Annotated in this window: 61 protein-coding genes and 1 riboswitch (2 of these 62 only partly in view); of the genes, 27 read left to right on the forward strand and 34 right to left on the reverse strand. The window is 61.7% G+C overall.

Features of this window, described 5'->3' with window-relative positions; all coding sequences use genetic code 11:
- The 3 genes from BMX62_RS03140 to BMX62_RS03150 form a co-directional block, all read right to left on the reverse strand.
- Positions 1–259, reverse strand: partial view of an FAD:protein FMN transferase gene (locus BMX62_RS03140; RefSeq protein ID WP_090204025.1) — the 5' end (the start) only. It extends 788 nt beyond the left edge of the window; only the first 259 of its 1,047 coding nucleotides appear in the window; its start codon is at positions 257–259; its stop codon lies off the left edge, out of view.
- Positions 256–1,221, reverse strand: coding sequence for a glutathione synthase (gshB, locus tag BMX62_RS03145; RefSeq protein WP_090204026.1), 966 nt, complete (start codon positions 1,219–1,221; stop codon positions 256–258). The genes BMX62_RS03140 and gshB overlap by 4 nt, the downstream gene beginning before the upstream one ends.
- Positions 1,222–1,318: 97 nt before the next feature.
- Entirely contained in the window at positions 1,319–1,654 is a 336-nt protein-coding gene (locus BMX62_RS03150) for a hypothetical protein (protein ID WP_090204030.1), read from the reverse strand.
- A 251-nt stretch (positions 1,655–1,905) separates the two neighbouring features.
- Between BMX62_RS03150 and tnpA the strand changes: the two genes are divergently transcribed.
- The 4 genes from tnpA to BMX62_RS03170 all read left to right on the forward strand — a co-directional run bounded on the left by tnpA (position 1,906) and on the right by BMX62_RS03170 (position 4,424).
- Positions 1,906–2,334, forward strand: coding sequence for an IS200/IS605 family transposase (tnpA, locus tag BMX62_RS03155; RefSeq protein ID WP_143339646.1), 429 nt, complete (start codon positions 1,906–1,908; stop codon positions 2,332–2,334).
- Positions 2,335–2,454: 120 nt separating this feature from the next.
- Positions 2,455–2,703, forward strand: coding sequence for a BolA family protein (locus tag BMX62_RS03160; RefSeq protein WP_090204035.1), 249 nt, complete (start codon positions 2,455–2,457; stop codon positions 2,701–2,703).
- 60 nt (positions 2,704–2,763) lie between these two features.
- Positions 2,764–3,549: a tRNA 2-thiocytidine biosynthesis TtcA family protein gene (locus BMX62_RS03165; RefSeq protein ID WP_143339647.1), complete on the forward strand. Its 786-nt coding sequence runs from the start codon at positions 2,764–2,766 to the stop codon at positions 3,547–3,549.
- Positions 3,549–4,424, forward strand: a complete 876-nt coding sequence (locus BMX62_RS03170; protein WP_420795800.1) for a lysophospholipid acyltransferase family protein — start codon at positions 3,549–3,551, stop codon at positions 4,422–4,424. The genes BMX62_RS03165 and BMX62_RS03170 overlap by 1 nt, the downstream gene beginning before the upstream one ends.
- Here BMX62_RS03170 and BMX62_RS03175 read toward each other — a convergent pair.
- Positions 4,321–4,692 carry a PilZ domain-containing protein gene (locus BMX62_RS03175; protein ID WP_090204041.1) on the reverse strand — a complete coding sequence of 124 codons (372 nt, stop codon included), beginning with the start codon at positions 4,690–4,692 and terminating at the stop codon, positions 4,321–4,323. The two genes, BMX62_RS03170 and BMX62_RS03175, sit on opposite strands and share 104 nt — an antisense overlap.
- Positions 4,693–4,934: 242 nt before the next feature.
- On the opposite strand from BMX62_RS03175, the gene BMX62_RS03180 reads away from it, so the two are divergent.
- On the forward strand, positions 4,935–5,255 hold the full coding sequence (locus tag BMX62_RS03180) for a c-type cytochrome (protein WP_090204238.1): 321 nt from the start codon (positions 4,935–4,937) through the stop codon (positions 5,253–5,255).
- 21 nt (positions 5,256–5,276) lie between these two features.
- On the forward strand, positions 5,277–6,572 hold the full coding sequence (locus tag BMX62_RS03185) for an NAD(P)/FAD-dependent oxidoreductase (protein WP_090204044.1): 1,296 nt from the start codon (positions 5,277–5,279) through the stop codon (positions 6,570–6,572).
- A gap of 51 nt (positions 6,573–6,623) precedes the next feature.
- Here the strand turns inward: BMX62_RS03185 and BMX62_RS03190 are convergent, their stop codons facing one another.
- Entirely contained in the window at positions 6,624–6,824 is a 201-nt protein-coding gene (locus BMX62_RS03190; RefSeq protein WP_202906194.1) for a YdcH family protein, read from the reverse strand.
- A gap of 154 nt (positions 6,825–6,978) precedes the next feature.
- On the reverse strand, positions 6,979–7,962 hold the full coding sequence (locus tag BMX62_RS03195; protein WP_090204047.1) for a cache domain-containing protein: 984 nt from the start codon (positions 7,960–7,962) through the stop codon (positions 6,979–6,981).
- Between the two features lie 112 nt (positions 7,963–8,074).
- On the opposite strand from BMX62_RS03195, the gene BMX62_RS03200 reads away from it, so the two are divergent.
- Complete coding sequence (locus BMX62_RS03200; protein ID WP_238375830.1) at positions 8,075–8,575, forward strand: Fur family transcriptional regulator; 501 nt, start codon at positions 8,075–8,077, stop codon at positions 8,573–8,575.
- Between the two features lie 18 nt (positions 8,576–8,593).
- On the opposite strand, the gene BMX62_RS03205 is transcribed toward BMX62_RS03200, so the two are convergent.
- Positions 8,594–9,334, reverse strand: a complete 741-nt coding sequence (locus tag BMX62_RS03205; protein ID WP_090204051.1) for a ferredoxin--NADP reductase — start codon at positions 9,332–9,334, stop codon at positions 8,594–8,596.
- 156 nt (positions 9,335–9,490) lie between these two features.
- Here BMX62_RS03205 and BMX62_RS03210 point away from each other — a divergent pair, with 156 nt between their 5' ends.
- Positions 9,491–10,309: a TatD family hydrolase gene (locus BMX62_RS03210; protein ID WP_090204055.1), complete on the forward strand. Its 819-nt coding sequence runs from the start codon at positions 9,491–9,493 to the stop codon at positions 10,307–10,309.
- A complete protein-coding gene (locus BMX62_RS03215; protein WP_090204059.1) occupies positions 10,306–11,043 on the forward strand; it encodes a tRNA threonylcarbamoyladenosine dehydratase in 738 nt (245 codons plus the stop codon). Before BMX62_RS03210 ends, BMX62_RS03215 begins: the two co-directional genes overlap by 4 nt.
- 2 nt (positions 11,044–11,045) lie before the next feature.
- On the opposite strand, the gene BMX62_RS03220 is transcribed toward BMX62_RS03215, so the two are convergent.
- From BMX62_RS03220 to glyQ, 5 genes are read right to left on the reverse strand one after another with little or no spacing between them, the layout of a single operon-like run.
- Entirely contained in the window at positions 11,046–11,729 is a 684-nt protein-coding gene (locus tag BMX62_RS03220; protein ID WP_238375831.1) for a protein tyrosine phosphatase family protein, read from the reverse strand.
- On the reverse strand, positions 11,722–12,489 hold the full coding sequence (locus BMX62_RS03225; RefSeq protein ID WP_090204066.1) for a lysophospholipid acyltransferase family protein: 768 nt from the start codon (positions 12,487–12,489) through the stop codon (positions 11,722–11,724). The genes BMX62_RS03220 and BMX62_RS03225 overlap by 8 nt, the downstream gene beginning before the upstream one ends.
- Entirely contained in the window at positions 12,482–13,036 is a 555-nt protein-coding gene (gene gmhB, locus BMX62_RS03230; RefSeq protein ID WP_090204071.1) for a D-glycero-beta-D-manno-heptose 1,7-bisphosphate 7-phosphatase, read from the reverse strand. The genes BMX62_RS03225 and gmhB overlap by 8 nt, the downstream gene beginning before the upstream one ends.
- On the reverse strand, positions 13,033–15,105 hold the full coding sequence (gene glyS, locus BMX62_RS03235) for a glycine--tRNA ligase subunit beta (RefSeq protein ID WP_090204075.1): 2,073 nt from the start codon (positions 15,103–15,105) through the stop codon (positions 13,033–13,035). The genes gmhB and glyS overlap by 4 nt, the downstream gene beginning before the upstream one ends.
- A gap of 20 nt (positions 15,106–15,125) precedes the next feature.
- Entirely contained in the window at positions 15,126–16,046 is a 921-nt protein-coding gene (gene glyQ, locus BMX62_RS03240; RefSeq protein ID WP_090204079.1) for a glycine--tRNA ligase subunit alpha, read from the reverse strand.
- A gap of 216 nt (positions 16,047–16,262) precedes the next feature.
- On the opposite strand from glyQ, the gene BMX62_RS03245 reads away from it, so the two are divergent.
- The 4 genes from BMX62_RS03245 (at position 16,263) to ntrC (ending at position 21,709) form a co-directional block, all read left to right on the forward strand.
- On the forward strand, positions 16,263–17,414 hold the full coding sequence (locus tag BMX62_RS03245) for a cation diffusion facilitator family transporter (protein ID WP_090204246.1): 1,152 nt from the start codon (positions 16,263–16,265) through the stop codon (positions 17,412–17,414).
- 228 nt (positions 17,415–17,642) lie between these two features.
- A complete protein-coding gene (gene glnA / locus BMX62_RS03250; RefSeq protein WP_090204084.1) occupies positions 17,643–19,052 on the forward strand; it encodes a glutamate--ammonia ligase in 1,410 nt (469 codons plus the stop codon).
- Positions 19,053–19,233: 181 nt separating this feature from the next.
- Complete coding sequence (gene glnL / locus BMX62_RS03255; RefSeq protein ID WP_090204249.1) at positions 19,234–20,301, forward strand: nitrogen regulation protein NR(II); 1,068 nt, start codon at positions 19,234–19,236, stop codon at positions 20,299–20,301.
- Positions 20,294–21,709: a nitrogen regulation protein NR(I) gene (ntrC, locus tag BMX62_RS03260; RefSeq protein ID WP_090204088.1), complete on the forward strand. Its 1,416-nt coding sequence runs from the start codon at positions 20,294–20,296 to the stop codon at positions 21,707–21,709. Before glnL ends, ntrC begins: the two co-directional genes overlap by 8 nt.
- A gap of 6 nt (positions 21,710–21,715) precedes the next feature.
- On the opposite strand, the gene BMX62_RS03265 is transcribed toward ntrC, so the two are convergent.
- Positions 21,716–22,663, reverse strand: coding sequence for a dihydroorotate dehydrogenase (locus BMX62_RS03265; protein WP_090204095.1), 948 nt, complete (start codon positions 22,661–22,663; stop codon positions 21,716–21,718).
- Here BMX62_RS03265 and BMX62_RS03270 point away from each other — a divergent pair.
- Entirely contained in the window at positions 22,662–23,132 is a 471-nt protein-coding gene (locus BMX62_RS03270; RefSeq protein ID WP_090204099.1) for a tRNA (cytidine(34)-2'-O)-methyltransferase, read from the forward strand. The genes BMX62_RS03265 and BMX62_RS03270 overlap by 2 nt on opposite strands.
- Positions 23,133–23,137: 5 nt before the next feature.
- Here BMX62_RS03270 and BMX62_RS03275 read toward each other — a convergent pair whose 3' ends face one another.
- The 4 genes from BMX62_RS03275 to BMX62_RS03290 form a co-directional block, all read right to left on the reverse strand.
- Entirely contained in the window at positions 23,138–24,139 is a 1,002-nt protein-coding gene (locus tag BMX62_RS03275; RefSeq protein ID WP_090204101.1) for an NAD(P)H-dependent glycerol-3-phosphate dehydrogenase, read from the reverse strand.
- A gap of 12 nt (positions 24,140–24,151) precedes the next feature.
- Positions 24,152–24,676: a protein-export chaperone SecB gene (gene secB, locus BMX62_RS03280; protein ID WP_090204104.1), complete on the reverse strand. Its 525-nt coding sequence runs from the start codon at positions 24,674–24,676 to the stop codon at positions 24,152–24,154.
- 107 nt (positions 24,677–24,783) lie between these two features.
- Complete coding sequence (locus tag BMX62_RS03285) at positions 24,784–25,212, reverse strand: rhodanese-like domain-containing protein (RefSeq protein ID WP_090204106.1); 429 nt, start codon at positions 25,210–25,212, stop codon at positions 24,784–24,786.
- Between the two features lie 106 nt (positions 25,213–25,318).
- The gene (locus tag BMX62_RS03290; RefSeq protein WP_090204109.1) at positions 25,319–25,624 is read right to left on the reverse strand and encodes an ArsR/SmtB family transcription factor; all 306 of its coding nucleotides are present in this window, start codon (positions 25,622–25,624) and stop codon (positions 25,319–25,321) included.
- A 151-nt stretch (positions 25,625–25,775) separates the two neighbouring features.
- On the opposite strand from BMX62_RS03290, the gene BMX62_RS03295 reads away from it, so the two are divergent.
- From BMX62_RS03295 to BMX62_RS03310, 4 genes are read left to right on the forward strand one after another with little or no spacing between them, the layout of a single operon-like run.
- Positions 25,776–26,960, forward strand: coding sequence for a murein hydrolase activator EnvC family protein (locus BMX62_RS03295; protein ID WP_090204112.1), 1,185 nt, complete (start codon positions 25,776–25,778; stop codon positions 26,958–26,960).
- A gap of 30 nt (positions 26,961–26,990) precedes the next feature.
- Positions 26,991–28,298 carry a S41 family peptidase gene (locus BMX62_RS03300; RefSeq protein ID WP_090204115.1) on the forward strand — a complete coding sequence of 436 codons (1,308 nt, stop codon included), beginning with the start codon at positions 26,991–26,993 and terminating at the stop codon, positions 28,296–28,298.
- A 39-nt stretch (positions 28,299–28,337) separates the two neighbouring features.
- Positions 28,338–29,135: a divergent polysaccharide deacetylase family protein gene (locus BMX62_RS03305; RefSeq protein WP_143339649.1), complete on the forward strand. Its 798-nt coding sequence runs from the start codon at positions 28,338–28,340 to the stop codon at positions 29,133–29,135.
- Complete coding sequence (locus tag BMX62_RS03310) at positions 29,075–29,626, forward strand: DJ-1 family glyoxalase III (protein WP_090204121.1); 552 nt, start codon at positions 29,075–29,077, stop codon at positions 29,624–29,626. Before BMX62_RS03305 ends, BMX62_RS03310 begins: the two co-directional genes overlap by 61 nt.
- A 75-nt stretch (positions 29,627–29,701) precedes the next feature.
- Here the strand turns inward: BMX62_RS03310 and BMX62_RS03315 are convergent, their stop codons facing one another.
- Positions 29,702–30,079, reverse strand: coding sequence for a DUF6746 family protein (locus BMX62_RS03315; RefSeq protein ID WP_238375833.1), 378 nt, complete (start codon positions 30,077–30,079; stop codon positions 29,702–29,704).
- A 163-nt stretch (positions 30,080–30,242) separates the two neighbouring features.
- Here BMX62_RS03315 and cobF point away from each other — a divergent pair, with 163 nt between their 5' ends.
- Positions 30,243–31,010, forward strand: coding sequence for a precorrin-6A synthase (deacetylating) (gene cobF, locus BMX62_RS03320; RefSeq protein ID WP_090204124.1), 768 nt, complete (start codon positions 30,243–30,245; stop codon positions 31,008–31,010).
- A gap of 52 nt (positions 31,011–31,062) precedes the next feature.
- On the opposite strand, the gene BMX62_RS03325 is transcribed toward cobF, so the two are convergent.
- From BMX62_RS03325 to BMX62_RS03360, 8 genes are all read right to left on the reverse strand, one after another.
- The gene (locus tag BMX62_RS03325; protein WP_090204127.1) at positions 31,063–32,934 is read right to left on the reverse strand and encodes a diguanylate cyclase; all 1,872 of its coding nucleotides are present in this window, start codon (positions 32,932–32,934) and stop codon (positions 31,063–31,065) included.
- Positions 32,934–33,578 carry a class I SAM-dependent methyltransferase gene (locus tag BMX62_RS03330; protein ID WP_090204130.1) on the reverse strand — a complete coding sequence of 215 codons (645 nt, stop codon included), beginning with the start codon at positions 33,576–33,578 and terminating at the stop codon, positions 32,934–32,936. The genes BMX62_RS03325 and BMX62_RS03330 overlap by 1 nt, the downstream gene beginning before the upstream one ends.
- On the reverse strand, positions 33,568–34,713 hold the full coding sequence (locus tag BMX62_RS03335; protein WP_090204134.1) for a 5-(carboxyamino)imidazole ribonucleotide synthase: 1,146 nt from the start codon (positions 34,711–34,713) through the stop codon (positions 33,568–33,570). The genes BMX62_RS03330 and BMX62_RS03335 overlap by 11 nt, the downstream gene beginning before the upstream one ends.
- Positions 34,710–35,210 carry a 5-(carboxyamino)imidazole ribonucleotide mutase gene (purE, locus tag BMX62_RS03340; RefSeq protein ID WP_090204255.1) on the reverse strand — a complete coding sequence of 167 codons (501 nt, stop codon included), beginning with the start codon at positions 35,208–35,210 and terminating at the stop codon, positions 34,710–34,712. Before purE ends, BMX62_RS03335 begins: the two co-directional genes overlap by 4 nt.
- A gap of 233 nt (positions 35,211–35,443) precedes the next feature.
- Positions 35,444–35,974 carry a TorD/DmsD family molecular chaperone gene (locus BMX62_RS03345; RefSeq protein WP_162273491.1) on the reverse strand — a complete coding sequence of 177 codons (531 nt, stop codon included), beginning with the start codon at positions 35,972–35,974 and terminating at the stop codon, positions 35,444–35,446.
- A gap of 158 nt (positions 35,975–36,132) precedes the next feature.
- Entirely contained in the window at positions 36,133–37,074 is a 942-nt protein-coding gene (locus BMX62_RS03350) for an endonuclease (RefSeq protein WP_090204142.1), read from the reverse strand.
- Positions 37,075–37,207: 133 nt separating this feature from the next.
- On the reverse strand, positions 37,208–37,939 hold the full coding sequence (locus BMX62_RS03355; protein ID WP_090204145.1) for a hypothetical protein: 732 nt from the start codon (positions 37,937–37,939) through the stop codon (positions 37,208–37,210).
- A gap of 169 nt (positions 37,940–38,108) precedes the next feature.
- Positions 38,109–38,543, reverse strand: a complete 435-nt coding sequence (locus BMX62_RS03360) for a hypothetical protein (RefSeq protein ID WP_238375834.1) — start codon at positions 38,541–38,543, stop codon at positions 38,109–38,111.
- 457 nt (positions 38,544–39,000) lie between these two features.
- On the opposite strand from BMX62_RS03360, the gene BMX62_RS03365 reads away from it, so the two are divergent.
- The 4 genes from BMX62_RS03365 to BMX62_RS03380 all read left to right on the forward strand — a co-directional run bounded on the left by BMX62_RS03365 (position 39,001) and on the right by BMX62_RS03380 (position 43,712).
- Positions 39,001–40,419 carry a dihydrolipoyl dehydrogenase gene (locus BMX62_RS03365; protein ID WP_090204147.1) on the forward strand — a complete coding sequence of 473 codons (1,419 nt, stop codon included), beginning with the start codon at positions 39,001–39,003 and terminating at the stop codon, positions 40,417–40,419.
- A gap of 33 nt (positions 40,420–40,452) precedes the next feature.
- A riboswitch (S-adenosyl-L-homocysteine riboswitch) is annotated at positions 40,453–40,527 on the forward strand.
- A gap of 85 nt (positions 40,528–40,612) precedes the next feature.
- Positions 40,613–42,028, forward strand: a complete 1,416-nt coding sequence (gene ahcY / locus BMX62_RS03370) for an adenosylhomocysteinase (protein ID WP_090204152.1) — start codon at positions 40,613–40,615, stop codon at positions 42,026–42,028.
- Positions 42,029–42,114: 86 nt separating this feature from the next.
- On the forward strand, positions 42,115–42,978 hold the full coding sequence (gene metF, locus BMX62_RS03375) for a methylenetetrahydrofolate reductase [NAD(P)H] (protein ID WP_090204155.1): 864 nt from the start codon (positions 42,115–42,117) through the stop codon (positions 42,976–42,978).
- Entirely contained in the window at positions 42,975–43,712 is a 738-nt protein-coding gene (locus BMX62_RS03380) for a 16S rRNA (uracil(1498)-N(3))-methyltransferase (RefSeq protein WP_090204160.1), read from the forward strand. The genes metF and BMX62_RS03380 overlap by 4 nt, the downstream gene beginning before the upstream one ends.
- A gap of 90 nt (positions 43,713–43,802) precedes the next feature.
- On the opposite strand, the gene BMX62_RS03385 is transcribed toward BMX62_RS03380, so the two are convergent.
- Positions 43,803–44,087 (reverse strand): accessory factor UbiK family protein, encoded by a 285-nt coding sequence (locus tag BMX62_RS03385; RefSeq protein WP_090204163.1) that lies wholly within the window; start codon positions 44,085–44,087, stop codon positions 43,803–43,805.
- A 261-nt stretch (positions 44,088–44,348) separates the two neighbouring features.
- On the opposite strand from BMX62_RS03385, the gene BMX62_RS03390 reads away from it, so the two are divergent.
- From BMX62_RS03390 to BMX62_RS03400, 3 genes are all read left to right on the forward strand, one after another.
- The gene (locus BMX62_RS03390) at positions 44,349–45,041 is read left to right on the forward strand and encodes a TorF family putative porin (RefSeq protein WP_090204165.1); all 693 of its coding nucleotides are present in this window, start codon (positions 44,349–44,351) and stop codon (positions 45,039–45,041) included.
- Positions 45,042–45,112: 71 nt separating this feature from the next.
- Positions 45,113–45,451, forward strand: a complete 339-nt coding sequence (gene glnK / locus BMX62_RS03395; protein ID WP_090204170.1) for a P-II family nitrogen regulator — start codon at positions 45,113–45,115, stop codon at positions 45,449–45,451.
- 36 nt (positions 45,452–45,487) lie between these two features.
- Positions 45,488–46,741: an ammonium transporter gene (locus tag BMX62_RS03400; protein WP_090204174.1), complete on the forward strand. Its 1,254-nt coding sequence runs from the start codon at positions 45,488–45,490 to the stop codon at positions 46,739–46,741.
- Between the two features lie 64 nt (positions 46,742–46,805).
- Here BMX62_RS03400 and BMX62_RS03405 read toward each other — a convergent pair whose 3' ends face one another.
- From BMX62_RS03405 to BMX62_RS03435, 7 genes are all read right to left on the reverse strand, one after another.
- Complete coding sequence (locus BMX62_RS03405; RefSeq protein ID WP_143339651.1) at positions 46,806–47,351, reverse strand: hypothetical protein; 546 nt, start codon at positions 47,349–47,351, stop codon at positions 46,806–46,808.
- An 83-nt stretch (positions 47,352–47,434) separates the two neighbouring features.
- Complete coding sequence (locus tag BMX62_RS03410; protein ID WP_202906192.1) at positions 47,435–48,256, reverse strand: OmpA family protein; 822 nt, start codon at positions 48,254–48,256, stop codon at positions 47,435–47,437.
- A 196-nt stretch (positions 48,257–48,452) separates the two neighbouring features.
- Positions 48,453–49,763 (reverse strand): MFS transporter, encoded by a 1,311-nt coding sequence (locus BMX62_RS03415; RefSeq protein WP_090204183.1) that lies wholly within the window; start codon positions 49,761–49,763, stop codon positions 48,453–48,455.
- A complete protein-coding gene (locus tag BMX62_RS03420) occupies positions 49,760–50,362 on the reverse strand; it encodes a cytochrome b/b6 domain-containing protein (protein WP_090204188.1) in 603 nt (200 codons plus the stop codon). Before BMX62_RS03420 ends, BMX62_RS03415 begins: the two co-directional genes overlap by 4 nt.
- The gene (locus BMX62_RS03425) at positions 50,359–51,972 is read right to left on the reverse strand and encodes a tetrathionate reductase family octaheme c-type cytochrome (RefSeq protein WP_238375835.1); all 1,614 of its coding nucleotides are present in this window, start codon (positions 51,970–51,972) and stop codon (positions 50,359–50,361) included. The genes BMX62_RS03420 and BMX62_RS03425 overlap by 4 nt, the downstream gene beginning before the upstream one ends.
- A gap of 113 nt (positions 51,973–52,085) precedes the next feature.
- A complete protein-coding gene (locus BMX62_RS03430; RefSeq protein ID WP_238375837.1) occupies positions 52,086–53,048 on the reverse strand; it encodes a glycosyltransferase family 2 protein in 963 nt (320 codons plus the stop codon).
- A 113-nt stretch (positions 53,049–53,161) separates the two neighbouring features.
- Positions 53,162–54,079 carry a lysylphosphatidylglycerol synthase transmembrane domain-containing protein gene (locus BMX62_RS03435; protein ID WP_090204195.1) on the reverse strand — a complete coding sequence of 306 codons (918 nt, stop codon included), beginning with the start codon at positions 54,077–54,079 and terminating at the stop codon, positions 53,162–53,164.
- A gap of 110 nt (positions 54,080–54,189) precedes the next feature.
- Between BMX62_RS03435 and BMX62_RS03440 the strand changes: the two genes are divergently transcribed.
- Positions 54,190–54,757, forward strand: the beginning of a protein-coding gene (locus BMX62_RS03440) for an ArnT family glycosyltransferase (RefSeq protein WP_090204199.1). The gene runs 1,013 nt beyond the window's last position; only the first 568 of its 1,581 coding nucleotides appear in the window; it begins with the start codon at positions 54,190–54,192; its stop codon lies beyond the right edge, outside the window.

A 54,757-nucleotide genomic window follows, 5' to 3' on the forward strand; every position in this document is an offset into this window, starting at 1 on the left:
GCAGTTCGTTGGTCCGACTCATGGGGCCAGGTTCCCAGGCGTGCCAGGTTTGATGCATGTATTCCAGGTCTGAGCGCACCGATTCGGTGGCTCTGGCTACCAGCTCCCGATCTGAAGTGTAGATGTTCAGTTCCACCAGGGTGCCAAAGGCAATGAAACGATCCCGATGGATCTCCGGGCGCTCACAGGCACTCAGCAGCAAGGTCAGGCACAGTACCACCATCAGTGGCCCAGTCCGGCGCTCAAACCGGTGGATCATAAGCGGATCTCCAGCCGACGGGCGATGGCATCCATAAGTTGTCCGCCGATATCCAGTCCGAACTGCTGATCCAGTTCCCGGATACAGGTGGGGCTGGTGACGTTGATTTCAGTGAGATATTCCCCGATGACATCCAGGCCCACGAACATCAGCCCCTGATCTTTGAGGGTGGGTCCCACCTGGGCGCAGATCCACCGATCCCGCGCCGTCAGCGGCACCCCCTCGCCCCGGCCACCGGCAGCCAGATTGGCCCGTCCCTCGCCGGTGGCTGGAATACGGGCCAGGGCATAGGGTATGGGTTCGCCGTCCACGAGCAGGATACGTTTGTCACCCTGGCGATATTCCGGCAGGAAGCGCTGGGCCATGACGGTGCGCCTGCCGTGATCGGTGATGGTTTCCAGAATCACCCCGATATTGGTATCACCGGGGATCAGTCGGAATACCGATGCTCCGCCCATGCCGTCTAAGGGTTTGACCACAATTTCACCTTGTTGGGCCATGAAATCACGGATACGGGCCGGGTCGCGGGTCACCAGAGTGGGGGGGCAGCATTGGGGAAACCAGGCGGTGTAAAGTTTTTCGTTGGCATCTCGCAGACTGGCAGGCCGGTTCACCACCAGGCAACCCTCGGCAGCCGCCATTTCCAGCAGATAGGTACTGTAGACATATTCCATGTCGAACGGGGGATCCTTACGCATCAATACCACATCCAAAGTGGCCAGGGGATGGGATTCGGGCGCACCCAGCGCGTACCAGTGATCGGGATCATCCTTGACGTTCAATGGCCGGGAGGTGGCATGGACCCGGCCATCACTCAGCCACAGGTCCTGCTGTTCCATATAGTGCAGGCTCCACCCTCTGGCCTGGGCGGCCAACAGCATGGCCAGGGTGGAGTCTTTCTTGACTTGAATGGTCTGGATCGGGTCCATAACCACGCCCAAGTGGATCTGGGTACCGTGCATGCGTTAAGGCTTCCAGGGGCTGAAGGGAAACTGACACTGTCCCTGAAACCATAGAAAAGCATATCTATGGACGTAAGCCGGACAGTGCTGCTTACGATTAGCGGGTTGGGATTGCGCTGATGGCGATGACATTGAACTGCCGCGTGGTGAGTCCGAAGCGCGCCAAGTACTGCAACTTCAGCACCGCCGGATCGCAGTCGCGTGCGATGTCGGCAAAGAACCCATGCTCGGCTTGGCAGTCGAGATCGGCGTAGGCGCCGAGTGGCGCATCCAGCGTTCCATCGGGATCGTCAAGCCGCGTTTGATACCCATGGGCCGGCAACCGCCCGGCCTTGTACCAGTTCCAAGCCGTGCGGTACGCAATGCCCTTCTGTTTCGCCCGCACGCCTAACTTGATGCTTTTCATGGGGAAAGGATTAGCATAGACGAGCATGTTCGTCTATCTTTTTCTACCCGCACTCGCGCAACAATTCCAGAACGCCTTTCCTGGCAACGCTCATGGCCGTGAACGCGCCCATTGGTTTTCAGGCCATCGTGATGCCGCTCACCACCTCACGGACCTCCAACCTCTGCCGATCCAGCGCAGCAGGATATTTTCCTGTGTGCGATTGGGATAGCAGCGAAAGCGGTGCCCATTCATGTTCATGGTTGCTATAATCCCATTGAAATCATTAAAGCGCAACCATGGAAAACCCCACCAAATCAAGTTCTCACGCGGTTTATGACATCAAGCTGCATGTTGTTTTCGTGACCAGGTATCGCCGTCCATGCTTGCATGAAGAACTGAGGGATTACCTCAAGGGCGCGTTTTCTGAGATTCTGGCGGCATGGCGCTGTGAACTGATCGAGTTTGGTGGCGAGACTGACCATATTCATTTGCTGATAGCGATCCAGCCTGCGCTGAACATTTCCACGCTGATCGGCAATCTCAAGACGGCCAGCGCCCGCCGCGCCCGCAATCGTTTTGCGGAGCATTTGGCAGCGTTTTATTGCAAACCGATGTTCTGGCAACGCGCTTACTATGCTGGCTCTGTCGGTGGAGCATCCCTGGAGACGGTTCGGGCCTATGTGGAATCCCAAGGCACCAAGCCCCTCAAAAGAAACCCCGCCTGACCCCCTCCTGGCTACGCCTGGCAGGGGGAATGCGCGGGGGAGATGTTCAACAACCCCAACCAACACAGGAGGATGCGAGCCATTCCCGACCCGAAGGCCGGGAGTTCTCGCGCAAAAATAATGACCCCAGAACAGGTACACGCACTGATCGCCAACGGTCTGCCCGACGCCCAGGTCACTGTCAGCGGCCAGGAGGGCCATTTTGAGGCCCTGGTGATCTGCAAATCCTTTGCCGGACTCAGTCGCCTCAAGCGGGAACAGAAAGTCAACGCCACCGTCAAGGAAGCAATCACCAGCGGCACCCTGCACGCCCTGTCCATTCGCCCCATGACACCGGAAGAATGGGCACAGAAACACCCGGATACCTGATTTTGCAGCGGTTTTATGGGATAAATCCCGCCCTTCAGGTTCAACATCCGGGTGGTTTTCATGCAAGCTTCAGCTGTTCAGGTGCCCCGCTCCCTGATCCGGGATGCCGGTCGCGCCATTGGCGATTTTCGGATGATCCGGGATGGGGACCGGGTGCTCCTCGGCTTGTCCGGTGGCAAGGACTCCCTGACCCTGCTCCATCTGTTGCTGTATTTTCAGCAACGGGCGCCGGTGCGTTTTCAGGTGGGTGCCGTCACCATTGATCCCCAGACCGGCCTGGGTGACAAACGGGCTTTGATGCCTTATCTACAGGCATTGGGCGTACCCTATGCCTATGTCAGCGAACCGATCCTGGAGCGGGCAGAAAAACATCTGGATAACCGCTCCTACTGCGCCTTCTGCTCCCGTATGCGGCGGGGACTGATTTATCGCACGGCTCGACAACAGGGCTATAACGTCATCGCACTGGGCCAGCATCTGGATGATCTGGCGGAAAGTTTTCTGATGAGCGCCTTCCACGGAGGCCGCCTTAAAACCATGAAAGCCCATTATCTGATTGAAGCAGGTGATTTGCGGGTGATCCGTCCCCTGGTCTATGCCCGGGAGCGGCGCATCCGTGACTTTGCACATCAGGCAGCATTGCCCGTCATGGAGGAAAACTGCCCCACCCGTTTTGGCAAACCCACCCAAAGGCCCCACATGAAGGCACTGCTGGCCCAGGAAGAACAGGCCAATCCGGATCTGTTTAAAAGTCTGATACGCACCCTGACCCCGCTGATGTCGGTGGGACTGAATGAGGCGATCGGGACGGATGCCCTCAAGGACCGGGTTTCCCAGGCAAAATGATGACGTTCCTGATTCGTCTGCTGTTCACCCTGCTGGCCCGGTTGCCCCTGCCGGTGAATCATGCCCTGGGCGCTCTGCTGGGCTGGCTGGCCTGGATACTGCCCACCGAGTTGCGCCGTATTTCCCTGATCAATCTCAGGCTCTGTTTCCCGGAACGGGATGCCCGCTGGCATCGTCAGATTGCCCGCCAAAGCCTGATGGAAACCGGCAAGGCGCTGACAGAAGCCCCCTGGCTCTGGCAAGCCGGAGCCGCCCGCATCCAGAGTCTGGTGATGGACAAGGAAGGTGAAGACCATGTTCACGCAGCATTGCAACAGGGGCGAGGGGTGCTGCTGGCCTCTCCCCATCTGGGAAGCTGGGAGTTTGCCGGACTCCATGCCGCCTGTCTGGGCCACCTGACCACCCTGTATCGTCCCCCTCGACTGGCGGCCCTGGATCGCCCCCTGCGTGAAGCCCGGGCGGCTACCGGCTCTCGTCTGGTGCCCATCACCCTCAGTGGTATCCGGGAGGTCCATCAGGCCCTGGCCCGAGGTGAGCTGGTGGGGCTGTTACCAGACCAGACGCCCAAAGGTGCCCGGGGTGTATTTGCCCCTTTCTTCGGCCACCCGACCCTCACCATGACCCTGATCAACCGGCTCGCAGCCTCCCGACAGGTGCCGGTCATCCTGGCCTTTGCCCAGCGGCTACCCAGAGGACAGGGCTATCGCTATCGCTGCATTCCCCTGCCGGATACCCTCCATGGGGATGATCCCCAGCAGGCCGCCACCGCGGTCAATCAGGCCGTGGAAACCCTGATCCGGCTCTGTCCCGAGCAATATGTCTGGAGCTATCGTCGTTTTGCTGCCCGCCCGGCCGGCACCCCTCGTCCTTACTGACAAGAAACTCCACCGCGACCCCATGAGGCAGGCAACGCACCACCCGGGCACTGACCATGGGGGGTAATTCCCCGTCCCCCAGGGCATCACAGAGCCGCATTTTCACCTGCTCACCCGGATTGGGCAGATCCCCTTTGGGGATGAGGAGCAAGGCGCCACCCCCACTGAGGTCCAGCACGGGCACCCTCCGGGGTGAGGCACCTGTGCGATACAGTTCCACCATGACTTCCAACGGCACCCGCGGATGCCTGCGTTGATCCTGGCCCATAGAAACACCCTACGCCTTGTATGCCATCGGTATGGAAGGACTCATGCTTTTGAGTTCTTATATCCAGATTATTCTGTATTGGCGGCATGAGCCAACGCAAATATATATTGGTGCCCTATCCTGCCCTCAATCGCCGGATAAAAACAAAAATATTGATTTAAATCAAAATTAAATGTCTTAAAAATCAATTATATACCTTATGGTTATCCCGCTCACACGCTAAAAACAGGACAATGAATTTCATGCGGCATCATCTGCTACGCCTTTCCGGCGGCGCCCTCACCCTTGCCCTGGCCGGTCTGGGGCTGAGCCAGACAGCCACCGCCGACGTCGTCTCCCGGGGCGCCCTTATGGCCACCACCTGCTATGCCTGCCACGGCACCGATGGCCGGAGCAGCGGCACCATTCCCAGCATTTACGGTTATCCCACGGAAATCATGGTGGCCCAGATGCTGGCCTTCCGCGATGGTACCCGGCCCAGTACGGTCATGGATCGCCACGCCACAGGCTATACGGACGAGGAAATCCGACTCATCGCCGAGCATTTCAGCACCCTGCGCTAAGTCCAGTAAGGATATATATTAATGACAACACAGATATCACGCAGACATTTCCTTCGCGCTCTGGGTGCCGGGGGAGCGGCCACCGCTCTGGCTGCCTGTGGCACCCTGTCCGATAGCCGCAAGACCAAGGGGCAGGTGGTGGTGGTGGGTGGCGGATCGGGGGGAGCCACTGCCGCCAAATACCTCAAGCGGTTTGATCCCAATCTGGATGTGGTGTTGATTGAGCCCATACCCCGCCATTACACCTGCTACGGCTCCAACTGGTATCTGGGGGGACTCACCCGGATGGACCGTCTGGCCCAGACCTTTACTGTGTTACGGGACACCCACGGTATTCAGGTGATCCATGACACGGTGACCGCCATCGACCGGGATAACCACAAGGTGCATCTGGCTGGCGGAGATCGTCTGAGCTATCAAAAGCTGGTGCTCTCACCGGGCATCGATTTTCGCTACGATGCGGTGGCCGGCTACGGCCCTGAAGTGGCCGAGACCATTCCCCATGCCTGGAAGGCTGGTCCTCAGACCCAGACCCTGCGCCGCCAACTGGAAGCCATGCCCGACGGCGGAGTCTTTGTCATGGTGGTGCCGGGCAATCCGTTTCGCTGCCCGCCTGGCCCCTATGAGCGGGCCAGTCTGGTGGCCCATTATTTCAAACAGCACAAACCCCGATCCAAAATCATCATCCTGGATAACAAGGAAACCTTCTCCAAGCAGGGTCTGTTCATGGACGGCTGGCAACAGCTCTATGGCAACATGATCGAATGGGTACCCAGTTCCCAGGGAGGGCAGGTGGAAGAAGTCGACGCGGCAACCCGGACGGTCTATGCAGACGGCGGGCTGACCCGGTTTCAGGCGGATGTCCTGAATTTCATCCCTCCCCAGGAAGCTGGCCGGATTGCCGTGGAATCGGGCCTGACCGGGGCGACCGGCTGGTGCCCGGTGAACCAGCTCACCTTTGAGTCGGCAATGGACCCGGATATTTTCATCATCGGTGATGCCAGTATTGCCGGACAGATGCCCAAATCCGGCCATTCTGCCAATACCCAGGGCAAGGTGGCCGCCGCCGCCATCGTCCGCACCATGGCGGGTATGGAGATGCTGGCCCTGTCCACGGTCAATACCTGCTACAGCCTGGTAGGGCCGGAATATGGCATCAGTATTGCGGCAGTCTATCGCTACAGCGATGGGGAAATTACCGGTGTGCCGGGTTCCGGTGGCGTCAGTCCTGCCGATGCCAGTCTTCATTTCCGCCGTCAGGAAGCCCGCTACGCTCAGGGCTGGTACGACAGCATTACTGCCGATATCTGGGGATAAGAAGCAACGCATCCTGAACCGTAAACCAATCCCCGTCTGCGGGCGGGGATGTCAGGCGTTGAGGTCCGGTATCAGCCGGCTCTCCAGGCGGGCGATGGCGTCCTTGAGTTGCAGCTTGCGCTTTTTCAGCCGGGTCAGACGAATCTGGTCGATGAACGGCCCCTCCGCCAGGCGTTGAATGGCATCATCCAGGGCGCGATGTTCTTCCCTGAGTTCAGTGAGCACGCTGCACAGGGGGTCCTGTTCTTCTATATCCACTGACTTGGCTGCTCCGAGTTTGATGACACTTTGGCGGGCGAGCAATCAGAACGATCGCAGAAGCTCAGCTCCGGTATTTTGAAGCCGCAGACTATTGTGGCATCACCGGCAGCGGTACGCCACCGCTGGTATCCATCGGTTGCCAGGATCAACGTCGCGGAAACAGGGGGCGGGTCAGCCTTCTTACGGCCAGGGTCATCAACAGCAGCCCCATGATCCCCACCAGCATGTTTTGCCACTGGGCCAGCTTCATCTGCCGCTGGGCCTGGGTGACATCGGTGATCACCACGGCAATGACCCGATGGCCGGCCCTGTCTTCCAGCAGCAGATAGGGCATCAGTTCCATTTGCCGCCCATCGTCCAATTGCCCATGGGTTACGGTTGCCGATTTCAGGATGGCCGGCATGGCCGACGCCAGCAGGGGTTCAAGCTCGTCCCGGCGGGTCATGCCCAGTAACTGCCCGGCATCGGTCAAAGCCGCCCCTGTGCGCTGCGGCGCCACCTGGAACAGGGCCATGTCCAGACCACCGGAGAGGGTATGAAAGGACATCAGCAACGAGGTCACGGGCTGGGCCAGGGTCACCGCCCCCACGGTTTGCCCCATGGCCAGCACCGGGGTCACCGCATAGCTCAAACAGTCCCATTTGCAATCCACGAAGGTACTGGATGTGTCGATCAACAGCGCCTGATCCACCGCCTGCCATAATTGGGCCGGAGGATCATAATGGGTATGGATCAGTTGGGCCTGCACCAGGAACTGGCCATGAATATCCAGAAAACCCGCCATGACCAGATGGGTATCCGTTTTAAAATCAGCCCAATGGGCTGAAAACAACCGCCCCAGTTCCCCCGGGTCCCCCTGCTGCAACGCTTGGCGCAGGCCGGACAGGGAAGGAATCAAATGGGCCTGGGTCAGCAGATCCCCTTCAAGCTGGTGCAACAGGGCCTGTAGCTGCTGCTGATGCCGGGACTGGTCCAGGGTACGCCATGCCTCATACTGACGCTGTAGATTGTGGTGATTAAGGGTGGCAAAGGCGACAGATAACCCCGTCAGCAGAAGACTGAACACCAGCCATAGCGTCCACTTGAAGATCAAGGCAGTATGCCGTGGAGTATCGCCGGGAATCTTCATTCGAATTTTGAAAAAGTCTCGTTATTCAGCGGTGGAGGCGGCCACTGCCCCCCGATCCAAAGCAGGTTATGCTATATCCCCATAGCCCAATACGCCACCGGAGGACGTTCCGTTGCATACTCACCCCCTGGGTATTATCGACCCGGCCCATGACCATGACCGCTGTATCAGTACGGCTCTGAGCCGGGCTGAATATCTGTGTCGCAAGCGGGGTGTGCGGCTCACCCCCCTTCGACGCCGGGTGCTGGAACAGATTTGGCAAAGCCATGAAGCGGTGAAAGCCTACGAACTCATCCACCGGATGAGTTCGGAGGATCATACGGTCAAACCACCCACGGTCTACCGGGCTCTGGATTTTCTCCTGGCCCAGGGCCTGATCCACCGGGTCGAAAGTCTCAACGGATATGTAGGATGCACCGACCCGGAACATGAACACCACTATCTGCTGCTGATCTGCCGGGATTGCGGTCTGGTTATCGAGGTGGAAAACCTCGTCATCCAGCAGGCCCTGGTGGAACAGGCCCGCCGACAGGGTTTTGAACTGGAACGGCAGGTTCTGGAGGGACACGGACGCTGTGCCCATTGCCGGGACCGGGATCGCCCCATGAGCTGAGGCGGGCCACGGGACGTTTTACCAGTAATTTTCCGTGGTGATGTGCCCCGGCTCACGGCGGCGGTTGCGGGTCATGCCACGCGCCTTGAGCACCGCGGAGGTATCTTTCACCATATCCGGGTTACCGCAGATCATCACCTGGGCCGCATCCGGGGTCAGGGGCAGCCCTGTATGCCGCTCCAGCAGGCCCGATTCAATGGCGGCAGGAATGCGTCCGGGCAAGGCACCTGGATGGGCCTCCCGGCTGACGAAGGGGACAAACTGAAACTGATCGCCATGATCAAGGAAGGTCTGGATGGTGTCCTGGTAGGTCAGTTCCTCGGCGGTGCGTACTGCATGCACCAGCACAATGCGCTCAAAACGCTGCCAGGGGGCCTCGGTCTTGAGTATGGACAGATGGGGCCCCAACGCGGTGCCGGTGGCGAACATCCACAGCACCTGGCCGTCGGGTACTTCTTCCAGGGTATAAAAGCCGGTGGCCTTGGCCATCACCTCCACCCCATCCCCCGGAGACAGGGTCACCAGATGACGGGTGAGCGGCCCTTCCGGCACGGTAATGAAATAAAAGTCCAGTGGCCGTTCATCCGGGGCATTCACATAGGAATAGGGACGGGCCACCCGCTCCCCATCCACCATCACCGCCAGCCGGTTGAACTGACCCGCCCTGAAGGGGTCCACGGGCGCCTCGATCCGCAGGGAGTAAAGCCGCTGTGTCCAGCGCTTGAGTTCCACCACCTCGCCATTGAGCCATCCAGCCATGGTTTTACCCTTCGATAGGTCCATAAAATGGTTGCGAAAAGATCAATTCGATCAGCGTCGGATTGATCTCCTGTCACCCATAAGGTGCCGCCCTGGAAAAAATTTTTCAACACCAGCGGACATGGGTTTGTCTCTGCTCACCCACGGAGTGAAATCATGCTCATCGACAGCCACTGTCATTTCGATGTGCCGGCCTTTGACCAAGACCGGGCAGATTGCCGGCAACGGGCCCATGAAGCCGGGGTGCAGGCCATGATTCTCCCGGCCATCACCCGCGCCGGCTGGCCACGACTCAGAGCGGTGGCCGCCGCCGACCCCAGTCTGTATCCGGCCTATGGCCTGCATCCGGTCTATCTCCATGACCACCGGCCCGAAGATCTGCAAGCCCTGGATGACTGGCTACATCGGGAACCGGCGGTGGCCGTGGGAGAATGCGGCCTGGATTTTTTTGTTCAAGGGCGGGACGAAAAAGCCCAACATGCCTGGTTTGTGGCCCAGTTGGATCTGGCCCTGAGCCATGACCTGCCGGTGATTCTCCATGCCCGGCGGGCAGTGGATCAAGTGACCCAGGCGCTGAGACAACGACCGGGCCTGAGGGGCGTGGTGCATAGCTTTTCCGGTAGCCGGCAACAGGCGGAAAAGCTGCTGGAGCTGGGATTTTTTCTCGGCCTGGGCGGCCCCGTCACCCATCCCAGGGCGCAGCGTCTGCGGTCACTGGCGGCCTGGGTGCCGGCCCAGGCCCTGCTGGTGGAAAGCGATGCCCCCGACCAGCCGGGACAGGCCCACCAGGGACAGCGCAATGAACCGGCCTGGCTGCCGGAGGTGATCCATGCCCTGGCCCGGCTCAGGGATGAATCCCCCCAGGAGATGGCCCGTATCACCCGTGATAACGCCATCTGCCTGTTCCGGCTGGACAGGCCGGCCCCCATCGCCGATGATCCGCCCCTGAGTCATCGGCCCCGGACAACACCTTGAGCCATTCCAACCCCCTTCACGAACGCACCGAACTGCTGATCGGACCGGCGGGCCTGGAACGACTGGCCCGGTGCCATGTTTTCATTGCCGGCCTGGGCGGGGTGGGTGGCAGCGCCGCCGAGGCCATCGCCCGTGCCGGCATCGGCCACATCACCTTGCTGGATCACGACCAGGTCGGCCCCTCCAACATGAATCGTCAACTGGTGGCCCTGCACTCCACCCTGGGCCGCCCCAAGGCCGCAGTGATGGCAGCGCGGATCCAGGACATCAATCCGGCCCTGACGGTGGTGGTGCAAGAGGATTTTCTGACCCCGGACAATGTGGCAACCCTGTTGCCGGCGGATGTGGACTATGTGCTGGACTGCATCGACTCCATTGCCTGCAAGGCGGCTCTGGTCCATTGCTGCCAGCAGCGGGACGTGCCGGTCATCTCCAGTATGGGCGCAGGCGGTCGCCTGGATCCGACGGCGGTGGGTATCGGCCCCCTGGCCAGCACCGAAAAATGCCCTCTGGCCAGGGAAATGCGCAAGCGACTGCGCCGCCTGGGGGGGCATCTGGATTATCCCGTGGTCCATTCCACCGAAACCGCCATCAAGGGCACCGAGCATCGGCCCATCGAAGGGGCCGTGGCCGGTCGCCCCCGGGCGGTCAACGGCACCATCGCCTATATGCCCAATCTGTTTGGCCTGATGCTGGCGGGACAGGTGATCCGGGACCTGCTCTCCCGGTCCTGACCCTATTCCCGGCGCAGCATCCGGTCCACCAGGGCATCCGCCACCCCTTGGGGCCGAAAGGCCTGCTTCAGGGCCTGGCGGTCATAACGGGTATCCACCCATTCCAGCAGGCTCATGGGGACCATGGCCGTATCCTGCAGATAAACCTCAAAAAAATGATCCAGCAGACCGGTCTTGGCCCAGCGATAATGAAAATAAGGCCATAGACGCAACTGCCCTGTCCGGGTCAGGGGGACTCCCTCCATCCAATGCAGATACAAAGTCCCCATCAACCCGGCCCGATCCGCCCCGGACTTGCAATGAAACCAGACCGGATAGGCGATGCGATGGAGCAGGTCATGGGCCTGGTGAATCGCCTCCGGGGTGGGCAAGTCCCGGGAATGGAGCTTCAGATGATGCAACGCCACCCCCAGGCGTTCACAGGCATCCACCTCCAGGGCCAGCATGGGATTGTCCGGGTCTTCGCCCCGCAGATTCACCACCGTGCGGATACCGTAACGGGGAATACGTTGATGAAGATGACGGGGAGACGGCTGCCCCGAGCGCCAGGCCCGATGGGAAATCCGGTGGAAATTGGACAGGCCGTATTCCCTCACCCAGCCATCGTCCCGCCATAGGGCCTGCAGATAGGTCCGGCGCCGCCCGGATCGGGTGCCCAAATCCCAGTCCTGGGGTCTCTCAGACACGGGATTGTTCCACATCCGAGCCGGCCAGCCCGCACAGTGCCCCGGCGCGGGATTCGATCCAGGTTTGGACATCCTTCATGATGGCCTCGGGCTTTCTGCCCTCGGTGGGGATGGGCGGTCCGATCTCCACCTGGATGGTCCCTGGATATTTGATGAAGCTGTTGCGGGGCCAGAACAGCCCCGCATTATGGGCCACCGGGATCACCGGCCGACCACTGCGGGCCGCCAGCACCGCCCCGCCCACCTTGTAACGGCCCTGATGGCCGGGTGGCGTGCGGGTGCCCTCGGGAAACAGGACCACCCACAATCCCCGGTGAAGCCGATCCAGCCCCTGGGCCACCAACTGATCCATGGCCTTGCGACCGGCGGCCCGGTCCAGGACGATGGGTTCCAGCATGCCGATGGCCCAGCCGAAGAAGGGGATGCGCATCAACTCCTGCTTGAGTACCCACACCTGGGGCGGAATGAACTGCTGCAGGGCCAGGGTCTCCCAGGCCGACTGATGCTTGCACATCAGTACCCGGGCCTCACCGCCCAGATGCTCGGTGCCGGTCACGGTGTAACGCAGCCCGCAGGTCAGTGTCAGCCACCACAGGTTGAAGCGGGTCCACTGGGACAGCACCCGGAAACGACCGTGCCATTTCAGCGGCAGCAGCAGAGGGCTCAAAAGGGCGAACAGCACCGTGGACAGGGCCAGCCCGGTCCAGAACAGGCTCGCCCGCAAATACAGTACAGGTGTTGGCGGGACAGGTTCAGGCATGACGTTGATCCCATTGGGTCAGCAGATATTCCACCACCTCGGCCAGATCCGCAAACACCGGCGTGCCCGCCGGCACCCGCCCCTCATCCAGCGCCTTGAGCCCATTGCCCGTCCGCACCAGCATCGGGGTACAACCGGCGGCGGCGGCGGCCTGGAGATCGCGCGGAGAATCGCCCACGGCAGGAACCCCGGCCAAGGGCACGCTGAATGCCCGGCCGATCCGTTCGAACAGACCCGGCAGGGGCTTGCGGCAGTCACAACCCTCGTCCGGACCGTGGGGACAGTAAAAGATCCCGTCGATGCGCCCTCCCAGGGGCACCAGTGCCGCTTCCATGCGCCGGTGGATGGCCCGCAGGGTGGGCAGATCGAACAGCCCCCGGGCCAGGCCCGACTGGTTGGTGGCCACCGCCACGCACCAGCCGGCCCGGTTCAGACGGGCGATGGCCTCCAGGCTTCCGGGCAACGGCACCCATTCCGCCGGTGACTTGATGTAGTCGGGGGAGTCCCGGTTGATGACCCCGTCCCGGTCCAGGATGACCAGCTTCACGGCAGCCGGGACAGGTCCGCCACCCGCAGGAACAGCCCCGCCAGACGATTGAGCAGCGCCAGCCGGTTATCCCGCAGGGCCGGATCCTCGGCCATCACCATCACCTGATCGAAGAAGGCGTCCACGGGACCGCGCAGGGCCGCCAGTCGGGTCAGGCCCTCGGTGTACTCGCCCGCGTCCAGATGGGCAGCCACCGCCTCCCGTAACCCCTCTAGGTGGCGATGCAGATCCTGCTCCGCCGACTCCGCCAGCAGGCGGGTGTCCACCCGGTCGGGCAGGCCGCCCTCCACCTTGCGCAGGATGTTGTGAATGCGCTTGTGCGCCGCCGCCAGGGCCTCGGCTTCCGGCAGTCCCAGGAAATGCTCCACCGCCCGCACCCGGCGGTCGAAATCCAGGGGACGGGTGGGCCGCACCGCCAGCACCGCCTCGAACACCTCGGGGCGGATACCCCGGTCCAGGTAATAGGCCCGCAGGCGCTCCATCACGTACTCCAGCACCTGGGGCACGGCCGGGACGGCGGGCACCCGGCCCTCGTAGCCTTCCGCGCTCTGTTGCAGCAGGGTCTCCAGATCCAGGGGAAGCTCCAGTTCCACCAGGATGCGCAGCACCCCCAGGGCGGCCCGGCGCAGACCGAAGGGGTCCTTGGCGCCGGTGGGCTTCTGGCCGATGGCGAAGATCCCCACCAGGGTATCCAGACGGTCCGCCAGGGCCAGCACCCGACCCACCGGATTGGCTGGCAGGGCATCCCCCGCGTGGCGGGGCAGATACTGTTGTTCCAGGGCCGCGGCCACCGCCTCCGGCTCACCGTCATGGGCGGCGTAGTAGCGCCCCATGGTGCCCTGCAGCTCGGTGAACTCGAACACCATCTGGGTCTGCAGGTCGCACTTGCTCAGCAGGGCGGCCCGGCGGGCCTGATCGGGATCGGCCCCCATGTCCCGGGCCAGCAACCCCGCCAGACGCACCACCCGCAGGGTCTTGTCGTGCAGGCTGCCCAGCTTGTGCTGGAACACCACCGTCTTGAGGGCCTCCAGATGGCTCTCCAGGGGACGGCGGCGATCCTGGTTCCAGAAGAATTCCGCGTCGGCAAAGCGGGGCCGGATCACCCGTTCGTTGCCCTCTCGCACCCGATCCGGCGCCCGGGAGTCCACGTTGCTGATGGTGATGAAGTGGGGCATCAGGCGCCCGTCCCCGTCCACCACCGGGAAGTATTTCTGGTTGTCCTGCATGGTGGAGATCAGCGCCTCCTGGGGCACTTCCAGGAAGCGGGCCTCGAAGTGGCCCACCACCGCCACCGGCCATTCCACCAGGGCGGTCACCTCGTCCAGCAGATCCGCCTCGATCACCGCCCGACCGCCCAGCTCGGCGGCGGCGGCCTCCACCTGGCCGCGAATGGCGGCGCGACGGGCCTCAAAATCCACCTTCACCCAGCCCTGGGTCTCCAGCAGCGGGGCATATTCGGACGGCGCGGACAGGGCCAGGGTCGCGGGGTGATGGAAGCGATGCCCCCGGGTCTCGCGCCCTGCCGGGATGCCCAGGATGGGGGCCTGGATGACCTCGGCACCCAGCAACATCACCACCCAGTGCACCGGACGCACGAATTCTGCATCACCATCCCCCCAGCGCATGCGCTTGGGAATGGGCAGGGCCGCCAAAGCGGCCTCGACAATGGCGGGCACCAGGGCGGCGGTGTCACGCCCCGGCTCCAGGTGACGGTGCACCAGCCAGGCGCCCTTGTCCGTTTCCAGACGCGCCAGGTCGGTCACCGCCACGCCGCGGGAGGCGGCAAACCCCTGGGCGGCACGGGTGGGGTTGCCCTGGGCATCGAAGGCGGCGGCCAGGGCCGGCCCCCGGCGCTCCATGGCCTGATCCGCCTGGCGCGGCGGCAGGCCCCTGACCCATACCGCCAGGCGGCGGGGCGCGGCATAGGCCACGTGGTCAACGGGGTCAAGGCCGGCATCCGCCAGCCCCTTGACGACACCGTCCGCAAAGGCATCCCGCAGCCCCTTGAGGGCCTTGGGCGGCAGCTCTTCGGTGCCGATCTCGATCAGAAGATCCTGTATTTCGCTCATGATGTTGATCCAGTCCCAGGTCAGGTGCGTTCGGCCTTGGCCGCGTCGGGGAGCATGGGGAAACCCAGCTGTTCACGGGCGGCGTAGTAGGCCTCGGCGACGGCGCGGGCCAGTTCACGCACCCGCAGGATGTAGCGCTGCCGCTCGGTGACGGAGATGGCGCGCCGGGCATCCAGCAGGTTGAAGGTATGGGAAGCCTTGAGCATCTGCTCGTAGGCCGGCAGGGGCAGGCCCTGGGCGATGAGGTACTTGCTCTGTTGCTCGCAGGTCTCGAACCAGCCGAACAGGGAAGCCACATCGGCATGCTCGAAATTGTAGGTGGACTGTTCCACCTCGTTCTGGTGGTAGACGTCACCGTAGGTGACCACACCCTGGGGACCCCGGGTCCAGACCAGGTCGTAGACACTCTCCACCCCCTGCAGGTACATGGCGATGCGCTCCAGACCGTAGGTGATCTCGCCGCTTACCGGCCGGCAGTCCAGGCCGCCCACCTGCTGGAAATAGGTGAACTGGGTCACCTCCATGCCGTTGAGCCAGACCTCCCAGCCCAGGCCCCAGGCGCCCAGGGTGGGGGATTCCCAGTTGTCTTCCACAAAACGGATGTCATGGATCAGGGGGTCAATGCCCAGGACCTGCAGGGAACCCAGATAAAGTTGCTGGATGTCCGGCGGCGAAGGCTTGAGCAGCACCTGATACTGATAATAGTGCTGCAACCGGTTGGGGTTTTCCCCGTAGCGGCCATCGGTGGGACGGCGGGAGGGCTGCACATAGGCGGTGCGCCAGGGTTCCGGGCCAATGGCCCGCAGGAAGGTGGCACAATGGAAGGTACCCGCTCCCATTTCCATGTCGTAGGGCTGGAGCAGCACGCAACCGTGGCCCGCCCAGTAGTCCTGCAGGGCCAGGATGAGGCCCTGGAAGGTAGAGACGTCGTGAGAAGACATGAGGATCGACCCGAGTGATTCGTGGATGGCGCGACCCCGAGCATGGGTCGTGCAAAGCCTGACAGTATAACGGCGGCCGGTGGCGGGCGCCCAGTCCCCCGGATGACTGCCCCATCTCCAGAGGATGGGGGGGGAAGTGGGCATGCTGGTGGATTTGGGCTTACAATGGCGCCCCACGAAACCGCGCCCACCCGGGCCAAGATCAACGAGGCCCTCATGTCAGCCGGGCTCCCCAGCGAACAGCGTTATCAGGCCATGCGCCGTGTCACCCTGGTGGGTGCCATGACCAACCTGACCCTGGCAACGGCGCAGATCATCGGCGGCTGGTTCAGTCATTCCCAGGCCCTGATCGCCGACGGGGTGCATACCCTCTCCGACCTGGCCAGCGATTTCATGGTGCTGTTTGCCGCCCGCAAGGCCAACGAGGCAGCCGATGCCAACCATCCCTATGGTCATGGGCGCATCGAAACCCTGGCCACCGTGGTTGTGGGTCTGGTACTCGCCGGTGTGGCCGTGGGCATCATGGCCGATGCCGCCCGACGCCTGCTCAACCCGGAAGAACTTCTCAGCCCCACTCCCCTGGCCCTGATCCTGGCGGCGGTGGCCATCGTTGGCAAGGAGGCCCTCTACCACTACACCATGCGGGTGGCGAAAAAGGTTCGCTCCCGGATGCTGGAGGCCAATGCCTGGCACCACCGCTCCGATGTGGTCTCCTCGGTGGTGGTGCTGGCAGGGGTGGGGGCCACCCTGGCCGGCCTGCCCTTCATGGACGCCGTGGCAGCCATCCTGGTGGCCCTGCTCATCGGCCACATGGGCGTCAAACTGATCTGGAACAGCGCTCAGGAACTGATCGACACCGGAGTGGAAACAGAAGAACAGGAACGGATGCTGGAGGCGGTACGCCGACTGGACGGCATTTTGGGGGTTCATGGTCTGCGCACCCGGCGCATGGCGGGCACCCTGCTGGCAGATGTCCATGTGCAGGTCGCGCCCTGCATCAGCGTCTCCGAAGGCCATCACATCGCCGATGCTGTCTGCGTGGCCATGCACGGGGTTCAGGACGAACTGGGGGATATCCTGGTCCATATCGATCCGGAGGATGACCAGCAGGGCGCCCCCAGCAGCCATCTGCCCAACCGCACCGAAATACTCCAACGCCTGCATACACAGTGGCATGACGTCCCCCCATCCCGGTATGTGGACCCGGTGGTGATCCATTATCTGCGGGGACAGGTGCATCTGGAGTTGCAGTTACCTCTACAGGCCTTTGCCAGCCTGGCAGAGGCCGAAGCCGCTGCCCAACAACTGGTGGCAGCAAGCCTGAGAGCGGAGGATGTGGGTCAGGTGCAGGTTCTGTTCCGATATTGACCCCTGGATAGGGATATTTTGCCCTTTTTTAGGGCAAAACCAATAAAAACGCACTAAGATTGTGCATACAATCATCGGATAGGCGCCGCAATTCATCCCCGAAAGGTCTTCACAATCCCATTCAAGACCATGGCACACTTCATGCTTGCCATGGTTGACTGAATTGAACACCCCCCGTGGGGGGCCGTTTCAACAGGCCGCTCTCATTACAAGCCCGGAGGAGTACCCATGTCAGCAGTAGACGTTCTGAATATGATCAAGGAAAACGGCGTCAAGTTCGTCGATTTCCGCTTTGTGGACAGCCGCGGCAAGGAACAGCATGTGACCGTGCCCGCCCACACCGTCGATGAGGACGTGCTGGAAGGCGGCAAGATGTTCGACGGCTCCTCCATCGCTGGCTGGAAGGGCATCAACGAATCCGACATGATCCTCATGCCCGATGTGGGCACCGCCGTCATGGACCCCTTCTTTGACGAGCCCACCCTGAACCTGCGCTGTGACGTGGTGGAACCGGCCACCATGCAGGGCTATGACCGTTGCCCCCGCTCCCTGGCCAAGCGCGCCGAGGCCTATCTGGCCAGTACCGGCATCGCCGACACCTGCCTGTGGGGTCCGGAAAACGAATTCTTCGTCTTTGACGACATCAAGTGGGGCAACTCCATCCAGGGCGCCTTCTTCAAGATTGACTCCGACGAGGCCTGCTGGAACTCGGAAAAAGTGTTCGAGGACGGCAACATCGGCCACCGCCCCTCGGTGAAGGGCGGCTACTTCCCGGTCCCCCCGGTGGACAGCCTGCAGGATTTGCGTTCCGCCATGTGTCTGGTGCTGGAGGAAATGGGCCTCAAGACCGAAGTGCACCACCATGAAGTGGCCACCGCCGGCCAGTGCGAAATCGGCGTCGGCGCCGACACCCTGACCCGCAAGGCCGACGAGGTGCTGATCCTCAAGTACGTGATCCAGAACGTGGCCCACAACTACGGCAAGACCGCCACCTTCATGCCCAAGCCCCTGGTGGGCGACAACGGCAGCGGCATGCACGTACACCAGTCCCTGTCCAAGGACGGCCAGAACCTGTTTGCCGGCGACAAGTACGGCGGCCTGTCGGAAATGGCACTGTATTACATCGGCGGCATCATCAAGCATGCCCGCGCCCTGAACGCCTTCACCAACGCCTCCACCAACAGCTACAAGCGCCTGGTGCCCGGCTTCGAAGCCCCGGTGATGCTGGCCTACTCCGCCCGCAACCGTTCTGCTTCCATCCGGATTCCGTGGGTCTCCAGCCCCAAGGCCCGCCGCATCGAGGTGCGCTTCCCCGACTCCACCGCCAACCCCTATCTGGCCTTCTCCGCCATGCTGATGGCCGGCCTGGACGGCATCCAGAACAAGATCCATCCCGGCGAGGCCATGGACAAGAACCTGTACGACCTGCCCCCCGAAGAGGAAAAGCAGATCCCGCAGGTCTGCCATGCTCTGGATCAGGCCCTGGAAGCCCTGGACAAGGATCGGGCCTTCCTCACCGCCGGCGGTGTGTTCACCGACGACATGATCGATGCCTACATTGATCTGAAGATGGAAGAAGTGACCCGTCTGCGCATGACCACTCACCCGGTGGAGTTCGATCTGTACTACAGCTTGTAATTTCGCTGCACATTACACCGCTGAAAAGCACCCAAACCCCCGGCAAGCCGGGGGTTTTTTTCAGCTTCCTTTGCACCATCATGGTGCATGCTATGCTCCAAAGGTGCCGGTATGGGCGGGTGATTGCGCGATTCCCATGGGCGGCATGACTTTGGTTCATTTTTTGCAGAAGGGAATCCGTATGCCCCTGGATCACACCCTGCATCGACAACTGCTGGAGACCCTGACCACCGCCGTCCTGGTGGCGGATGATCGGTTGTGCCTGATTTATATGAATCCCGCCGCAGAAATGCTGATGGAAATGAGCCTGAACCGGGTTCGGGGGCTGCCGATCTGCGGCCTGTTCCGGGAAGATGAAACCTTCATTGCCAGCCTGCAACAATCCCTTCACACCGGACACCCATTCACCGAACGGGAACGGTTGCTGGGGCTGCATTTTGGCCGGGAGGTGACGGTGGACCTGACCGCTTCCCCCATTTCCGAACCGGGACAGACCAGACAGCTGCTGGTGGAACTGATCCAGGTTGACCGGCAACTGCGCATCACCCGGGAAGAGCAGCTGCTCAATCAGCAGTCCGCCACCCGTGCCCTGGTCCGGGGACTGGCCCATGAAATCAAAAATCCCCTGGGTGGGCTGCGGGGCGCGGCCCAGCTTCTGGAACGGGAACTGCCGGAACCGGATCTGCGGGAGTATACCCGGATCATCATTGGCGAAGCGGACCGCCTGCAAAACCTGGTCAACCGGATGTTGGGGCCCAACAGCCTGCCCCACTGCCGCCCCCTGAACATCCATCGGATTCTGGAGCATGTCCGCAGCCTGGTGAGTGTGGAGGCCCCGGAAGCAGTCCGTATCCGTACCGATTACGATCCCAGCATCCCCGAGGTCAATGCCGATCAGGACATGCTGATCCAGTCGGTGCTCAACATCGTGCGCAACGCGGTTCAGGCCCTCGGTGACAGCGGAGAAATCCGCCTGCGGACCCGGGTCCGACGCCAGTACACCATCGGTCAGATCCGCCATAAGCTGGTGGCCCTGATCCAGGTGATCGACGACGGGCCGGGTATTGCCGACGACATCCGCGAGCGCATCTTCTTTCCCATGGTCTCGGGTCGCGCCGGCGGCACGGGGCTGGGGCTCTCCATCGCCCAGTCCCTGATCAATCAGATGGGCGGCCTGATCGAGTGTACTTCCCGTCCGGGGCAGACGGTGTTCTCGCTGCTGATCCCCGTGGAGCTGATGGATGACTAGACGTGAACATATCTGGGTCATTGATGACGACCGATCCATCCGCTGGGTGCTGGAGCGGGCCATGAACAAGGCCGGTATCGAGGTCACCTCCTTCACCTGCGCCGCCGAGGCCCTGGAATGCTTCGAGCATGACGTGCCGGACGCCCTGGTGACGGACATCCGCATGCCGGGCATGGACGGCCTGGAACTGCTCAGCCGGCTGCAGCGGGAACACCCGGAGCTGCCGGTGATCATCATGACCGCCCACTCGGACCTGGAAAGTGCAGTCTCGGCATATCAGGGGGGCGCTTTTGAATACCTGCCCAAGCCCTTCGACGTGGACGACGCGGTCTCGCTGGTGAAGCGGGCCTGCCAGGCCCGGCGGGAGCGGGGCCGGGAGGAACCCTCCGGCAACAGCAAGACCCCGGAGATCATCGGCGAGGCACCAGCCATGCAGGAGGTGTTCCGCGCCATTGGCCGCCTGTCCCGCTCCAACATCACCGTCCTCATCAACGGCGAATCGGGCACCGGCAAGGAACTGGTGGCCCATGCCCTGCACCGCCACAGCCCCCGGGCGCACATGCCCTTCATTGCCCTGAACACCGCCGCCATCCCCAAGGATCTGCTGGAATCGGAACTGTTCGGTCACGAGAAGGGGGCCTTCACCGGCGCCCAGAGCGCCCGGCGCGGACGCTTCGAGCAGGCGGATGGCGGCACCCTGTTCCTGGACGAGATCGGCGACATGCCGGCGGAATTGCAGACCCGGTTGCTGCGGGTATTGGCGGACGGCGAGTTCTACCGGGTCGGCGGGCACATGCCGGTGAAGGTGGAAGTGCGCATCATCGCTGCCACCCATCAGAACCTGGAAAGCCGGGTCCAGGAGGGCCTGTTCCGGGAAGACCTGTTCCATCGGCTGAACGTGATCCGCATTCACGTCCCGGCCCTGCGGGAACGGCGCCAGGACATCCCCCTGCTGCTGAATCATTTTCTGGGCACTGCGGCGGCGGAACTGAACGTGGAACGCAAGGTGCCGCTGCCGGAGGTGCTGGATTACCTGACCGCCCTGGACTGGCCCGGTAACGTGCGCCAGCTGGAAAACCTGTGCCGCTGGCTCACGGTGATGGCCTCGGGACGGGAAATCCACGTCAATGATCTGCCGCCAGAACTGCACGAACGCTCCGGCAATACCCACGGCGGTGGCTGGGAGGAAGAACTGGCCCACTGGGCCGAGCAGGAACTGGCCCGGGGCAATGCGGCCCTGCTGGACCGGGCCACCCCCGCCTTTGAGCGCATCATGATCCGGGCGGCGCTGAAAAAGACCGGCGGACGGCGGCAGGATGCCGCCAAACTGCTGGGCTGGGGGCGCAACACCCTTACCCGCAAGATCAATGAACTGAACATGGACGCCGGTGAGGACCTGGGGGCATAAAGCCCCTCAGTTCAGCTGCAGGGCCCCGGTCAGCTCCGACACATGGCCCAATCCATGGCGTTTGAGGTAATCCTGAATGCCCTGGTTGATCTTCTGGCACAGCAGCGGATCGTAGAACAGTCCCGTTCCCACCCCGACTGCTGTGGCCCCCGCCAGCAGGAATTCGATGGCATCGGTGGCACTGGCCACCCCGCCCTGACCGATGATGGGCACCCCGTGGGGTTTGGCCACCTGATAGACCTGATGCACCCGCAGCAGGGCCACCGGCTTGATGGCCGGGCCGGACAGGCCGCCCTGATTGTTGCCGATCACGGTACGGCGACGCTCGGCATCAATGGCCATGCCCATCAGGGTGTTGATGGCAGAAAAAGCATCGGTGCCGGCCTCGATGCAGCGGCGGGCGTTGGCGGCGATGTCCGTCTGATTGGGGGACAGCTTGGTGATCAGCGGCTTGCCGGTGACCTTGCGGCAGGCCGCCACCACCCGGGCGGACATGTCTGGATCATTGCCGAAGGCCACCCCGCCTTCCTTCACGTTGGGGCAGGAGATGTTGATCTCGATGGCATCCACCAGGGAATCGTCAAAACGGCGGGTGACCTCGATATATTCCTCGATGGTGGAACCGGAGACATTGGCGATGAAGCGGGTCTCGTCATAGTCCAGACCGGGCAGGATCTCATCCACCACGAAGTCCACTCCGGGGTTCTGCAGGCCGATGGCATTGAGCATGCCACCGGGGGTCTCGTAAACCCGATGAGGGGCGTTGCCCGGACGGGCCTGCCCGGTGGTGCCCTTGAGACAAATGGCACCCACATGGCGATTGGAGAAACCCGCCACCCGGGTATACTCCTCGCCAAACCCCACGCAGCCCGAGAGCAGCACCAGGGGGGAGGCCATGGAAAGCCCGCAAAAATCAATCGCAAGGGCCTGTTTAGGGGAAATATCGACTGGCATGTTTCACATCGTCCTGTATCAACCGGAGATACCGCCCAACACGGGTAACGTCATGCGTCTGGCGGCCAATAGCGGCTGCCGGCTGCACCTGATCCACCCGCTGGGGTTCACGCTGGATGACACGCGCCTACGGCGCGCAGGGCTGGATTATCGGGATCTGGCTCCGGTGACGGAGTATGACAGCCTGGAGGCCTTCTCGGAAGCCGTACAGCCGCAACGGGTGTTCGCCCTGTCCACCCGGGGCAGCCGGATTTACAGCGAGGTGGCGTTCCAGCCGGGGGATGCCATGCTGTTTGGCCCCGAAACCCGGGGCCTGCCGGATGGGGTGCTGGAGCACCTGCCCGGGGAGCAACGCCTGCGCATCCCCATGGTGCCGGGAAGCCGCAGCCTCAACCTGTCCAACGCGGTGGCCGTGGTGGTGATGGAAGCCTGGCGGCAGTTGGGTCACTCCGGTGCCGCCGTGGGCTGAACGGATCAGAACTCCGGCTTGGGGTCCCGGCTCAGCAGCGCTTCCACCGCCGCCGTCGGCGCCAACCCCTCATAGAGGACACGGTACACCTGCCGGCAAATGGGCATATCCACCTCCAGGGCCGCCGCCTTGGCCACCGCCACCCGGGCCGTGCGTATTCCCTCCACCGCCTGACCGATGGCGGTCACCGCCTCGTCCATCCCCTGCCCCTGGCCCAGGGCCAGACCGAGGCGACGGTTGCGGGACTGATTGTCGGTACAGGTGAGCACCAGATCACCCAGGCCCGACAGACCCATCAGGGTCTCGTTGCGGGCACCGGTGGCGACCCCCAGACGCATCAGCTCCGCCAGTCCCCGGGTGATCAGCGCCGCGCGGGCATTGGCGCCGAAACCCAGGCCATCGGACACCCCGGCGGCAATGGCCAGCACATTCTTGAAGGCGCCGCCCAGCTGCACCCCCACCACATCGTCGCTGGTGTACACCCGCAAGGTGCCGCCCGCCAGCCAGGCACGGGCATCCTCGGCAAAGACCGGGTCCGGCGATGCCAGGGTCAGCGCGGTGGGCAGACCCCGTCCCAGCTCGGAAGCAAAGGAAGGACCGGAAGCCACCCCCCAGTGCACGTCACCGGGCAATGCCTCCAGCACCAGCTCATGGAGCCAGCGGGTGGTTTCCAGATCCAGCCCCTTGGTGGCCCACACCAGCCCGCGCCCCGAAAGCCGCGGAGCGATACGGTGCAGGATGTCCTGAAAGCCGCTGCTGGGCACGGCCAGCAGCACCCGGTCGGCCGTGGACACCAAGGCATCGAGATCATCCACGGGGGTGAGGGTTGCGGGAAACGGGGCATCCGGCAGATAGCGGACATTGCGACCGGCGGCCCGCATCTCCGCCATCCGGCCACCGTCACGGCCCCACAGACCCACCTTCAGCCCCTTGCGGGCAAGATGAATGGCCAGTGCCGTCCCCCAGGAACCGGCCCCCAGCACCGCCACATGACGCACATCACCCATGGACACACAAACTCAGTTCAGGGATGTCGGCGCAGCACCGGCATCACCCCCCTGGGCTGCCTGCTGCTCTTGTTGCATTTTCTGCGCATAAAGGGCATCGAAGTTGACCGGGGCCAGCAACATCTGCGGAAATCCACCACGGGTGACCAGATCGGAAATGGCCTCGCGGGCGAAGGGGAACAGCAGGTTGGGGCAGTACGCCGCCAATAGCGGTCCCATCTGATCCTGGGGGATACCCCGCAGCACAAAGGCGCCGGCCTGCTTGACTTCCACCAGATAGGCCGGCTTGTCCTGGGACTTGGTGGTCACCGTCACCGTCAGTTCCACCTCGAACAGGCCGTTTTCATCCAGAGGCCGGGCCTGGGAGTTAAGCTGCACCTGGGTTTCCGGCTGCCATTCCCGGGTGAACACTGCGGGAGAATTGGGGGACTCAAAGGAGATATCCTTTACGTAGATCTTCTGCAGTCCGAATTCCTGCTGTGGCTGAGTCTGGGCGGCGCCATCGGTGCCAGGGTTCGGGGTCTGATTTTCCGTCATGGATCACTCCAGTTGATTGAATCCGGGTTGTTGCAGGTTGTGCAGGATGGGGGTTCAAACAGGGCCGGCCCCCTGAAAACCATCAGGGGGCAACTTGGATCAATGGCCTATTTCTTGCTCAGGGGCAGGCCGGCTGATTCCCAGGCCAGTACCCCCCCCTGCAGATTGATCACTTTTTCAAAACCATTTTTAACCAGGGTGTTGCAGGCCTGGCCGGAACGGGCGCCGGTCTGGCAATAGACGATGACCGTCTTGTCCTTGAATTTGCTGATCTCGGTCACGCGGTCCTTGAACTTGGTCAGGGGAATGTGGCGTGCCCCGGAGATTTTGCCGGTCTTGCGTGCCTCGGCCTCCTCACGCACGTCCACCACCACATTTTGATCCTGGTTCATGGCTCGAACCACATCAGCCGGTCCCAGCATTTTGTACTTTCTCGTCAGACGAGTGTATTCGGTATAACCAATGGCGCCGACAACGGCCGCCAACAAACCGAACAGAAGAGGATGATTGGCAACAAACTCCAGGTATTGGTCCATGGGGCGCTCAAGACTCGTGAATCATTGAAAGGGCGCATTCTGCAGCCATGTGCCCTTATGGGCAAGTCGGGTGACGCTGGTGGCGGGGGTAAATGGGGATAAATGATTACAGGGGCCGGCAAAAGACCTCCTGCATCATGCCCACCAGACGCAGGGTGCGGGCATCGCTGACCCGATAGTAGACCCGGTTGGCAGACTTGCGGGAGGTCAGAATATTCTTGTCGCGCAGAACGGCCAGATGCTGGGATATATTGCTCTGGGAGGTGCCCACGTGATCGACGATTTCCTGCACGCTCACTTCCTGGTTGCCCAGGATACAGAGGATTTTAAGACGCAGGGGATGGGCCATGGCCTTGAGAAAATGGGAGGCACGCTCGATGTCTTCTTCCTTGGTCAGAAGGTCTGGGATCATGTCGGGTACTGGATTCACGGTCGCTGGGAGCCTCGCCTGGGTGATCGCCGGGCAATATCGTCAGTGGAGCAATCGGGGTAGTATGGGTATTGGGTGATTTGATTATGATCTTTATCAAAAATATTGCAAAGACCCTCAGTGGCGACTGGCCATGACCAGTCGGCTATGGGGTCTGGCCCTGTCTTTGCTGATCCCCTTGCTGCTTCTGCCCACCGGGTTGATGGCAGGTCCCGAGCGGGAGGAGGCGGTGCGTCGACTGGAACAGGTCCAGCAACAGATTCGGACGGTGCGGGAACGGCTGGAAGCTGCCCGGGGAGAACAGGGACGACTGGAGCGGCAGTTGCGGGAAACGGAGCAGGCCATGGCGCAAACTGCCCGGGAACTGGCCGAAACTGAAGCGGCACTCACCGCCACCGCAGCCCGCCTGCGCACCCTGGAGCGGCAGCAACGGGATGAAACCACCCGACTGGAGGCCCATCGCAATGCCCTGGCAGAGCAGATGCGGGCCGCCCATCGCATGGGCCAGCAGGATCGCCTGAAACTGCTGCTCAATCAGGAAGATCCCGCCCGTATCAGCCGTTTGTTGATCTATCACGATTATTACCAGCAGGCCAGACAGGCCCGGATCGAAGCCACTGTCCAGGCGCTGGCAGACCTGACCCAAACCCGCCGCCAACTGGATTTGACCCGATTACACCAGACCGAACAGCGCCGTATACTGCTGGCCCAGCAGCAACGACTGGAACAACAACGGACAACCCGCACCGGGGTACTCGACAAGTTGCGCCAGGAGATTGCCGGGGCCGACACATCCCTGGCCCGCCTGCGGGCCGATGAGGACACCCTGGAAGCATTGCTCAAGACCCTGGACGAAATCCTCAGTGACATCCCCGACCATGCCCTCACGGACCACGCCTTTGCCGACCGCCAGGGTCAGTTACCGTTTCCCGTGCGCGGCCCGTTGCTCCATCGTTTCGGTAGCCCCCGCGATAGCGGCACTGGCCGGCGCTGGCAGGGGGTGGTCATCGGTGCCAGGGAAGGGGAACCGGTACGGGCCATCTACCCTGGCCGGATCGCCTTTGCCGACTGGATGCGGGGATTTGGGCTGCTACTGATCATCGACCACGGTGACGGCTACATGACCCTGTACGGCCACAATCAAACCCTGTACACCTCACCGGGGGCCTGGGTGCAGGCTGGAGACCTGATTGCCAGGGTTGGCGACACCGGCGGGATTGATCGCACCGGCCTGTATTTTGAGATCCGCCACGAAGGTACCCCGCTGAACCCTGGTCAATGGTGCGACTCTAAGCTCCCAGTGGTAGGCTCTCGCTAACAAGCGCATCATATTCGGAGTTCACATCTTATGACCACTCAAACCCGCGTCGGTGCCGGCCTGTTAATGGGCCTGATCCTGGGTGTTGCCCTCAGCGTCTCTTTTGGCGTCATGGCAGACCGCCATCAGCACGAAGCCGATGCCCTGCCGCTGGAAGAGCTGCGTACTTTCACCGATGTCTACATGCGCATCAAGCGCAACTATGTGGAAGAAGTCGAGGACGCCAAGCTGCTGGAACATGCCATTCGCGGCATGCTCTCGGGGCTGGACCCCCATTCCTCCTATCTGACCCCCAGCGAGTTCTCCGAACTGCAGATCGGCACCCGGGGCGAGTTTGGCGGCCTGGGTCTGGAGGTGGGCATGGAGGACGGCTTTGTCAAAGTCATCTCCCCCATTGATGACACCCCCGCCAGCCGCGCCGGCATTCAGGCCGGAGATTTGATCATTCGTCTGGATGACAATCCGGTCAAAGGCATGACCCTCAACGAGGCGGTCAACCAGATGCGCGGCCCCAGAGGCAGCCAGATTACCCTGACGGTCGTGCGGGAAGGCGTGGACCGCCCCTTTGAACTGACCCTGACCCGGGACACCATCCGGGTCCGCAGTGTCCGCAGTGAAATGCTGGAGCCAGGCTTTGGTTATCTGCGCATTACCACCTTCCAGTCCAAGACAGCCCAGAACCTGGTGGAAGAAGTCCGCAAACTGCAGCGGGAAAGCGGTGGACTCAGGGGGCTGGTGCTGGACCTTCGCAATAACCCTGGCGGCGTACTCAATGGGGCCGTGGGTGTCTCCGATGCCTTCCTCACCGAGGGGCTGATCGTCTACACCGAAGGCCGGGTCAGTGATGCCCAGTTCCGCTATACCGCCTCACCCGGTGACGTGCTCAAGGGCGCCCCCCTGGTGGTGCTGGTCAATCAAGGGTCCGCCTCTGCCTCGGAAATTGTGGCCGGCGCCCTGCAGGACCATCAGCGCGGCATCATCATGGGCACTTCCACCTTCGGCAAGGGTTCGGTACAAACCATCCTGCCTCTGAGTCAGGGCAAGGCCCTCAAGCTCACCACGGCCCGCTACTTCACCCCTTCGGGCCGTTCGATTCAGGCAGAAGGCATCGAACCGGATATCCGGCTGGAGCCGGTGACCGTCACCCGGGCAGAAACACCCGGGATCAAACCCATTACCGAAGCCCATCTCAATCGCCATCTCCAGAGCCGCGAGGGTGACGCCGGGGCCGATGGCAGCGACGGGCAGGACAAGGAACCTCTGGCACAACGGGACTTCCAGCTCCATGAAGCCCTGAACCTGCTCAAAGGGCTGGATATCCTCCAGGCCCGGCGTTAGGGTACGCGCCCCGTGGGAAGGTCGGGCGGTCATGCCCTGATGGCCTGTCTGCTCCTGTGCCTGCTCACCGTGCCCCTGGGGGCCGGTGAGCGCATGCCCTTCATTGCCATCATCATCGATGACCTGGGCAATGACCTGACGGAAGCCCGGCGCACGGCAGCGCTGCCAGGTGCCATCACCTGTGCCGTGCTGCCCCATCTGCCGTTCTCCGTGGCGGCGGCCGATCTGGCCCACCAGCAAGGCAAGGAAGTGATGCTGCATCTGCCCATGCAGGCAGACAGCGGCCATGATCCCGGACCAGGGGCCATAGAGGTTGATCTGGATGAGCAGGAAACCCGCTTGCGGGTGCAACAGGCTCTGGCCTCGTTGCCCCATGTCAGGGGCGTGAACAATCACATGGGCAGCCGTCTGTCCCGGGAATATCATCATCTGGCCTGGGTGATGTCGGAATTACGGGCCCAGGGACCGGACCTGTACTATGTGGACAGTCGCACCCATGCCCAGACCCTGGGGTATCGGGTGGCGGCCTGGGCGGGTATTGAAACCACCCAACGGGATGTCTTTCTGGATGCCCGGCCCCACGATGCTGCTTTTGCTCACATGCAGTTGCAGCACCTGATCCACCTGGCCCGGACCCGGGGACACGCCCTGGCCATTGGCCACCCCTATCCGGCGACCCTGCAAATGCTCGAAGATATGCTCCCCACCCTGGCAGCCCGGGGCATACAGCTGTTACCGGTGAGCGAATATCTCAAACAGAAGGAGGAACTTCGTCAATGGCACGCATCCTTATCCCCCTCGCCAACGGTTGCGAGGAAGTTGAAGCCGTCACCCTGATCGACCTGCTGCGGCGGGCGGATTTTCAGGTCGTCACCGCTGGCCTGGAAGACGGTCCTGTCACCGGCGCACACGGCATTGTGTTGATGCCGGATCAGCCCCTGGAGCAGGCCCAGCATGATACCTACGACCTGATAGTGCTGCCCGGTGGACTGCCCGGCTCGGATCATCTTGACAATGATCCCCGCATTCATGCCTTGGTCAACAAGCTCCACGGAGAGGGGCGTTATGTGGCCGCCATTTGTGCTGCACCCAAGGTACTGGCCAGAGCGGGATTGCTGGCGGGTCGACGGGCCACCGCGTATCCCACTGTGCTGGAAGGCATGGCACTTGCTGATACCCAGCTCACCGGGCAGCCGGTGGAGGTGGATGGCACCATCGTCACTTCCCGTAGCCCAGGTACCGCGATGGAATTTGCCCTTGCCCTGATTGAACTACTGGCCGGTGCCGACAAGCGCAAGCAGGTGGAAGACCCCCTCTGCCGTTGCTAAGGCCCTCTCAACCACGGCCTTGTGGTGAGCGCTGCAAGATGGCGCCCTGGTATGCCCAGGGCGCCCTTTGCCGGGTCAATCGATGACCTTGCGGGCTGCGGACAGGTATGCCTCACCCTTGATCTTTACCTGATCCAGGTCATTCTCCTCGGAAGCCACATGCAGTTCTTCCAGCGTCTCGGCCAACGCTTTGAGTTCTTCGGTGATCTTTTCCAGCGCCACTTCCAGGGTATAGGTCAGCTCATGGATCTGGGCCACCTTTTCAGGGGTCAGTTCGGTGGCCAGCACGGCCTCCAGTCTGGCGTTATATTCACTGAAGTTCTCCACCGCCTGTTCCAGGGTTTCCGAAGGCAAACCCTTGAAATGTTGGACCCGGTCGGCCATGACATGGCCGGAAGTCAGGCCCAGACCCGCAGCCAGGGTGATGGTCAGTAGGGCTTTTTTTGTCAGCATTTTCACAAGAAACCCGCCTTTCAGAGGAATGTGAGATATGGAATGTTCTGAACCAGCAAACAAGAACTCTAACAAAAAAACAAAAGCTAAACAATAATCAGTATTATTGATATCCATCTCGCCATCAGGCGCAAGCCCCTGCCTTAGCCCTGGGAAAATCAAGGTGAAAGAATTTCTGCTGATCGGCATCGGTGCCGGCGACCCGGACTATCTGACCCTGCAGGCCATCAAGGCCATCAATCGGGTGGATGTCTTCTTTGTATTGGATAAACGGGCTGAAACGGCAGCGTTGACCCGCTTCCGCCGGCAGATCTGCGAGGAATTTGCCACCGACCGCCCATGGCGTTTCGTCACCCTGCAGGATCCGGTGCGGGATCAAAGCCAGGGGAAATACACCTCGGTGGTGGAAGCCTGGCACCATGCCAGGGCGATCCTGCTGGAGCAGGCCATCGAGAACGAACTGGAGCAAGGTCAGTGCGGCGCCCTGCTGCTCTGGGGTGATCCTGCCCTCTATGACAGCGCCATGCGGCTCATGGAGATCATTCAGACCCGGGGCAATCTGGCCCTGAACTACCGGGTCATCCCCGGCATCACCAGCGTGCAAGCCCTGGTAGCAGGCCACCGCATTCCCCTCAATCGCATCGGTGAATCGGTACATATCACCACCGGACGGCAACTGGCCCAGGGCTTCCCGGAAGATCTGGATGCAGTTCTGGTGATGCTCGATGGTGAACTGAGTTACCGCAAGGTGATGGAGGAAGATATGGAAATATTCTGGGGCGCCTATCTGGGCACCAGGGACGAAATATTGATCGCCGGGCCGGTGAACAGCGTCACACCCCGGATCGAACAGGCCCGACAGGCCGCCAGGGAAGAGAAAGGCTGGATCATGGACACCTATCTGCTACGACGCCCTCGTCGCTCCCGATAAGGCCACAGCGGTGATCAAGGCCCAGATCTGCATGGCAAGCCTGGGCCGCAGGTCAGTACTCACCATCTGCCGGCCACATCTCGGAAGTGAACCGCACCACCTGATTGCGCCCCCTTTCCTTGGCAGCGTACAACGCCACATCGGCATATTTGAGTACCTGCCAAAATGCCTGGGCATCTTCAGGATAACTGGCCAGGCCCACGGAAATGGTCTTTTGCAACTCCTTGCCAGCCACCTTGAAGGGATGGGATGCCACTGCCTCGCGGATTTTATCGGCTACGGCCACGGCGGCCTCAGCGCCGGTATCCATCAAGATGATGACAAATTCCTCGCCACCATAACGAACCACCAGATCCGATTCCCGCAGGTAATCGTGGAACAGGCCAGCCAGATCCCGCAGCACCTGATCACCGGCATCGTGTCCGTGGGTATCGTTGACGGTCTTGAAGTAGTCCATGTCCAGCATCATCAGGGTCATGGGCACCTGACGCCGCTTGCACTGAGCCACCAGACTGTCGGAATACTCCTCCAGAAAACGCCGGTTACGCAGCCCGGTCATGGCATCCTTGAGACTGGATTCCCGCAGGCTGCTCATCAGGGATTTGGCTTGCAGCACCGGTGCTGCCTCTCGCAAATAGGCGCTGATCAGGGGGCGATGCCGACATAAATCGGGTATCTGGGGTGGCATCACCACCAGTTGTATCACACTGCCTACACCACCAGACTGAATGATGGGCAGACATAGATAATGGTACCCCCCGGACAGTGCCTCATCATCAAAGGCACGACAGAGATGGCGATTTTCCAGGCCATCGATGGCATGTCCGGTACGGACCGCCCGGCATACATTGCTATGTTCTAAAATCTCGGGACAGCACCACCGCAATGGGGCAGATGGAGTGCCATCCACGATCACCGTGTTGATCAGCCGTTTTTCCCGATTCACCTGATAGATGGAAAAATGCGCCACCTTGAATTCAGTCAGCAGAATATCCCGGATGCGGAAGAATACTTCATCGGTGTTCTGGTCCTCTTCAATGGCCTGCTTGAACTGGGATACCCGCACCAGCCCTGAGACGGTGGTGGCAGTCTCCTCCAGCAAATTGGCCTGTGGATCGGGCACAGTATTCACCAGCCGCGCTACATGGTCGCGGATGTCGGTGAGCTTGTGGGTAATGGCATCGGCCATCTGGTTGAAATGGTTGGCGATCTGACCGATTTCATCATTGCTGTGACTGCGTACCCGCTGGCTGAAATCCCCACTGCTGGCCAAACTGGCCGCCCGGCTGATTTCCTGGGTGGTTTCCATCAAGGGGCGCAGCAACCGCCCCAGGAAAATGATGGACAGCAGGGCAAACAGCCCCATGATGATCACCAGAAACAGGGCCATGATCATGCCGGTGTATTTCATCTGGTCCACAGAGGCGGTGAGGGTGACCGCACCCAGGGCCACCCCTTCAGGCACCCGGTGACAGACGATGCAGTTGATGTCTTCATCCGTGGACGCCATATAGGGAATGGTGGCGCGAAATTCTTCCCCAAACAGTCCACCGACCACACCAAAGTAGGGTTCACCACTGGCCAGCACCTGACGATCAATGGCATCGGCCAGGCTTTCCATGGGCAAACCCTCACCGTACTGTTTAATGACCCATTCTCCGCGGATCACCCGGACTTCATTGAGACTGTTCACCTGGGCCAATCGCCGCAACATGGAATCTCGACGGTCGATGGTATTGTTCACCATCGCCTCGGTGAGCGAAAGACGGATCATCTCTGCCGCAGTGCGGGTATGCTCGGTGGCCGAACGTACCGAAAACTCCCGGATCAGTACCATGCTGGACAGGCCCACAACCACCATCATGGCCAACATGACCAGCAATAAAGCCCCCATGACCTTGGTCTGCAGGCGGTTGCGTGTCATCACCCACCAGTACCCGCAGAGGGCTGCATGTGAATACCATGATGGGTCCGGGCGTCTTCAGGCTTGATCGCCAGGGCCACCGTGTACTCACGCCCCTGCTTGACCTTGTCATAATTGCCAAACACCTCCTTGCAGGCCCGCTCGATGAAACGTCGCAGGCCAGTGATGGTGACCACATAAAGACGGCCACCGGGGTGCAGATGGGCCAAGGCATCGTATAGATACAGATACAGCATTTCCTTGCCTACCTTGGCGGGCAGATTGGAGGTGACAAGATGGAAACGACGATCACCCACAGCAGAGAACCCGTTACTGAGAAAGGCCTCGGCATTGGTGATGCCATTGAAGCGGGCATTCCTGGCGGCATACTCCACCGCCACAAAATCCTTGTCCACCAGACAGGTTCGGCCCTCGGGTGCCAGTCGGGCCAGGGTCAGGCCGATGGGACCATAACCACAGCCCAGATCCAGACAATGGTCATCGGGATTGACCTCAATAAAATCCAGCAGCAACCGGGTGCCGGCATCAATGGCCCGGGGGGAAAACAATCCCCAGGTGGTGTGAAACCGGAGGGACTGATCCCGCAGGGTATCGGTAAATACGATATCTTCCCGCAACCCCTGCAGATACGTTTCACGATCCATGCTGCACCTCCCCCGACAGGGCAGCAAACAGGGTTTCTGCCTCGGTGATGATCCGGTCCCGATCATCGCCCAACACACAAAAATGCCCCATCTTGCGCCCTGGCCGGGCCTGGCTTTTGCCGTACAGGTGCAACTTGGCTGCAGGATGCTCCAGCAGTGCACCCCAGCGGGGTTCCCCGTCGGCCCACAGGTCTCCCAGCAGATTGACCATCACCACCGGGGAAAGCAGACGGGTGTCACCCAGAGGCAAGGCGCAGATGGCCCGGACCTGCTGTTCAAACTGAGAGGTGACGCAGGCGTCCAGGGTGTAATGACCGCTGTTATGGGGCCGAGGGGCGATTTCATTCACCCGCAGCTCTCCCGCCGTGGTGATGAAAAACTCCACCGCCATGACCCCGCAGTACTCCAGCGCCTCGGCCAGCTGGATGGCTGCCCGGCAGGCGGCCTGGGCCGTGGCGTGATCAATCCGCGCAGGTACGATGCTCATATGCAGGATGCCGTGGCGATGAATGTTTTCTGCCACCGGATAGCACAGGGTTTCCCCACCGACACCCCGGGCCAGCACCACAGAAATTTCCCGCTCCAGGGGCAGCCGTTGTTCCAGGACACAGGGCACCTGCCCCAGATGATCAAACCCGGCCTCGGCTGCCGCCAGGGACGCCACACCCACCTGGCCCTTGCCGTCGTAACCCAGGGCAGCACGCTTGAGAATGGCCGGGGTTCCCACTGCGGCCAGGGCCGCCTTGATCTGTTCCTTGTGGGTGACCCGCTCAAACGGCGCCGTCTCCAGCCCCAGGGACTGGATCATGGCTTTCTCCCGGCCCCGGTCCTGGGTACATTCCAGGGCCCTGGCGCCGGGGCGAACCGGAATCAGCCCGGCCAGGGTGTGCAGGGTCTGGGCTGGAATGTTTTCAAATTCCGTGGTGACCACGGCACAACGGGCCGCCATCTGCTCCAAAGCCCAGGCATCGCCGTAGGCGGAGTGCAGATGCTCGTCGGCAATGCGCCCGGCGGGGCTGCCGGGGTCCGGGTCCAGCACCAGCACCCGATAGCCCAGGGTACGGGCGGCGACAGTAAACATCCGCCCCAATTGACCGCCCCCCAGCATACCCAGGGTATTGCCCGGCGGGATCATGGGGTCTCCGGCAGGGTCATGGCCAGCACCGTATCACGCTGGTGGTGGCGAAATTGTTGCAGCCGCTCGGCCAGAGCCGGATCGGTACCTGCCAGCAGCGCTACGGCAAACAGTCCGGCATTGGCGGCCCCGGCCTCACCAATGGCGAAGGTTGCCACCGGAATCCCCTTGGGCATCTGTACGATGGATAACAGGGAGTCCTGGCCCTGAAGATGCCGGGACGGCACCGGTACCCCCAGTACGGGCACCGGGGTCTTGGCCGCCACCATACCCGGCAGATGGGCAGCACCGCCCGCCCCGGCAATGATGCAGCGCAATCCCCGCTCACTGGCCTGCTCGGCGTATTCAAACAGCAGGTCCGGGGTACGGTGAGCTGAAACCACCCTGGCTTCATGGGGGATTGCAAAGGCCTGCAACTGGGCCACGGCATGTTGCATCACGGGCCAGTCACTCTGGCTGCCCATGACGACACCAACAAGGGGAGGCTGGTTATTCATCATATTGTGCGAAAGACCCCGTTCCTCAAGGACGGGGAGGGAGGCGCCCATCGTGGGTGGCACGATCACGCGGCCCTGGTCGCGTCCTCCTGTACGGGTTTGGGTTGAAAGGCATTGCGGCCGCACGGGAACCGGTTTCTGGGCCGTAAATGAGAGGAGGTATGGTACACCGATTCGTCACGGTTTTTAACGGCCCGTTGCAGTGATTCGGCAGGGCGGGATGGGCGGCAGGATCAGGGATCGGACCTGCAAGGGGCAAACAGGGTCTCCAGACGCCGTCCCAGCACCCGGTAAATGTCCATGTTGGCCCGTTCCTGCAGACAACGGGCAAAACAGGGCACCCAGCCACACAGGTGCTCCCACAGGGCTTGCCAGCCATAGGGTGAATTGGGCAAATCCTGCTCCAGATACCAGGCGGCGTAGATGAGTTCCATGGCCAGGGAATCCGGCGCCCGCCCCTGCAGGGCAATGCCCGCCTGCCGGTACAGGGCCATCAGGTTATGGGCACTGCCTGCCAGGATCGGCTCCGACCAGGCCGACTCCCTGGCGGGACAGGCGCCGGTGACAAACAGGCGCTGATATTCCTCCCGCAGCAGGGGTAATCCCACCGCCAGCAACTCCGGCAAGGCCGGTTTGAGCCAGGCCCAGCTTTCTGCCATTTCCTCCATGGCCTCCAGGGTATCCTGGGTGGGGGGGGATAGCAGTCCGCTCAGGATACAGAGTTCATCCACATCCAGCTGATCTCCCGGCAAAGGATTTTGCATGACAACTCCGACAGACATGATCCTCGACCCCGATTGCGCCGCTTTAACCCTTGTTCAGTGTCGGACTATGACGCCGTTCAGGGCAGCACGAAAATAAAAAAGCCTCGGGAAGTTGAGCCGGATCAATTAAAAAGCCGTCGGGCTGCTGCAAATCGGAGTCAAGGCAACTGCCGCCAGTGCTCCACATAGGCATTGCCCACCCCCTGGATCGCCTGAATACGCTGGTTGCGTTCCCGCTCCCAGGCATCCGGGGGATGCTGGTTATTCCAGGTGTAATAACGCCGTTCGTCCCAGCGGCTTAAACGGAAACCGTAGGTGTCCCGCATATAGAGCATGGTGCGGGCAATACTGCCCCTGGCAGCCACCGGTGGTTCGGCCCGTCGCAACCAGCGGTTGATGCGCATCTCACAATCACCGTAGGTATCCCCAAACCAGAGCAAATACCCCCAGTTGTAGTTGGAGCGTCGGCCATTGATATAACCCACACTGGGAAAAAGATTGTGCAGATCATTATGGGCGGCCAGGAAGGCGGGATCCACCCGCTGGCAGCATTCTCGCCCGGAGAGGGTTCTCCCCCCCGCCGTGCGGCAGGCTTCATAGCGGTCGGGTTCCTGCCAGCAGCGCCGGAACTGGCCAAAATGGGATGCGGGAAACACATGCTCGGCCTCTACCCGCAAAGCCCTGGAACGATCTGCCAGTACATCCAGACCACAACTGCCCAAGTCTACCCGCAGGTTTTCATCATACTGGCAGCCGCAGTAAAACGTGTGCATCTGGTCATGATAGACCCGTTCATAAAGGGTCCGGCGGGCCAGGGTCCAGTTGGAGGCAGTGGTGGGCAATGCCTCGGCGGGTACCGGCTCATATCGGTAACGCCAGGCATCGGGCAACAGAGGATCCACCATGAGGCGGGTCTGCTGGATACCCTGGCGCAACTCCGGCGGCAGCAGATCCATGGCCCAATGGGGCATCTGGAACGCCCCCACCACAGAGACACAGGCCACCACCGCACCCAGCAGCCAGAGCCGGGGACGTTGGCGCAGGGTGTGGAAAAAGCGGAGAAGATCGGTCTTGCTGGCGGGCACACGGCGACGGGACATGACAGGGACGCCTTAGGCAGAGCTTGACAGATTCTCCAGACACCGATCAGGGACAGACCGTGTGCATACGGTCTGCCCATGAGGGATACCCGGAGCGGGGCAACCCGACCGCTCACGACGATCGGGTCGTGGATTACTGGCCAGTAGTCTCTTCGAGGCTTTCCAACAACTGGGTATCCAGTGGCGGCAGGGTGGGCAATGTTTCCTCACCGGCTGTTCCTGCCTGGGCCAACAGTTGCTCGGCCACCTTGTGCAGTTCCCGGTGCTGCTCGGCCAGCTTGGCACCACTTTCCGCAGTCTCCTTGAGGGTCTTGACCTGTTCTTCCAGCTCACGCTTGTCCTTGCGCAGACCAGAGATCTGGGTCTCCAGTTGTTTACGGGCAGTGGCCTCATCGTGCTTTTGCTTTTTGAGCTGACGCAGCTTCTTGACCACGTTTTCCGGGGTGTCAGCCAGGGCCTTGTTGATGGCCTTGAGAGCCTTGTCCTTGTCCGCCAGCAGTTCCTTGATGGCCTTCATTTCCTTGCTGTGGGCCACCCGTTCGGCGGCCATGTCCTGCTCACCGCTCTGCAATCGGGAAAGGGCTTCGTCACGGGCGGAATCCGCCAGGATCTGGGCCTTTTCACTGGCCTTGACCTTCTTTTCCATGGCCTCGATGGCCTGCTTGGCCTGGTCGTTGGCCTGCTTGATCTTCACATCCGCCTCGTTACCTCGCTGGATAGCGATGTCAAGCGCGGCCTTGAGTTCTTCGGTGCTGCACTCCGGGTCCAGGCCCAGGGCGTCGGTGGCGCCCTTCATCAGCATCTGCTTGCTGACGGCAAGTTCTTTCCAGACCTTCAATTGCAGTTCTGCTTCAGCTTGATTCACATATCACTCCTGCGCGGGATACTTATTAAGGGTGGGGTGGAGATTTTGGGCGCGCATTCTACATGACTTGATGAACAAATGCTGCCCCTAAAGTCAAGTGCCCGTGAAACAGGACCCGGGCACAGAAAAAATACAGAGAAAACAGGGAGAAAAAAGCGCTGATAGCCGATCAGAGCGCCCGGTAGACGCCCCGACGCACCGGCTCCAGACGCCCCTGTTTTTTGAGGTATCCCAGGGTCTGGCTGAGGTTTTTCACATTGAGTCCCGCAGCCAAAGCCCGAGCGCGGATTTCGCCGATGGTCATTTCCGGCTCGCTGGCCACAATCTCGCAAATCACCTGACTGGGACCGGCGTTGCCACTGGCGCGGGAGACTCTGGACTTGGGCAACTTGCCTCCAAGTTTGGCAATCTGCCGATCCAGATCAGCCCGTTCCTTGCGATGCCGGCGCACCATCTCCCGCCGCTGTTCACGCAGAAGACGTATTTGTTCCCGGGCTTCTTCCTCCTTGGCGGCAGCTTCCTGCTCTTGTTTCTTTCTGGCCAGGGCATAGAGTTCTTCAGAGGACAGGCCCAGATCCATAGGATTGTTGATGGTTTCGATCATAATCTCTCCGCAAGGAAACCCGCGATTTCAATCGCAGGAGGAATGGCGGCTGCGGTCTTGCAGCCACAGGAAAAGGTGTGGGCTTTCCAGCCACAGGTTGCAAGGGAGGTACCCCTTTTTGCCTTGTGACTTAGATAATTAGGTTTGCAGCGATGCCCACCTGGGGGGTCCGATCATCAAGAGATGCTCAGACATTCCAGGGCGCTACATATCGGTGACACAGACCGATTATGACATAACACAATCCCTTTTTTCATGTCATCAAGTGAGGAATTCATGATATATCACAGCTCCCGGCCCCTGTGAACATCCTCATGTGTCCGATGAAGCCGGGTGATCTGGAGATCAGGGGGGCTAGACCAAATATCAGCAAACGCTTATGGTTCAGCAGGGACTGTCAATTCAGTCAGTCATGTTCCAGACGAATTATCCAGATATTCATCATCGGAGATAGCGTATGCCACAAGAGATCCAGACCCAGGTTGCCATTATCGGTGCCGGCACTGCCGGATTATTTGCACTGCGGGAAGTCCGGCGAGCCGGCAAGGATTTTTTCATGATCGATCCTGGTCCCCTGGGCACCACCTGTGCCCGAGTAGGCTGTATGCCTTCCAAGGCGGCGCTCCATGCGGCCCATCTATGGCATACCCGGCAGGCCCTGGCGGATATGGGCGTTTCGGGGGTTGATCAACTGAAGCTGGATCGTGGTGCTGCCTGGCATGGGGTACAGACCCGGCGGGACGGGTTTGCCGGCAAGACCGCCGGCCATGCCCGTCAGGCCGCCGGTGACCGCCTGCTGGAAGGTCCAGCCCGGTTTCTGGAACCCACCCTGCTGGAAGTGACCCTGGCCGATGGCCCCAGAATGATTCGTGCAGAGACCGTCATCATTGCCAATGGCTCCCGACCGGTCCGCCCCGATTGGCTCGATGCCGTCAGGGATCGGGTGGTCACCACTGATGAGCTGTTTGAACTCAATACGCTGCCAGACCGTGTTGGCGTGTTGGGTCTGGGGGCCATTGGGCTGGAAATGGGACTGGCCCTGGCCCGACTGGGGGTTCAGGTGGTGGGGGCCGATGTGGCTGACAGGCCGGCGGCCATGCATGACCCGGCAGTGGCCGAACGGATGATGGCCGTTTTTGGCAAGGAGATGACCCTGTGGCTGGGACAGGCCGCCAAGGTCAGCCCAGTGGCCGATGGTGTGCTGATGGAAGGGGCCGGAGGGCAACAAAAAGTAGACCTGATTCTGGCCGCCCTGGGTCGGCGTCCCAATACAGACCGATTGCAACTGGCCCAGGCCGGTTTCCCCCTGGATCCGGAGGGGGCGCTGCCTGTGAACCCAGCCACGTTGCAATTGGGGGATTTGCCGGTTTTTGTTGCCGGTGATGCCAACGGACAAAGACCCCTCATGCATGAAGCGGCAGATGAAGGGGCCATTGCCGGCTATAACGCGGCCCATTGGGATCAGGTCACCCATTTCCGGCGCCGGGTTCCCCTGGCCATCGCCTTCACCCAGCCGGATATCGCCGTGGTGGGGGCACAGCTGGATACCCTGGACCCGGCCAATCTGGTCATCGGCAGCGCCGAGGGCAGCAGCAACGGACGTTCGGTAATTCTCGGCGCCCAGGACAGTCTGGTGCGCCTCTATGCCGATCACCGCACCGGACAACTGCTGGGCGCTGCCCTGATGGCTGCCGGTGGCGAACATCTGGCCCATCTGCTGGCCTGGGCCATTGGACGGGGTGAAACGGCGGCAGAGCTGTTGACCTTGCCGTTTTATCATCCCGTGGTGGAAGAAATACTGCAGGCCGCCCTGCAGGATGTGGTCCGGCAATTACCCCAGACCTCCAGGTTGCCCGTGGGGCTGACGGCCCGGTGAAAAGCCGGGCGGCTTCCTTTATAATGCCTGCCCTAGTCTGAGGAGCGCTGCAACGGACCTTCCAGGTCCGCCAGGCTCAGACACCTCCCAAAACGGCGCTCGCTGTATCCGCGATGACGGACGGCGAGCGACGTCACCGATCCCGCCGCCCATCGCACCCTCGCCCCAACGCTTTTTTTGAGGAGTGTGTTGCATGAATGCCGTGGTAGACACCAATAACCCGGATTACTTTGTCAAGGACATGTCCCTGGCCGACTTCGGTCGCAAGGAAATCGTCATCGCCGAGACCGAAATGCCTGGTCTGATGGCCACCCGGGAGGAATTCGCCGGGTCCCAACCCCTCAAGGGCGCCCGCATTGCCGGCAGCCTGCACATGACCATCCAGACAGCGGTGCTGATCGAAACCCTGCAGGCTTTGGGTGCCGATGTGCGCTGGGCCTCCTGCAATATCTTCTCCACCCAGGACCACGCCGCCGCCGCCATCGCCGCCACCGGCACCCCTGTGTTCGCCTATAAGGGTGAAAGCCTGGAAGAATACTGGGACTTCTGTCACCGGATCTTCGAATGGTCCGACGGCGGCACCCCTAACATGATTCTGGACGATGGCGGTGACGCCACCCTGCTGATCCACCTGGGCGCCCGCGCCGAGCAGGACCTGTCCGTGGTGGAAAACCCCACCAACGAAGAAGAGCAGGTGCTGTTTGCCCAGATCAAGGCGCGGGTCAAGCAGCAGCCCGGCTGGTATTCCAACGTCCTCAAGAACATCAAGGGGGTCACCGAGGAAACCACCACCGGCGTGCATCGTCTCTACCAGATGGCCAAGGAAGGCGCCCTGCCCTTCCCCGCCATCAACGTCAACGACTCGGTCACCAAGTCCAAGTTCGACAACCTCTATGGTTGCCGCGAGTCCCTGGTGGATGCCATCAAGCGGGCCACCGACGTGATGATCGCCGGCAAGACCGCCGTGGTCTGCGGCTATGGCGACGTGGGCAAGGGTTCCGCCCAGTCCCTGCGCGCCCTGTCCGCCCAGGTGTGGATCACCGAGATCGACCCCATCTGCGCCCTGCAGGCGGCGATGGAAGGTTACCGGGTGGTGACCATGGACGAGGCCTGCGACAAGGCCGACATCTTCGTCACCGCCACCGGCAACGTGAACGTGATCACCGCCGAGCACATGTCACGCATGCGTGATCAGGCCATTGTCTGCAATATCGGCCATTTCGATTCCGAGATCGACGTGGCCGGCCTGCGCCAGTATCAGTGGGAAAACATCAAGCCCCAGGTGGATCACGTGATCTTCCCCGACGGCCACCGCATCATCCTGCTGGCGGAAGGCCGTCTGGTGAACCTGGGCTGCGGCACCGGCCATCCCAGCTTCGTCATGTCCAACTCCTTCACCAACCAGGTGATGGCCCAGATCGAGCTGTGGCAGCATGGCGACAAGTACCAGAACGATGTCTACGTGCTGCCCAAGCACCTGGACGAGAAGGTGGCCTCTTTGCACCTGAAGAAGATCGGCGCCCAGCTGACCCAGCTCACCGAGCAGCAGGCCAAATACCTGGGCCTGTCGGTGGACGGACCGTTCAAGCCGGAACATTACCGCTACTGATCGGGGTTGACCCGCCCCTCTCCCCCGGGAGAGGGGTTTTTTGCGCCCATCGGATCACGCTTCCCGCAATCCCTTGCGGAGGACCCATGAAATCCCAACTTCGACACGAACGCACCTTCAGCTTCGAGTTCTTCCCGCCCAAAAGCGAGGAAGGTGCGGCAAAACTGCGTGAAACCTGGACCCGGCTGGCCCGGCTGGAGCCGCGTTTTTTCTCCGTCACCTACGGCGCCGGCGGCTCCACCCAGGCCCGCACTCTGGAAACGGTGCTGGATATCCACCAGCATTCAGGCATCGCCGCCGCCCCCCACCTGTCCTGCATCGACTCCACGGCGGAACAGATGCGATCCATCCTCAAGACCTACATGGACAACGGGCTGCGCCATATCGTCGCCCTGCGCGGGGATCTGCCCTCCGGCATGCGCGAGCCCGGCGAGTTCCGCTACGCCAACGAACTGGTGGAATTCATTCGTCGCGAGACCGGCGATCACTTCACCCTGGAAGTTGCCGCCTACCCCGAGTGCCATCCCCAGGCCCCCAGCGCCTTCAAGGACCTGGAGAACTTCAAGCGCAAGGTGGAGGCCGGCGCCGACTCGGCCATCACCCAGTATTTCTATTCGGCGGATGCCTATTTCCGCTTCGTCGACGACTGCGAGCGCATGGGCATCCACATCCCCATCGTGCCGGGCATCATGCCCATCACCAACTACAAACAGCTGGCCCGCTTCTCCGACGCCTGCGGCGCCGAGATCCCCCGCTGGATCCGCAAGCGCCTGGAAGCCTACGGGGATGACCTGGACGCCATCCGGGCCTTCGGTGAAGAGGTGGTCAGCCGCATGTGCGATCAGCTCCTGCACGAAGGCTCGCCGGGGCTGCATTTCTATACCATGAACCAGGCCGGCCCCGTCTCGGCCATCTGGAAGAACCTGGGCCTGACCCCGCAACCGGAATGAGAGTCCCCCGCTGCCATCTGGATCACCCCCTGGCCGTCGGCCAAGAAGTCGCCCTGGACGAACGGACCCACCGCCATCTGGTACAGGTCCTGCGCCTGCGCACCGGTGCCCCACTGGTCCTCTTCAACGGCGACGGCGCTGAATACACGGCCACGCTGATCCAGGCCGAACGACGGGCCTCGGCGGCGCGTATCGAGGCCCGTATCCCCCGGGATACCCGGCCTATCCTGCCGGTCACCCTGGTGCAGGGCATCGCCAAGGGGGATCGTATGGATTACAGCCTGCAGAAGGCCACGGAACTGGGGGTGTCCCGGATTCAGCCGGTGATCACCCGCCGTACCGTGGGCGGCGACGACCAGCGACGCCTGGACAAGCGCATGGCCCATTGGCGGGGCGTGATCATCAGCGCCTGTGAACAGTGCGGGCGCAACGATATTCCCGAACTGTTGCCACCCCTGCCCCTGACCCACTACCGGCGCGGCCCGGGGGCGGAGGCACTGGGGCTGGTGCTGGACCCGAGGGCCACCCACGGTCTTACCGGCATCAGTGACCCACCGGCAGCGGTCACCCTGCTGATCGGCCCCGAGGGTGGACTGGAGGAGAACGAGATCGGCCAGGCCGTCCATGAGGGCATGACGCCGATCCGACTGGGACCACGTATCCTGCGCACCGAGACCGCCGGTGTGGCGGCCCTGGCGGTGATCCAGGCCCTATGGGGCGATCTGGGACGCTGATCTGCCCGAGTCCGGCTGGATTCCCGCTTTCGCGGGAATGAGGGCCTCGGTCGAGGCCAGTAGTCAGCCACATTCCATTTCCCGCCGCCGCTACATCTCACCCACGTTATCGTCCCCCCGGGTACGGGGGACCAGAAATTCCTTCTCCAGGGCCTTGACCCGGATCTCCATGGCGGAGAGGCGCTCGCGGGTGCGCTCCAGCAGGGCGGCCTGCACCTCAAATTCCTCCCGGGTCACCAAATCCATCCGCTGCAGGGCACCGGACAGGCCCGCCTTGAGGTTCTTCTCGATGTCCGCCTGAACATGCTGCACCGACTCGGGCATCATGCTGCTCAGCTTGCGTGCCATCTCATCCAGAGTCTTGTTGTCGATCATCACCGTTACCCCTTGGTCTTTCGTGTGTTGACCCCATTTTAGTCGCCTGATCGGGGATGAGCGAGTGGGTGCCTGCGCTCCATGATGGTGCATCCATGGGCCTGATCTGTCCAAAACGGCGCGTTGAGCAGAGGGGATCTTTTGCTTTAAATATTCAAAATATTGAAATAATTGATAAAAAAAGCTGGCATGTTCCCTGCTTATGCTCCGTTGGAACAATGTTTCAACTGCAGCACACCTCATCACTCAGGAGATCGACACATGCACAGCACGTTCAAGAAAGCCGCCATCACCAGCGCCGTGACCGCCGCCCTGCTGGCCGGTGGGCTGGTGACGTCCACGGCTTCTGCCGAGATCAGCGCCAATATCGGCCTCACCAGCAACTATCTGTTTCGGGGCGTGAGCGAGAGTGATGACAGGGCCGCCATTCAGGGCGGCATTGATTTTGAGCATGAGGGGGGATTTTATCTCGGCACCTGGACCTCCAGCCTGGATGGTTCCGCAGACCGGGGAGGGTACGAAGTCGACCTGTATTTTGGCGTCGCCGGTGAAATGGGGGGTTCCGGGGTGGGGTTTGATGTGGGCTACATCTACTACGCCTATCCGGGGGCCGAGAGTGCCGATGATGCCAACTTCGGTGAACTCTATGGCGCCCTGGATTTCATGGGGCTATACGGCATGATCAATTATGTGACCAATGCTGACGACAGCGACCTGGAAAGTTCGCTTGCCTATGAAATCGGTTACAGCTTTGGGGCCACGCCCGACATTGCCCTGGGCGCTACCATCGGTCATGTCAACTGGGATCACCGGGACTGGGAAGACTATACCTGGTGGTCCCTCTACCTGACCAAGGCCACCGCCATGGGTGACTTCACCTTCGCCTATACCCAGAACGATACCGACGAGGACGACGACCCGCGCTTTAATGTCTCCTTCGTCATGAGCTTCTGAGTACCAGAAACCTCTCAATCACATCAGGATTCGGCCTGACCGGACGCGGGCCGTTTCCCAGGAGCACCCAGATGAAACTAGTCACTGCCATCATCAAGCCGTTCAAGCTGGACGACGTGCGCGAGGCGCTTTCCGAGATCGGGGTGCAGGGCATCACCGTCACGGAGGTCAAGGGCTTCGGGCGTCAGAAAGGGCATACGGAGCTGTATCGGGGGGCCGAGTACGTGGTGGACTTCCTGCCCAAGGTCAAGCTGGAAGTGGCCGTGGACAATGCCCTGGTGGACCAGGTCATCGAGGCCATCAGCAAATCGGCCAACACGGGCAAGATCGGGGACGGCAAGATCTTCGTCTTCCCGCTGGAGCAGGCCATCCGCATCCGTACCGGAGAAAGCGGTTCCGACGCACTGTAAAACCATAAGCCGACCCACGTCGGCGGGGGACATACCGTGGAAAGTCAAGTCATAGAAATTGCATACGCCCTGGATACGTTCTATTTCCTCGTATCCGGCGCACTGGTCATGTGGATGGCCGCAGGGTTCACGATGCTGGAGGCGGGCCTGGTCCGCTCCAAGAGTACCGTGGAGATTCTCACCAAGAACATCGCGCTGTATTCCATCGCCTGTATCATGTACATGCTGATCGGCTACAACATCATGTACGGGGACGGCTTCAATTCCCTCATCCCCAGCTTCATGCCGATCCTGAGCAGCGTGGATAACTCCGTCGAAGAGGTGCTGCTAAGCGGCGGGGAAATCTACTACTCCAATCTGTCGGACTTCTTCTTCCAGGTGGTCTTTGTCGCCACCGCCATGTCCATCGTCTCCGGTGCCGTGGCCGAGCGCATGAAGCTCTGGGCGTTCCTCATCTTTGCTGTGGTGCTCACCGGCTTCATCTATCCCTTCCAGGGTTTCTGGAGCTGGGGCGGCGGCTTCCTGGACGAACTGGGTTATCTGGATTACGCCGGTTCCGGCATCGTACACATGACCGGTGCGGTGGCGGCCCTGGCCGGTGTGCTGCTTCTCGGCGCTCGTAAGGGCAAGTACGGTCCCAAGGGGCAGATCAATGCCTTGCCAGGTGCCAACATGCCCCTGGCCACCCTGGGTATCTTTATCCTCTGGCTGGGCTGGTTCGGCTTTAACGGCGGCTCCGAGTTGAAGATCTCCGATGTGGAATCCGCCAATGCCGTGGCCCGTGTCTTCACCAACACCAACCTGTCCGCCGCCGGCGGCGTGGTGGCGGCCCTGATCACCTCCCGCCTGCTGTTTGGCAAGACCGACCTCACCATGGGTCTCAACGGCGCCCTGGCTGGCCTGGTGGCCATCACGGCGGAACCCCTGATGCCCCATCCGTTGCTGGCCACCACCATCGGCTTCATCGGTGGCGTGCTGGTGGTGTTCTCCATCGTCCTGCTGGACAAGATCCGCATCGACGATCCGGCTGGCGCCATCTCCGCCCACGGCACAGCGGGTATCTGGGGTGTGTTCGCGGTGCTGCTGTCCAACCCGGATGCCAGCTTCGTGGCTCAGTTGGTGGGTATCCTGTCCATCTTCACCTTCGTCTTTACCCTGAGCATCCTGTTCTGGCTGATCCTCAAGTACACCATGGGTATCCGGGTGAGCGAGGAAGACGAAATGAGGGGCGTGGATATTGCCGAATGCGGTCTGGAAGCCTATCCGGAGTTCACTGCCGGACGTAAATGATCCTGATCGGGTAATTTATTCATCATCTTGACGGAAGCGGGCGCCAAAGGCGCCCGCAGTTCGTTCAATCAAAGTCATCTCCATCGGCATCCCCCATGGCAAACAGCATATCCAGTTGCTCCATGTAGGGCAGTACGGCGCGAATCTCTGCGCTTGGTACTTCAGCCATTTGCGCCCGGGTGTTCTGCAGGGACTGAAAAAAAGGCATGGCCATCAGGGCTTCACGCTCTTCTGCCGGCATATCCTGCAAGGCAGCCTGGAATTCATCCAGGGCGACCATGCTGGTATGGGCAATGTAAGCCCGCAGAATATGGGCCGATTGTGTCGCAAAGGTTGCCACGGTGGGATAGCCATTGCTCCGGATAATACGTTCGGCCTCCTGATTACCCGCAAGTACCGCCATGAACTCGCCCTGCATGGCCTGAATATCGAGGAATTTCAGTTCATCATCCTCGTCGTCGTCTTCAAAATCCTCTTCATCGATGTGAGGCAAAATCTGTTGATAGGTGGCCATGAAGCGCTCTATGTCCGAGGCGGTGAGATTCATGGCCAACACCTGACCTGTCAGCAGGAAAAACAGGCTGGCCAAGACTGCAATGGATCTAAGCATGAGAGTGACCTGGTTCCGGGTTGCCGTGGTGGAGTTGGATTACTTGAGTCTGTGGCAGGATGTGATAACGGGGCAAGTGGATCCTAGAACCGCTCGGGGATACGGCCCGTATCATCGGAGATGATAATCTCGACCCGTCGATTTTTCTGGCGCCCCAGGGATGTGGCGTTGCTGGCTACGGGGTAATCAGATGCCAGTCCCCGGACCGCGACCCGATGAGGGGAAATGCCTCTGAGCATCAGGGCATCCCGGACGGCCTCGGCCCGTTGCAGAGAAAGACGCCGATTAAAGACGGGATCACCAGTATTATCTGTATGTCCTTCCACCAGCACCGTATGTCTGGGGTGGGCTGCCATAAATTCGCTTAACCGGTTGATGGTTCGGGCAGCGCCGGGCTTGAGGTCGGCACGGCCAGAGTCGAACAGTACATCACCCAGGGTCAATACCATGCCGCGGGAAGTCTGTTGCATGTCCATACCCTGGGCATTTTGGGCCATCTCTTCCATCCCTCGACCGGGGGCCTTTGGCCGGCTGCGTTCCGGGGCGCCATTGAAATTGACCAGTTGCGACTCCAAAGCCATGGCACGGGACAATGCCGCTTCGGCTTCCCGGCTGCGGGCTTCGGCATGCTCCCTGGCCAGGCCTGCCAGGGCGCGAGCACGGGCCATGGCCACTTCGGCTTCCCGGGCGCGCATTTCTGCGTGTTCTCTGGCCATTTCCGCATCCCTGAGTTCTTCCAGGGAGCCACGCCCGTTGATGGCACCAAGTCCTGACCGATCAGTTTCCCCGGTCTGAGCCTGGGGCTGAGTCGTGGGGGGCAGTGCAGCGCAGCCTGTCAGCGTGGTCAGGATGGCCAGAGCCAGAATGGCTGGAGCAGTATTGCGGGCATGATATCGAGCTTGCATGGAATGATTTCTCGGAGCTTTGTGCGTCATGGTCTGTATGGAGGTTCCGGGTTTCCACGGCAGGAGTCAGTGGTTGCCCACATAGGCAAACACTAGCTTAGCACCCACTTCCATTAGGGTCATGTACCTGTAAAGCTCTATGGCCACAGTCAGGGGCTTCTCGCCCCTGCTTTGTCAAACTGTTGTCTGGATGGATTCACCTTGCAGGGAGGGATACATTCCGACAGCCGGTTTCTACCAGCCGCCAGGATGCGATGGCAGCCAGGGCAGCAAAGCCGGTGAGTAGCCACAACCCGCGCTGATAGTCGGCTGCCGTGTATATGGGGACGCCGTCGCCTGTAAGGCCGGCCCAGCCCAGGTCCATGGCCCAGCCGAACAGGGGCTGGAACAGGGCCGCCCCCAGGAACAAACCGGTATTGACCAGGGCGATGGCCATACCTGAAAGCGCCGGGTCCGTCACTTCCTTGGCGTGGGCATAAGCCACCACAAAACAGCCGGCGCTCAGGCCCATCAGGGTAAACAGGGTCAGGCCGGAGGCGCCCGGCCCCCAAGGCAGAAACAACAGCCCCAAGCAGACGCTCAGATACACCAGGGCACCGGCCTGCAGCACCGGACGGCGCCGCCCCAGACGGTCGGAAAAGCTGCCCGCCAACAGACAACCGATGGCAAAGGCCACCGTAGCCACGGTGGTATAGATCGAGGCGTCCCCCCGACTCAGGCCATGCACATCCCGCAACAGGGGAATGGCCCAAAGTCCCAACATGCCGAACAGGCTGCCGGTGATACCAAAGTCATAGACAAACCCCGGCCATAGCCGGCGATTGGCCAGTACAGCCCGCAGGTCTTTGATCCAGTGCTGTTTTCTGGGAGCATGAGGGGGCAAGCCTTCCATCTCCCGCACCGAGGGAAAGCCCAGCTGTTCAGGACGGTCCCTGACCAGCCACCAGGAAAGCAGGGCAAGAACAATGGCGACGATCCCCAGGGCTACAAACAGGCTGCGCCATTCTACATAGAGCAGCATCAGGGCCAGGGGTCCGGTAGCGGCAATGGCGCCCAGATTGCCCAGCAGCAGGGTGAGTCCGCTGATGCTGCCGTACTTGCGGTCGCTGAACCAGACGGTGTTGCTTTTCATGAGACCGACGAAGACCACCGAGACCCCCAGGCCCACCAGGAAACGGCCCACGCTGGCGGTGGCCAGGGTATCCGCCAGCCCGAAGACGATGGAACCGCTGCCGGCCACCAGGTTGCCCAGGGTGACGGCATAGCGGGATCCCAAGGTATCCGCCAGCACCCCGGCGGGGATTTGCATGGCGGTATAGATGTAGAAATACATGGCCGACAGCGAACCCAGTGCCGCTGCCGTCACGCCGAAGGCGGCACTGAGTTCGCTGGAGACCATTGCCGGTGCAAAGCGATGGAAGAACACCAGCATGTAGGCGGCGATGAGGACGCTGTAGATGGTCCAGCGAATCCGTTCAAAACGGGCCGGATCGTAACCACTGCTCATTTTTGGCTCTCCTGATACCCGGTCACCATGGACTTGAGATAGGCATACCAGGGATGACCGGTGGTGGAGGCCATGTAGATGTGGCCGATCAGGAACAGCATCAGGGCGAAGGTGGCCGCCACGTGGGCGTAGGCCACCCAGGCCAAGGGCAACAGATCGCCCATGAACGTCCCCTTCCAGGCGGCATAGGTCAGCAGCAGCAGACCGGATACCCACAACGCCGGTGCAATCGCCGCCTTGAAACCGAAATAGGCCAGTCGCTGCAGCGGATTATGCTTGCTGGACGGTGATGTCACGAAGGGCTTGGCTTCGCCGGAGAAGATCCCGTAGGCGTAGTACAGCATCACCGCCGGCAAGCCCCGGTGGGTGGGCACATACTGGCGCCACTCCCCCGTCACCCCATGCCAGAAGATGGCAAAGGCCCACAGACCGATCAGGCTCAGGGCCATGACGATATGGACCTTGAGGGCCGTGTCATAGGCCATCAGGCCATGACTGCCGTGCAGTGCCAGCCCGGTGAACAACAGGCCGAAGATCAGGATCGTCTGCGTCCAGTGCCAGAAACGCTCGAACAGGGTGAAAATGGGTATCTTGCTCATGCAGCGCCTCTCATCCGGCGACGGTGGATCAGATAGCGTCCCAGGCCGTGGGCCATCACCGCCAGCAGGGTCAGCCATACCGCCAGCCAGCCGAAGGGTTCCCAGGGATGCCGGTCACGGCCGGGGATATAGACCCCCGGCAGATCCGCCAGCCGGCCGTCCACGCTGTGGCAGGATTCACAGCTCAGGGCATCCTCCCTGGGCGCCACCATGTGATTGACCGGCCAGTACATGCGGGTGTCCACAAAGCCGTACTCGCCGCTGAACCCGGCCTCGGTCTGGCCCGTGCGGCGGGCGGTGGCCATGCCCGATGCCAACGCCGCATCCCAGTCGTAACCCCGCCAGAAGGCGTTTTCGTCCCGTCCGAACAGGTGCGCCACCAACAGGGTGTTGTAGTGGGTATCGTAGGGTTGACGCCCCGCCATGATCTTGAAGGGCCAGATCCGGGCGCCGGGCTGCCCCGGTTCCCCCAGGGGCCGGTTCACGGGCACCGGCGCGGAAGGATCAATGGGATCCCCCAACAGGGTGTAGTGCATGTTGCCATCGAACCAGCGGTACTCCGGCACCAGGTTTTCCTCCCACTGGAAGGCGCCCTTCATGCCGTCATAGACCACCAGACCGTCTTCCATTTCCACCACGGGGCGCCCCTGTTCGTCCCGGCGCCCGGCCACGGACCAATCCCAGAGGGTCTTGGTGGGCAGCCCGCCCCGGGCAATGGCCGGGACATGGCAGGTCTGACAGGCAATGAATTCGGCATGCTGGTTGAGCTTGTTGTGAATGCCGGTGTCATGGGGCGCGGCGCCGTGGCAGGATTGACAGGCCGGTCGGTCGCTCTCCCGCCCCGGCACCGCAACACCCGCCTCGGGGGCAGCCTTGAGCTGGTAGCGGCTGCCCTGCTGGATATGGCCGGTAAATTCATGGCAGGTGGCACAGGAAAAATTCAGGCCGTCGGGGTCCATGTGCACATCCACATGGCGGGGTGGCGCCAGCAGGGAGCTGTCCAGATCGCCGTGCTTGACCGCGTCGCCCCCGCCCCCTTCAAAGTGGCAGGTGCCACAGGTTTCCCGGCTGGATCGACCCACATGGCGGGCCACATGGGCCAGATCCGGGGCCTTGAACAGTCGACCCCGGAACGGGGTATCCTCGTAGGGAGGATGACCGGCCCCGGTGGGGAATTTCACGTAGGTGCCCGTGGTGTCGTGACAGACCAGGCAGTCCACCCGATCCTCGGCGGTGAAATCGAAATGCTCGTCCTCCCAACCGTAGCCCACGTGGCAACTGCTGCAGCGCTCATAACTGCCGGCAATGCCCTGGCACAGATTGTTCAGGGCAAACCGCTTGCCCAGGGTCTGGCCGGTTTCCGGCTGCTCGAAGCGCCAGGTCCAGTGGATGCTACGGTGAACCTGCAGCGCGGCTTCCGTGTGGCATTCCAGACAGGCCCGGGTGACTTCCGGGCCACTCTGGAACGGCCCAGCCAGTTGCTCGAACTTGCGATGATCCGCCGTGGAGGACAAGGATGTCTCCGCGGGCAGGGCGGGGGTCTCGCTGGCCAGTATCGGCAAGGGGAGCAGTACCAGCGAAAGAATGAGAAGACCTGAGCGTATCGACACGTGTCACTCCGGGACGTGAATGGCAAACCGGAGACCATTAGCAGACACTAATAATCTAAAGTGAGTGTGACACAAACGCCACGCCTGCGTCCTTGATCATCATCAGGACACCCTCAGCCGGACCGGCACCAGTCATCGCCGGCGGCATCCTCGCGGTTGCGTTCACGCACCACATAGGAGCGGATCCGCCCCGACTCGAAATAGGTCCGCGCCATCAGTTCGCTCAGCACGCCGGTGGTGAGCAGCTGCACCGAGACCAGCACGCACATCACCCCCACGAACAACAGCGGCCGGGTGCCGATATCCGCTTGCAACAGCACCTTGATCAGCAGCAGATAGCCCAGAATGGCCGAGCCCAGGGCGCCAAAGAACAGGCCGATGGAACCGAAGAAGTGTCCCGGGCGCGCCTTGTAGCGCATGAAGAAGTACACCGACAACAGGTCCAGGATCACCCGGAAAGTGCGGGAGATCCCGTACTTGGAGTCGCCGTGGGCACGGGGGTGGTGGGTCACCACGTGCTCGCGGATGCGCCGCGGCGAGGTCTGGGTGGCGAACCAGGCGGGGATGAAGCGATGCATCTCGCCGTAGAGACGGACCCCCTTGAGCACCTGGGCCCGGAACACCTTGAGGCTGCAACCGTAGTCGTGCAGGTTCACCTTGGTGGTCCAGCGGATCAGCTTGTTGGCGATGCGGGACGGTACCTTGCGTTTCCACAGATCGTCATGGCGGTCCTTGCGCCAGCCCGCCACCATGTCCAGATCCTCGTCCAGCAGTCGGCGCACCATGACGGGGATATCCGCCGGATCGTTCTGCAGGTCGCCATCCAGGGTGGCGATGACGCTGCCGCGGGCATGATCGATCCCCGCCTGCATGGCCGCGGTCTGGCCGAAATTGCGCTGCAACATGAGTACCCGCACATGGCGTCCATACTGTTCCCGGGCCGCCAGCATGTGGTCCGGCGTGGCGTCGGCACTGCCGTCATCCACCAGCACCACCTCCCAGGGCATGGACAGGTCACCCAGGGCCTCATGGATACGGGCCACCAGGGGGGCCACGTTATCCTCTTCGTTGTACATGGGAATGACCAGGGACAGGCTCAGGGCCGCCTCGGTGCGGTAGACGGCGTAGCCCTGATCATCGGTGACGGCCTGCGCCGTCGCGGCATCGCCTTCGGGGTTGACGGACATGTCTATTTCTCTTTGTTGGCCGCCGGCAGCCAGGGCAACAACAGCCCACCGGCAAGCGTGGATCCAAGCAGGAAAAGGTGCAGGTTGACGGCGCCCACCAGGGCCTGTTCCACCGATACGCCAAAGGGCAGCAGGGCCGCCATCACACCGGCTTCATAGGTACCGGCGCCACCGACCCCGTGGACCGGCAGGACACTGGTCAGGTCACCAGCGATGACCGCCAGCCACAGGGCGGCGGCGGGAGCCTCCAGGAACAGGGCCAGCACCCAGACAAAAACGGCCAGTTTGACGCTCCAGTTCAGCGCCGTCCAGGCCCAGGCACGCCAGAAGTCCCGGGGAGAGGACGGCAATGCCTCCAGGGCCCGCAGAACCCACTCCCCCCATCGCCCCCGGACACGGGGCGCCAGCCAGTGCCGCAGCAGGGGCGAGGCGCGGCGCACCAGCGGCAGGCCGGACAACCACAGGACCGTGGCCGCCAGGGCCGCCGGCCATCCCACCAGCCAGGTGCCGACCGCCGCCAGGCCGAAGGCGGCGAGCACATGCAGGTCCATGAGGCGAAACCAGAGCAGCACCGGCACGGAATGCACCGCCGGTACCTGGAAGTAGCGCGCCATCAGCACCGGAAAGCTCAACTCGCCGGCGCGCATGGGCAGCAGATTGTTGAGCAGATTGTGAATCAGCGTCAGGCGCAGGCAGACCGGGAAACGGCCCCCCATCACCGACCGGTAAAAGTCATAGACCCGCCAGGCACGCAGGACATAGGTGAGCAGGGTGAGCAGGGTGGCCACCAGCAAGGCCAGCGGTGACAGATCCCGCCAGGGCGCCAGGATGCCCCCCCAACCATGGAAGACTTCCACCAGCCCGACAAAGGCCAGGAAGATGGCGATGGAGACGAGGGTTCTGGCGCGAAGCCTCAACATTCGGAAATATCCCAACACACCGCCACCCGTCGACAAGGCAAAACCCTGCCGCCGACACCACGACCGGGTTACACTGCGCACACTCCATCCAAGCCCCGCAAGCCGACATCGTGCCACGCATCCACACCTATTACCCGACGGACCTGCAGGAACTGTCACCCCGCATTCTCTGGGCCTTCCTGACGGCGGCCCTGTTCACGGCCTTCTTCTACAACCTGCACGGCGTGCCGCTATTCGACCTGGATGAAGGGGCGTTCAGTGAAGCGACCCGGGACATGCTGGCCCGGGGTGACTTCATCGCCACTTACCTCTATGGCGAGCCGCGGTATGATAAGCCCATCCTGATTTACTGGCTACAGGCCCTGAGCGTGAGCGCCTTCGGGCTCAACGAACTGGCCCTGCGACTGCCCTCGGCCCTCGCCGCCACCGGCTGGATGCTGCTGACATTCGCCTTCGCGCGGCGGGTCTGTGACCGTCATACCGCCCTGGCGGCCGCCATCATCGGCGCCACGTCCCTGGGGGTGATCATCATCGGCAAGGCGGCCATCGCCGATGCCGCCCTGCATCTGTTCATCGTCGGCGCCATGTTCGCCATCTACCTGCATTTCAAGGAAGGCGGGGTTCGCTGGGTCTATCTGGCATTCCTGTGCATGGGCCTGGGCTTTCTGACCAAGGGAC

The sequence above is a fragment of the Ectothiorhodospira magna genome (assembly GCF_900110965.1).
Classification (GTDB): domain Bacteria; phylum Pseudomonadota; class Gammaproteobacteria; order Ectothiorhodospirales; family Ectothiorhodospiraceae; genus Ectothiorhodospira; species Ectothiorhodospira magna.

Bases quoted from the DNA above. Each gene is read 5' to 3' on its own strand.
- glyQ (WP_090204079.1), bottom strand. From the start codon at position 16,046: ATGTCTTCTCACGACGTCTCTACCTTCCAGGGCCTCATCCTGGCCCTG.
- ahcY (WP_090204152.1), top strand. From the start codon at position 40,613: ATGAATGCCGTGGTAGACACCAATAACCCGGATTACTTTGTCAAGGAC.
- BMX62_RS03275 (WP_090204101.1), bottom strand. From the start codon at position 24,139: ATGGGTGATGTGCGTCATGTGGCGGTGCTGGGGGCCGGTTCCTGGGGG.
- metF (WP_090204155.1), top strand. From the start codon at position 42,115: ATGAAATCCCAACTTCGACACGAACGCACCTTCAGCTTCGAGTTCTTC.
- BMX62_RS03150 (WP_090204030.1), bottom strand. From the start codon at position 1,654: ATGCTCGTCTATGCTAATCCTTTCCCCATGAAAAGCATCAAGTTAGGC.
- BMX62_RS03175 (WP_090204041.1), bottom strand. From the start codon at position 4,692: ATGGGCCAGGATCAACGCAGGCATCCGCGGGTGCCGTTGGAAGTCATG.
- BMX62_RS03435 (WP_090204195.1), bottom strand. From the start codon at position 54,079: ATGTTGAGGCTTCGCGCCAGAACCCTCGTCTCCATCGCCATCTTCCTG.
- BMX62_RS03270 (WP_090204099.1), top strand. From the start codon at position 22,662: ATGTTTCACATCGTCCTGTATCAACCGGAGATACCGCCCAACACGGGT.
- BMX62_RS03415 (WP_090204183.1), bottom strand. From the start codon at position 49,763: ATGAGCAGTGGTTACGATCCGGCCCGTTTTGAACGGATTCGCTGGACC.
- BMX62_RS03335 (WP_090204134.1), bottom strand. From the start codon at position 34,713: ATGATCCCGCCGGGCAATACCCTGGGTATGCTGGGGGGCGGTCAATTG.
- BMX62_RS03210 (WP_090204055.1), top strand. From the start codon at position 9,491: ATGCTCATCGACAGCCACTGTCATTTCGATGTGCCGGCCTTTGACCAA.
- BMX62_RS03195 (WP_090204047.1), bottom strand. From the start codon at position 7,962: ATGAAGATTCCCGGCGATACTCCACGGCATACTGCCTTGATCTTCAAG.
- secB (WP_090204104.1), bottom strand. From the start codon at position 24,676: ATGACGGAAAATCAGACCCCGAACCCTGGCACCGATGGCGCCGCCCAG.
- BMX62_RS03390 (WP_090204165.1), top strand. From the start codon at position 44,349: ATGCACAGCACGTTCAAGAAAGCCGCCATCACCAGCGCCGTGACCGCC.
- BMX62_RS03380 (WP_090204160.1), top strand. From the start codon at position 42,975: ATGAGAGTCCCCCGCTGCCATCTGGATCACCCCCTGGCCGTCGGCCAA.
- BMX62_RS03360 (WP_238375834.1), bottom strand. From the start codon at position 38,543: ATGATCGAAACCATCAACAATCCTATGGATCTGGGCCTGTCCTCTGAA.
- BMX62_RS03290 (WP_090204109.1), bottom strand. From the start codon at position 25,624: ATGATCCCAGACCTTCTGACCAAGGAAGAAGACATCGAGCGTGCCTCC.
- BMX62_RS03160 (WP_090204035.1), top strand. From the start codon at position 2,455: ATGACCCCAGAACAGGTACACGCACTGATCGCCAACGGTCTGCCCGAC.
- BMX62_RS03305 (WP_143339649.1), top strand. From the start codon at position 28,338: ATGGCCTGTCTGCTCCTGTGCCTGCTCACCGTGCCCCTGGGGGCCGGT.
- glnA (WP_090204084.1), top strand. From the start codon at position 17,643: ATGTCAGCAGTAGACGTTCTGAATATGATCAAGGAAAACGGCGTCAAG.
- BMX62_RS03350 (WP_090204142.1), bottom strand. From the start codon at position 37,074: ATGTCCCGTCGCCGTGTGCCCGCCAGCAAGACCGATCTTCTCCGCTTT.
- BMX62_RS03165 (WP_143339647.1), top strand. From the start codon at position 2,764: ATGCAAGCTTCAGCTGTTCAGGTGCCCCGCTCCCTGATCCGGGATGCC.
- purE (WP_090204255.1), bottom strand. From the start codon at position 35,210: ATGAATAACCAGCCTCCCCTTGTTGGTGTCGTCATGGGCAGCCAGAGT.
- BMX62_RS03310 (WP_090204121.1), top strand. From the start codon at position 29,075: ATGGCACGCATCCTTATCCCCCTCGCCAACGGTTGCGAGGAAGTTGAA.
- BMX62_RS03325 (WP_090204127.1), bottom strand. From the start codon at position 32,934: ATGACACGCAACCGCCTGCAGACCAAGGTCATGGGGGCTTTATTGCTG.
- ntrC (WP_090204088.1), top strand. From the start codon at position 20,294: ATGACTAGACGTGAACATATCTGGGTCATTGATGACGACCGATCCATC.
- BMX62_RS03205 (WP_090204051.1), bottom strand. From the start codon at position 9,334: ATGGCTGGATGGCTCAATGGCGAGGTGGTGGAACTCAAGCGCTGGACA.
- BMX62_RS03300 (WP_090204115.1), top strand. From the start codon at position 26,991: ATGACCACTCAAACCCGCGTCGGTGCCGGCCTGTTAATGGGCCTGATC.
- BMX62_RS03385 (WP_090204163.1), bottom strand. From the start codon at position 44,087: ATGATCGACAACAAGACTCTGGATGAGATGGCACGCAAGCTGAGCAGC.
- BMX62_RS03170 (WP_420795800.1), top strand. From the start codon at position 3,549: ATGACGTTCCTGATTCGTCTGCTGTTCACCCTGCTGGCCCGGTTGCCC.
- glnL (WP_090204249.1), top strand. From the start codon at position 19,234: ATGCCCCTGGATCACACCCTGCATCGACAACTGCTGGAGACCCTGACC.
- BMX62_RS03185 (WP_090204044.1), top strand. From the start codon at position 5,277: ATGACAACACAGATATCACGCAGACATTTCCTTCGCGCTCTGGGTGCC.
- BMX62_RS03225 (WP_090204066.1), bottom strand. From the start codon at position 12,489: ATGCCTGAACCTGTCCCGCCAACACCTGTACTGTATTTGCGGGCGAGC.
- BMX62_RS03285 (WP_090204106.1), bottom strand. From the start codon at position 25,212: ATGGACCAATACCTGGAGTTTGTTGCCAATCATCCTCTTCTGTTCGGT.
- BMX62_RS03315 (WP_238375833.1), bottom strand. From the start codon at position 30,079: ATGCTGACAAAAAAAGCCCTACTGACCATCACCCTGGCTGCGGGTCTG.
- BMX62_RS03345 (WP_162273491.1), bottom strand. From the start codon at position 35,974: ATGCAAAATCCTTTGCCGGGAGATCAGCTGGATGTGGATGAACTCTGT.
- BMX62_RS03405 (WP_143339651.1), bottom strand. From the start codon at position 47,351: ATGCTTAGATCCATTGCAGTCTTGGCCAGCCTGTTTTTCCTGCTGACA.
- BMX62_RS03265 (WP_090204095.1), bottom strand. From the start codon at position 22,663: ATGCCAGTCGATATTTCCCCTAAACAGGCCCTTGCGATTGATTTTTGC.
- BMX62_RS03330 (WP_090204130.1), bottom strand. From the start codon at position 33,578: ATGGATCGTGAAACGTATCTGCAGGGGTTGCGGGAAGATATCGTATTT.
- BMX62_RS03245 (WP_090204246.1), top strand. From the start codon at position 16,263: ATGTCAGCCGGGCTCCCCAGCGAACAGCGTTATCAGGCCATGCGCCGT.
- BMX62_RS03365 (WP_090204147.1), top strand. From the start codon at position 39,001: ATGCCACAAGAGATCCAGACCCAGGTTGCCATTATCGGTGCCGGCACT.
- BMX62_RS03410 (WP_202906192.1), bottom strand. From the start codon at position 48,256: ATGCAAGCTCGATATCATGCCCGCAATACTGCTCCAGCCATTCTGGCT.
- glyS (WP_090204075.1), bottom strand. From the start codon at position 15,105: ATGAGCGAAATACAGGATCTTCTGATCGAGATCGGCACCGAAGAGCTG.
- glnK (WP_090204170.1), top strand. From the start codon at position 45,113: ATGAAACTAGTCACTGCCATCATCAAGCCGTTCAAGCTGGACGACGTG.
- BMX62_RS03430 (WP_238375837.1), bottom strand. From the start codon at position 53,048: ATGTACAACGAAGAGGATAACGTGGCCCCCCTGGTGGCCCGTATCCAT.
- gshB (WP_090204026.1), bottom strand. From the start codon at position 1,221: ATGCACGGTACCCAGATCCACTTGGGCGTGGTTATGGACCCGATCCAG.
- BMX62_RS03420 (WP_090204188.1), bottom strand. From the start codon at position 50,362: ATGAGCAAGATACCCATTTTCACCCTGTTCGAGCGTTTCTGGCACTGG.
- BMX62_RS03180 (WP_090204238.1), top strand. From the start codon at position 4,935: ATGCGGCATCATCTGCTACGCCTTTCCGGCGGCGCCCTCACCCTTGCC.
- tnpA (WP_143339646.1), top strand. From the start codon at position 1,906: ATGGAAAACCCCACCAAATCAAGTTCTCACGCGGTTTATGACATCAAG.
- BMX62_RS03295 (WP_090204112.1), top strand. From the start codon at position 25,776: ATGACCAGTCGGCTATGGGGTCTGGCCCTGTCTTTGCTGATCCCCTTG.